Origin of the sequence: uncultured Sulfuricurvum sp. (assembly GCF_937936435.1) — a bacterium.
Taxonomy (GTDB): domain Bacteria; phylum Campylobacterota; class Campylobacteria; order Campylobacterales; family Sulfurimonadaceae; genus Sulfuricurvum.
Genome location: NZ_CALDDG010000051.1, coordinates 1 through 57,671, shown reverse-complemented (window position 1 = coordinate 57,671; position 57,671 = coordinate 1). Strand labels below are relative to the sequence as shown.

Sequence of the window (57,671 nt, the reverse complement as noted above, 5' to 3'; positions counted from 1 at the left end):
ATACGCCCGCCATATACAGTGCGCAAAACGTTGCCGATACCAGCAGCCGTATCGCCGCACTTGCCGCTCCCATCCGTTCCGGATCGCCCTGCAATCCGTACCAGTGAACGATTCCCGTTCCGATCATGAACGCAAATACGATATATTCATACGTTCCGCTAAAGCCAAATCCCATCATATGGAATAGATATCCCCCGAACAAAAGCAGTAGCGCACCGCCGCCGAAGTCGCTCATCAGCCCGATCCAATGATACGCTTCCAATCCGCTGAGAGTTCCGGGTCTCAACCGCCGCCACAGGATTTGCCCTACCATGACGATCAACACGAATCCGAACAGCGATCTCGCACCCCAAAACCACTGAACATCGGCATGTATCCATCCCGCTTCCGCCATCCCCGCCAGAGTGAGTGAAAAAGCCATCAACGCGACCAATGTCGTCCATCCGATGGCACAGGCACGGGTGATAAGCCCCGGCAGATACCGATGGACGATACTCAGCGCCATAAATGCCACGGCAATCCCCATCGCAATATGCGCATGTCCTACGACCAAATCGTTTCGATGGATGAGTTCCCGAATCTGCGGAATAAACAGCAGATTCCCCTCCGCATCGACAAACACGAATGCCGCGATCGAAAAGAAAAGATAGGGGTTATGAGAGAAGCCCAGCCCCGCATCTTTCCACCATCGCCACAATAACGGGAGATACAATAGGGTCAGATACTGAAAAAACCACTCTTCGTTATAACTCAGAGAATGGAGAAAATTACGGATGAACAAAGAAACGACATACCCGGCCAAAGGGATAATCCAAAGCAGATGCCATCGCGGAACAAACGGCTTCTTGGCCGCAAGCTTGATCAACAGATAATACAGCGGCAACAGGGCAAAACTCATCCCCAGCGTATTATCGCCGTGCGGGCCGACAAGGGTTTTTTCTACCTGCCCGTACTGAGGATTCATCAAGACGATCAGCAGGATCGGTGCTACCATGACAACCGCCAAAGAGACATTGACCCACAAAGGGCGTCTCTCATACCGGCGAAGGGCATCCACAAGGGCTATCAAATAAAACACGCCGCTGAAAGCGAGGAGAAAATTCAGCTGATACGGGAAATCGTAAAACGGCAGTCCTCGTAAATTCCCGAAGACCAAGGCCAGACTCATGAAGAGTAAAAAGGTGTTCCAAACGACGAAATAGCGGCGCAGGTTTTTGATTGCACCTGCGGTGAGAACTCCCTCTTTTTCAAACAACGCGAACGGCAGAAGCGACAGCAAAAGAGGGAAGAACCCGTACAGCATCTGCGAAATATGGAGCGATCGGGCCCGTTCCAGAGGCAGCACGGCCGCAGCTTCATCGATTCCAAGCAGTTGAATCGAGTACAAAAATCCCGCGCAGAGTCCCAGAATCAACCAAACGAACAGCAGCGGAAGTTCATCATGTATGAATTGCTTTAACAATTCCGTCCTCCATTTCAATAATCGTATCGGCAAAATCGGCTATTTTTTTGTCATGCGACGCCACCGCGAACCCTATCCCCTCATCCGAAAAACGGCGGAACAGTTCGTAAACGCCCAACGCATTTTTCGTATCCAGGTTTCCCGTCGGCTCATCCGCAAAAACGATGGAGGGACGGTTGACCAGGGCTCTGGCGATCGCGGCACGCTGCCGCTCGCCGCCTGAGACCTCGTCGCTGTAGCGTTTTGCCAGACGCTCGATGCCAAGACTCCCCAGCAAAAGATCGATATTGGCTTCATTCTCCCCCAACGCCGCCAGCGCAACGTTTTCGCGCAGACTCAGATAGGAGATTAGATAATGAAACTGAAACACAAACCCGATATGGCGGCGGCGAAAATGATCGATATTGCCGACTTGCTCAAGCGCTTTGCCATCGTATGCGACGCTCCCTTTTGAGGGGTGCAGAAGTGTCGATAGAATCGAAAGGAGCGTTGTTTTTCCGCTTCCGCTCTCTCCGATAATCGCCGTAAAGCTCCCCGCTTTGAGGCTTATGTCGACTCCCCGCAGTACATGTTCCTGTCCGTAAAAGTGTTCCAGACCGTGTGCTTCGATATTCATGCACTCCCCTTTTGGATCAGACTCATCGGATCGATGCGCGATGCGTATACCGCCGGAAGCAGCGTCCCCACCAATGCCATCACCACAGAGACGATGAACACCTTGCATAACAACGCGACGGTAATCTCTCCGTTGATGTAGCCTTGAAATTTATCGGCATGCTTGATCAGTTCCAGCACCCCTTCACTCACCCCCCATGCAACCGCGAAGGCGGCCAGAGCGATAATCAGCGTTTCGCTCAGCAGCCGGGTGATAATCACACCCGAAGAGAGACCCAGCGAGCGCATGATCCCAAACTCCGCTTTCCGGTCATTGACTACCATGCTCATCATACTGACGATTCCCAAAATCCCCATCAGAAAAGCCATCGCCCCGATCACGTCGGAACTGGTCTGGATAATTTTAAACTGGTTGTACGAATCGATGAAACTGTCGGTCGTTTTGGCTTCCAGATCGGAGTCCAATCCATTGATCTGCCGGATCAAAGCGTCGCTTTTTTCCAAATTTCCGAGGCTAACCAAAAAGATCGATGCACTTTTATGGAACACCTCCCCGGCGTCGGTCAGATTCATGACGACCCCTCCGTCTTCGAACCCGATCTTGCTTTTAAAGACTCCGCTGACATGAAACTCTTTTTTCGAAAGGGTGATCGTTTCGGGATGTTTGAGGCTTTGATCGATTTTCGATCCCAGTAGTACCTCCCCGGCTTTCGGATAGCTTCCGCTGACGAGAGAATAGCTCTTGAAACGCCCCTTGTTGACACCATACACTCCCACAATCGGAAGCGGGTCGACGGGTGCGGCTCCCAGGATAAGGGCGCTGACCTCTTTCACCCCGTCCATCTTCATAATGGGAGCGCTCCAGGAACGGTTGATATCGCTGAAAAACGTATCGGCGATTCCGCGCTGGGTTACGATGATATCTCCGTCGGTTTTGAGCATCGCGCTGTACATGCTCACTACGCCGCCCGAAATCGCGCTGATTAAAAAGATCGCCGCAATCGAAACACTCATGCTGATAAAAATCAGTGCGGTTTTAAAGCGGTTTTTGCGCAGAGCTTTCAGCGCGGTGATCACTGCTCGATCGCCTTTTTAAGCTCATCGGCAGTAGTGATGTAATCGACCGATTGAAGGAAGTTTCCGCGAAATTTCATTACGGTAATTTTATCCTCTTCGGCCGGAAATCGCAGACCCTGTTCTTCGTCGCGGATCAGTAAAACCGTATGGGGATATTTACGCATTTTCGGCAGGGCAAATGCTTCGGTAATAAAATTGGGCATTTGGCTGATATCGGCGACGAAAGCGGCTTTGTTTTTGTCCAAATACCCTTTCCCCTGTGCGGCAAGATACTCGTTGACCGTTGCTCCCGTCCCTTTTTCGAATGCCATAATCAACGTTTTCGGCATCGCTTTCATACTGTAGCGTTTCCCGAACTGATCGCTCAGATCAAGCGGCGCGACCGACTGTCCTACTTTATAAGGTGCAGCCCAGACGCTGAGCCCTACCAATAGCGCAATGAGAACCTTTTTCATAAAAAACCCTTATATCAATTTCCTGAATGAGAGTATAGAAGAAAAAAGGATAATTGACGGTTAATGCGTCGTTTTAGAGACCACTCTTTCCAACGCTCTGTGCTGTTCGAGCGAATACAGGAAACTCTCGTCCATCACTTTATCCAAATGATTCATCTCCGTAAGGGTGATGCCGAACGGATCTTTTTTGACGACTTTGCTCACTCCGTTTACTACGGTAACATTATCGAGTTTTTTGGCACCGTGGCGGATAAAATAGGTCAGGAAATAGCCTCCGGAGTGATCTTTCTCGATCGCGACTACGACCCGTGAAGCATTGCTACCTTCCCACGAAAGGTCCGGTGCAATAGTTTTAAAGTCTGCGACGCTGAGATACCCCGCATACACTTTGGTATAAATGTCGTGATAACGCTGTGTTGCACTTTTTTTGAAAAATTCGATATCGATCGGGGTTTTTGCCCGCAGAGAGCGGAGCATCCACGAAAGGGTCGCATAATATTTGAACGCGGCGACTTTCAGCTCCTCGGCATGGGCGATTTTGGAACTCTCGATACGGATCATCGGCATACGGGGCGATTTCGTACTCAAACGTTCGAGGATATGACGTGCACTATAGGGTTTGGTAATCCACACCGACGCGTACGGCGGCAAATCGGTCGTTCCGGTGACCCCTTCGTTTAGGACGAGGATTGCTTTGACACTATACCGGGGAAAAAGAACCTCCAAAAGAGCCCGTTTTTTTCGGAGCCGTTTTTTCAGATTGCTGACCGATTTGACCAACGTCATCTCGACGAAATAGAGCTCTTTATCGGTAAACAAAAGACCGTCGAATTCGCCGATTTCTTTATGGCGGGCGCGGTAGATGATCTGCCCTTTCCAGCTCACCGATAAAGCGTCGCTTTGGGCTCTGGTACGGTGTTTGTGGGGCCCTTTGATAATAAAACTTTTAATCCTCGGCTCATTTGTCGCATATCTAAGCAGCTTCTCGTAGATGTAATTTTCATATACCTCTCCTTCAAACGAGCGAAAAGCGCTGATGTATCCTTCATCTTCCATTGTCAACCCTTTGGCTTCGAGCGACAAGAGATGGTCGATGTTGTAGTCGTAGTATAAAAGATTATCGCCGAGTTCGGTATCGCCCTCCGGGATAACGGTATGATCGAGTATTAGAATGGGAACCTCATTGTACGGGATTAGGGTACCACAATAAATACCCGTTATTATTTTACCTTATTTTTAAAGAATCTTTTACTTCCCCGTTCGGCTCACCTATAGCGGGCGGGATAATTTCCGTTTTACGCGGCACTCTTTTTATCTTTTAAAGCTATTTGTTGCTACAATAACTTATGCAACGAAACACACCGACCGAAGATCAAATCCGCACCCAATTCGTCACTTCGCTGATGGAATATTTCAAAATTGAAGAAGATATTAATCTTCGTGCGCATGTCAACGATCTCGTACGCGATATCCGCCCTTCACACTATCGCGAATTCTTCCGCCGTCTCTCACTGCGGGATATGCCGTATAAAAACGGATTCGAAAAAATCGCCCAAATCGCGGCGGAATTCGAAGCACACTCCCTGACCCCTGTCGATATCGAAGCTTCCGAACGAACCCATAAGCTCTATACGCTGATGTACGATCTTCGCCGCGAGATCACCCTCACCCGAGATTCGGAAAAAAGTGCTCTAGAACGGTTCGAACAGATACGGTTCACTTCGATTAAACGTTCCGGAGAGACTCAGCCTATTTTGGACGAGACCGACATCAACGTCGTCAAGATCCTGAGCAAAGGGTGGATTTACGATTATGTTTCACTGGATCGTTCTTTGTTTGAAGCACGTGTTCTTCACGAGTACCGTACCGAGATTATCCGGAGGGAAAGAGACAAAAACGACTTGATCCCCTCAGGATTGAAGACTCGGCTTCTGCGGGAAGCGAAACACTCATGATCTCTCTTCCGACCTTTCTCATCGATCGCGACGATCTTAGCGTAATGGAGCGGGCTCTTATCCCTCTCATCGCGCGCCATACCCAAAACTGGGGAGACAAACCCTCAGATATCGATGCCTCCTCTCTGGCCCAAATCCTCCGCCATACTCCGCGCGAAGTGGTCGAGGCATTGGATCGGATGGTCAAAAAAGGGATTTTAAAAACCGTACGGCGAAAAACGGATCAGGGGGTGATGATCCGCTACGCGTTTGCCCCTGCCCCGGAAAAAACGCTTCCGGTTCCATCGGTATCAGCAGCCCAATACAGCGACAGCAGTTACTATCTCAACCTCTCAAACGATACGTATGAAGAGCTACACGTCTTCGCGCTGGAGCTATGTGATCGCGAGGGATTACGCCGGGAACTGTTCGATGATTTCAACCTCTATCAGCGTTCCAAAAATAACCGTTCGTTCGACTGGTGTGCCGAATTTGAACGGTGGGTTCGCAAAGAGATCGCATCCAATGCCCCCGTCGTCGCTTCGGAGCAGATGCTTGCCGACACCAAACCCTCAGGCGAAGAGTTCGAAATGGCCCAGTATTTCATCCGCCGTCTCTCCTCGATCGATCCTCAGTTCGAAGAGCCCTTCGACGTAATGAGTTGGGCAAAACAGATCCGGCTGCTGATTGAGACCGGAGGGTATACGCTCCTGGACATCAAAGCCGCCATCGACTGGCTTTTCAGTGCCAAAGGGGATTGGTTCCGGCCCAACGTCCCCGATGCCTATCACCTGCGCAAACATTTTAAACGCCTCATCGCCCATACCCGTTCGTTTCGCGATGGGAAACCCAAACTTCCCGAGGGGATCGATTTGTTTGATCTTTACGAGCAACTCTGATGAAACGTTCCATTCTTTGGTTATGGCTACTTCTTATCCCCCTCCTCTCGCCCCTTTTTGCATTGGACAAAGTCTCCATCCAGCTTAAATGGCATCACCAGTTCCAGTTCGCCGGCTATTACGCCGCGCTTGAGCAGGGATACTATCGTAAAGAAGGGCTCGATGTCACCCTCAAAGACCGCGACATTGCCCAAAACAATATCGAGCAGGTTCTCAAAGGGGAGTCCCAATACGGTATCGCCGATTCGGTCCTGTTTTTATACCAGGCGCGAAAAGAGCCTATCGTCATCGTCGCACCGATTTTTCAACACTCTCCTAACGTCCTCATTACCCTCAAAAGCAGCGGCATCGACAGCCCCTATAAACTGATCGGGAAAAAAGTCGCCCTTTATCCCAACGATGCGGACGGATTGCCTATTTTGGCGATGCTGCATGAGACGGGTGTGCTTAAAAAAGGGATAGAGAGGGTCAATACCAAATTCGATTTAGGCATGCTTTTGGATAAAAGGGTAGCCGCACACCACGGGTACGTCACCAACGAGCCTTACGAACTGTTCCAAAAAGGGGTTCAGACCAACATCATCCATCCGCAGCATTTCGGGGTCGATCTCTACGGAGATATGCTTTTCACCACTCAAAACGAACTGCATACCCATCCCGAACGGGTAGCCGCTATGAAGCGGGCGACATTGCTCGGATGGCAGTACGCACTTGCCCATAAAGAAGAGATCATCAATCTGATCCATACCAAATATGCCCCCGATAAAACCGTGCAGCAGCTGCGTTATGAAGCCGCCGGAATCGCATCGGTGATCGACGCTTCCACCATCCCGCTCGGAACCCTCGATTACGGACGGTTCGAATATATCCAAAATCTTCTCAAACGCCACGGTCTCATCAACGCTTCCGTCCCGCTAGAAGCGTATCTTTATCGCGATGCCCGGCCGAATTCTCTTGATCTCACGGCGGAAGAGCAATCATGGCTCCAAGCGCATCCCGTCATTCACACCGCTATCGATACACAATGGGCTCCGTTCGAATATCTGGACGACAAAGGAAAATATCAAGGGATCGCCGCCGATTACGTCGCACTGATTTCCCAAAAACTGGGAATACGATTCGAACCAAACACCAAAGGGGTTTGGAAAGATGCGGTAGCACTGATGGAACAGCACCGCCTCGATATGTACACGTGCGCGGTTAAAACCCCGCAGCGAGAGACCTATGCTCTCTTCACTGCCCCATATCTCAACTTTCGGATGGTCATTGCGACCACGGATACGGTCGGCTACATCGACGGTATTCACGGCCTGAGCGGAAAAACAGTGGCTGTAGCACGGGGATATCTCGCTTATGAAACACTCAAGCGCTACTATCCGCAGATTAAACGTTTGGAAGTCGACACGGTCGCTGAAGGTCTGGAAGCCGTTTCGACCGGAAAAGCCTTTGCCTTTATCGACAATACTGCCGCTATTACGTATGCTATCAAAAACGAGGGATACTCCAATCTCAAAATCTCAGGAGAACTCCCCCATCAGTTCGAATTGGCGATGGGTATCCGCAATGATTGGCCGATCTTTGCGGGAATCATGGAGAAAGCGCTTGCATCCATCACTCCTGAAGAACGAGACGCTATCTACAATCGCCATATCATCATCGAATACACGCAGCACATAACATGGCAGTGGATTCTAAAAATCGTTCTCCCCTTTCTTCTGATCGTCGCGATCTTACTCTATTACACCCGCAAACTCCGTAGCGTCAACCGTGTTTATAAGATGACGATGGAGAGTCTGCGATTGACTCAAAATGAGCTGGAAGAGGCCAATATACGACTGAAATCACTTTCTACGACCGATGCCCTGACCGGTATCGCCAACCGTTATATGCTCGATCAAAGCATCGATCAAGCGATCCAAAGTGCCAAACGATACAAAAGAGCCCTTTCGATCATCATGGTCGATTTGGACTATTTCAAACAAGTAAACGATACGTATGGCCATCATGCCGGAGATAAAGTACTCAAAGCATCCGCAGACCTACTGCGCCAAAACTGTCGGAAAAGCGATATCGTCGGAAGGTGGGGAGGAGAAGAATTCTTAATTATTTGTCCTGAAACGACCGCATCGGAAGCGGCAATTCTCGCTGAGAAATTTCGGGAACAGTTTTCTGCCGGAGCACTGTTGGCAAAATATATCCAAACGGCCAGTTTCGGCGTTTCGGAATATAACGGCTTAGATACTCCCGAAGCGCTGATAATCCATGCCGATGAAGCGCTTTATGACGCTAAAACGACAGGACGCAACCGCGTATGCGTCAATTGACGATAAACTCCACCCTCCGATTCTTCGATCGCCCCTCTTCCGTATCATTTGAAGCGACCGGATCGGCATCCCCTTTTCCGTTTACCGTGATGCTTTTGGCATCTATCCCCTGCGATGCCAGATAATCGGCGACCATTTTCCCTCGCGCTTCAGAGAGGATTTCATTCGTCGCGTATTGTGCCTTCAATCGCTGCGGAGGGATATTATCGGTATACGAATTGATCGTTACCGAATGGTATTTACCCGCTTTGAACGCTTTTACCCAACCGTCTAAACGTGCTTTTCCCGCATCTGATAACGCTACGATCCGACTTTGAAACAGTTGAAAATTTCTAAAATACTCTTCCGGAGCAACCGGAGATTTTTCGGCTGATGAAGCGCCGATGCCCGAAGGTTTTTCACTTTTCGGTTCGACGGCAACGACGACCGGAGAAATGGGCTGAACGATTTCAGGTTTCACGACTTCCGGAACAGGGGTCTCTTTCTCAGGCCCGGCGATGGCGACGACTTCCGGTTTCACTTCAATCGGTGCAGGTGTTTTTTCAACCGGTTTATCGATAACCTTCGGTTTTTCACTCAGACGCGGTGTCTCTGTCGAACTCGCCATGACTACCGGAGGCTGTATCTGTCCGGGCTTGAGTTTTTCAAGCTCCATCATAATACATGCCCCTTTGACATCCCGAGCAAACAGGGTGTAGACGTTCCCTTTTTGCTGCCATTGGGGATTTTTCAACGGTTTTAGATCCTGATCGAGTCCCTGGTATTTGCGGACTCCGTATCCTTTTGGGACGTCGACGGTCAAAATATTCTCCGCCGTTACACAGTTCGGGCTGCTTTTACAGTCTCCTCCGCTTAGAAGAATTTTAATGATTCCGTTTGTATCCGAAACCAGAAAATCGTCTTTATACGCCCGCTGAATATATGAATAGCGGTCGGTATTCGGGAAAGTGAGTTTGATCGTTCCGTCTTTGAGTTTTTCGACCGTATGCCCTTCGGGGCGTACATATACGATCCGTTCAGGGTCGAATCCGCGGTCAAACATAAAACCATAATTTTTATTTTTCACACCTTGGTAGTTAAAGTGGAGAATCCCTTCCGAAAAATCGGCCTGCGGATAAAAAATCATTTCGGAAACATCTGCGCAAAGCGATCCCCAACTTAAACCTAATCCCATTAAAATTGTTACTATATTTCGTTGCATTATCACCTCGTTGTAATGAAGAGATGATACAATAAATCAAGGAAATCTTCGGTTAAAGGAGACCATTATGAACTTATTATCCCTCTATCTCGACCGACCGTTAACCAAAGCGACCATCGAATACTCTTTGGAACTGCAAATGAACAAAGGGGTCGAAAACGGCTATTACGGACGAAACGATTTACTCCATGTCGTCCTCTCTCCGTTCGGTGTCCTCTCTCTCATCGCCGAAGAGAAAAAAACAATCCTGCATGCCCTTTCGACACTGGGGATCATCATCGAAGACGAAAGCGATACCATCACCCAGGACTATCCGATCCATATCGATCCATTGATGGAAGAACGGTTCAAAGTGACCAACGAAGCAATCTATCTGCGCGAAGTATCGACGCTGAATCTTAACGTCATCGCTCTTGCGATCTCTCAAAGCGTCGGACTCGAACGGTATGAAAAACGGCTCGATACCCTCTTTATGCAAAGCCGCCGGATCGTCGAATCGATCCAAACCTTTTCGATCACGAGACGCAGCCATCTGATGCAGTTTGCCAAACGGCTCGCACTCACCCGTCATGACATGGTGAGCAATCTTCTTCTCCTCGACAAACCTAACATTCTATGGGACAACGAAGAGGCCGAAGCCCTCTATAACCGCCTCGCATTTATTTTAGAACTCTACGATCGGCATGAAATCGCCCTCTCAAAACTGGCACAGATCAAAGAGGACGTTATGCTTGTCATGGACCTCATCAATCACAAAAAAAGCGAGTTTTTGGAGTGGATCATCATTGTCCTGATCGCCGTAGAGATTGCGATGGGGCTTATGCAGATGATTAAGTGATTATGCTACAATCTGATAAAAAGGAGTTCCCATGCAAAGAATCGTATTGAGTCTGATACTAAGTGTTTCAGCCGTATTCGCGGCAAGCCCGGGGATGAAAGTCTACGGTAAAGCGTGTGTCGAATGTCATGGGGACAACGGCAAAGAGGTCTCTATCGCCGGCAAAGAGATCGCCGGAAGCAAAGATGTCCTGACAAAACTCGTCGGATACAAAAACGGAACCTTCGGAGGTGAGCAAAAAGCGACGATGCAAGCCTCTCTTGCGCCCCTTAGCGATGACGAGCTCAAAGAGGTCGCCGCATACGTAGAGACGTTGAAATAATCTGCTGTCGGCTAACCGATCAGCAGCTTTTCAAACTCTTTTGCCGGTAACGGCGGACTTTTAAAGTATCCTTGGTACATCGTGCACCCTTTTTCGCGCAGAAAATCAATCTGCTCGATCCGCTCCGTCCCCTCAGCCAAAACTTGAAATCCCAGTGCCTGTCCCATCGCAATGATAGCCGTAACGATTGCCATATCGTCCGCCTCAAACGGAATATCGTCTACAAAACTTTTATCGATTTTGAGCACGTCGATCGGAAATCGCTTCAGATAAGAAAGCGAAGAATATCCCGTACCGAAATCATCAATCGCCAGCCGTATCCCTTGCGCTCTTAAACTGTGTAACATCGCAACGGTCTCCTCTTCGCGCTGCATTAGCGTACTTTCGGTCAGCTCGAGTTCGAGTCGGTTAGCAGGGTATCCGCTGTTCAAAAGGGTCTCTTCAACCAGCTTCGGGATATTTTGATGATGTACCTGATGTGCCGATACATTCACCGCCAACGTCAGACGATATCCTCCGTCAAGCCAAATTTTTCCCTGACGGCATGTTTCCCGAAGCACCCACAAACCAATCTCTCCGATCAACCCCGTCTCTTCGGCAATCGGGATAAACGCACTCGGAGGGATCATTCCCCGATCGGGATCGTTCCATCGGATCAACGCCTCGGCTCCGAGAATACGCCCCGTAGCAATATGAACCTGCGGCTGGTAATAGAGTTCGAACTCATTATTTATGATTGCCCGGCGCAACCGACTTTCGCTTTCGATCCGATGCCGGGCCGAATCGGTCAGTTCATCGGTGTAATAGCGATACGTACCTCTTCTTTCCGATTTCGCTTTGTATAAAGCGGCATCGGCATGCTGTAACAATACCGCCGCATCCTCCCCGTGCTCAGGAAACAAAACGATCCCGACACTGGCACCGACATGGATCGACTCTCCGCCCGAGAGCTGATATCCGCTCTGCAGCGCCGCGACCATCTCTTCGGCCAGCCGTCCGGCATCCTCCGGACGCGTAATATCCTCAATCACCGCCGCGAATTCGTCTCCGCCGAGACGGCCGATCAAATCTCCTTCCCGCAGACGCAGAGAAAATCGTTCCGCAACCATCAACAATAATTCGTCTCCCGCACCGTGTCCGTAACTGTCATTGATATCTTTAAATCGATCCAAATCAAAGATGAGCAGAGCCAGCCGCGTTTTATCCCGCTTGGCTTTATCGATCGCGTTTTTTAAATGCGATTGTAACAAAGAGCGGTTTGCCAGTCCTGTCAGCGGATCATAATTGGCCAGAGTTTCAAGCCGTTTTTCATTCTCTTTGCGCTCGGTAATATCACGGGATATGCCTAATAATCCGATTACATTCCCCTGATTGTCCTTCATGGCAACTTTGGTTGATTCAAATATCCCTTCATATTCATTATCAGCAAATACTAGATATTCTTCATTATTACGCGGGCGTCCCGAATCGATAGCCGCTTTATCATTCTCGCGAAAAAATTGTGCTAACTTTGGATCGACAAAATCAAAATCGCTTTTTCCTACTATTTGCGATTCCGCCGCACCGAAAAAACGTTCAAACGTTTTATTGCAAGCCAAATAGTTCCCTTCTAAATCTTTTGAAAAAATCAGATCGGGGATATTGTCCAACAACGTCCGCAAAAACGTACTTTGACGTTCCAACTGCTCTTGTTGAGACAATAGTTTCCGCTGTGCGGTTTTCTGCTCGCTGATATCGCGGTACACGGCAATCATATAGTGATGGTTCAAGATATCGGCAGAGATGACGTTCACCCATACATCGATCAGTTCTCCCGTTTTGGTACGGTGCTTCGTCTCAAAGCTGTCTTGACCGTCGAGAGCAATCGATTCGACCCGGCGGCGGGTCTCCGACGCCGACTCAATCGCATCATAATCGTTAATCGTTAATTGTGAGAACTCTTCGGGCGAATATCCAAGCTGTTCATATGCCGCCTTGTTAAATTCAACCGGCTTTGTCGAAGCCGAATCCAGTAACACGACCCCGTCAGGAAGTGATTCGAAAAGTTTTTGAAACTTCTGTACGCTCTTTTCGACAGCCGATTTTTCGTTCAAGAGCTCTTTTTTACGCTCTCCCATGTTGATGATCGCACTGTTCTTTTGATCGATCACCCGCATTAAAAAATCGAAATAAGCGCCGTGAATCGCATGCAATATATCGTGACGACTCAAGAGTCCGACGAGCATCCCCGTCTCATCTTCGACAATAAGCTGATGGATTCCGTGTTCTTCCATCAGGATCGCCGCTTTTTGAAGAGGCAGATTTTTTTGGATGATTTTAAAATCCCGATGCAGCACATCCGCCACCCTTTGATCGGCGGCATTACTTTCCTCGATATACCGATGAGCGATATCGCGCTCGGTAATCAGCCCTGCGGGTTCCCCGCCGTCCAAAACGACGGCATAGTCACATTTGCGCATTTGCATCAGTCTCGCGGCATCGCCTAAAAGAGTCTCCGTTTTGACAATGAGAGGAGAGTTGCCCATCGCGTCGGCAACAAGCTTCTGTCGGCTCAACTGTTCAAATCCGATATGACGGAGAAAATCTCCCTCGCTAACGACTCCCGTAAATTCACCTGCCGTATTGATGACGACAAGATGACGGTATCCTTTCTTCTCCATCGCCGCATAAGCATCGTGTAATTCAAAACTCTCTTGAACGCAAAAAGGTTCCGGAGTCATCACCTCGTTTAATAACGTTTGAGTATCGATTCTCTCCGCGACGACCCGTAACGCATCATGCTCCGTAAAAATACCGACAGGACGTTTTTCCCCATTCACGATAATAACCGAGCTGATGCCGTGCCGGGCCATCAGCTCCAACGCTTTGGCAACCGCCTCTTCGGCACGGAGCATAAAAGGCTCAGAGGAAAGGATCGATTTAAGCGTTATGGATTTCATTCGACTTCGCAAGCAACGGTGCGGTTTCGTCCCGCATTTTTTGCAGAGTACATAGCGCTGTCCGCACGCTCAATCGCACTGGCAAGGGTATCGTCGCTATAAACCTCGGTTATCCCGATACTGCAAGTAACACACCCCACTTCGTCAAACCGTTGCGCTTCCAAAAGGGAGCGGATTTTTTCACCTACTCCGAACGCCTCTTCGCAGCCTGCATTTCGTAACAAGAGTACAAATTCTTCTCCTCCCCAGCGGGCGAAAAGATCCGCTTCACGGACGGAAGAGGAGACGAGTGCCGAAAAATCTTTGAGTACGTAATCGCCGATATTATGTCCGTAGGTATCGTTTACCTGTTTAAAGCAATCCAAGTCGATCATCATCAGCGATAGCTTGCTTTGTTGACGCTTGGCAAAAGAGTGCTCTTTGCCGAAAAGTTCGGAAAACATATGGCGGTTATGGATTTCGGTGAGCGAATCTTTAGTAGCCAATTGCGTCAAGTGCTGGTTTTTTTGCTGAAGAATCTGCGTAATTTCTTCAAACTGACGGAAATGATCCTGCATCAGCTGCGACCATTTCAGATAGGTACGCGAAATCAGATCTTCCTGTGTCACAATCCCCAGAACATGCCCCTCATCGTCAGTCACAACGATCCGTTTGAAATTCCGGCTGCGAAGATACTCCAGCCCCTCGCCGATAGAAGCTTTATGCGTCATCGTCTCTACGGGAGAGGACATGACCTCACGTACCTTGATATGCGAAGGGTTCTCCTCGCCGATGAAACGGAGCATATCTTTTGAGGTAAATATTCCAAGCGGAGCATTCCCTTCTTGAATAATGACGCAATCGCTGATCGAATCTTTCATAAACTCCATCACTTCCGCCATCGAAGTGTCGGGAAGAAAGCTTTTGTATCCGTATTTTTTATCAAATATGGTTGCGATTTGAAGCGTATCGAGAATGACCTGAGGATCGACGCTGGCAACAATATCGCTGTTAGTCACCAGCCCGTATAAACTTCCATCGGGATTACAGACACAGATATGCTCGTCTTCGTTATTGGTCAAATTGAGCGCATTGATAATATTGCTCTCTTTGTCAATCAACGGCAAAGGGCGCAACGTCACCTGCGAGAGGGGAGTGGAAAAAGGGACTCCTTCCAGTTTCAAACGGATAATATCTTTCGTCGTAATAATATAATGGAGTGTTTTATTGACAACAACCACACTCCGGTGATTATGCGTATGCATTTTATTCAGGGCATCTTGGATCGTATGATGGATATCGACCGTAATGACATTGGTCGTTGCGATAAGCCCAAGGGTGGGGAAAAACATGAACCAGCCTCCTCGTTAGTTATTTTTATTATACCGTTTGCACTCTCAAAATAGATAAAAACCGTCAAAATAGCTTAAACTGTAAATAATAAAAAACGTAATATAATGCTTAAAATTACCAAAGGATGCCGCCTGTTCCTATGAGTTCCCGCACCGTATCCCTTTGTACCCTAATCGGTATTGTCCCCTTTCCATTGTTGACGCCTCCTCTTTTCATCCTCGTATGATTGAGTTTCTGGCTATCCCCTCGCTTGTCGTCGTATTGGCCGTATGGGTCATCTACTCCATCATACTTAACCGCCGTTTAACAGAGGCAAAAGCACGTTACTGGCAATTTTTTTCCGATGCCCCTTTGGCGTTAATCGTCGTTGACAAATACCACCGGATTATCGAATGGAACCAAACCGCGGAAATCATTTTCGGCTGGCAAAGCACCGAAGTGAAAGGAGAAAATATTGTCGAGCTGATTGTTCCGGTATTCGATCAGGCTCACGTCATATCGGTTCTTCAAAAAGCTGCCGACGAGGGGATCAGCTACTCCAAAAACTACAATATCACCGAGAGAGGAAGCGAAATATTCTGCGAATGGCGTAACCGCCGTCTGGAAGGGGGAAAAGGAGAGATCGTATGCATGGCGCAGGATATCACCGTCTCGCAAAAGACTCTTGATGAACTCAACAAACGTTCAAGTGCGCTTGAAGGTGCGGGAGACGCTATTTTTTATACCGACAGCAAAGGGTTGATCGAATTTGCCAACCGCAGTTTTTTCGCATTGGAACTCGATGATCAAAACGATATTTACGGAACCCATATCGGCCGATACCTCTTCCAGGAACGTTTAACGTTTAATACCCTGCTCTCTCAGTTCGATGCCAATAATACTTGGAGAGGAACGGTTCACAAACCCTCGCTCAACGGGGAGAAAATCCTCAGCGTCACTCTCACAGCGATTTATCATCGAAGCCGTCTGGTGAGCTACATCGCCAATCTCCACGATATTACTCAAATCGCCTCTCATGTCGATGCACTGACCCATCGCGTTTTACACGACCCGCTTACCGGTGCGCTAAATCGCAATGCGTTAGGTGATCGGCTCACGCATGCCATAACCCGTTCAAAACGTAGCGGACAAAAAGTCTCTCTTTTTTTCATCGACCTCAATGATTTTAAACTGATCAATGATAGATACGGTCATGAAGCGGGCGACCGGCTTCTGCGCGATATCACGAAAAATATCCAGGCATGCCTCCGTACCAGCGATACCGTCTGCCGCTACGGAGGGGATGAGTTTATCATCTTGATCGAGGAGATTCGAGGAGAAGAGCATTTACAAACGATATACGATACGATCAATGCCGCTATCAGTGAACCGATCCGCATCGATATTTCGACGATGATTCGGGCACAGGCGAGCATCGGGGTCGCACTCTATCCCGATCACGCATCGAATGCCGCGGAGTTGATCAAAGCGGCGGATATGGCAATGTATGCCGAAAAAAAAGAGAAAAAACTTAACGAACCGGGACCAATACTTTACGTTGACAGTCACAATCGCTGAAATAAACCCACTGTTCCCGATACATCGGTTGCGAAGCATACACGACCGGTCTTTGTACGGTCGATACGTAACGGATATTTTCCTGTCGCGGTTCGGACAGAACATATCCCAAAACGCCTCCGATTACCAAAGGAACGACCCAATTGCCGTTGCTTCTATGCTCATAACGTCCTTCATTGTGATGATGCGCAGGGGAATAATACCCCCGATCATGTCCGGGAGAAGCGTATGCCGAAGCCGATACGATCAAAGTAGCACCTAACACCGTGCTGATAGATTTAACTGTTTTCATAGGAGACTCCTATTGTTAAGATAGTCCCATCATGACATCCGAGTGTGGAGTGATCGTGAAGCGTATCGTAGTTTTTTCAGTTAAAATATCACCTCATACATAGGAGATACATATGCGTTTTATACAGATTTTGGCTTTATCGGGAGTCGCAGCCGCCCTCGCATGGGGGAACCCGCAATGTTATCTGCAAGGCTACGGCGATCTCGTCGCAAAAGCCGATAACACGTCCCTCACCCTCAAAGACGGAACCGTTTTCCCTTACCATACCGATAAACCGACGGCATCGTGGGATGATAAGATCAACAATGCCGATCTCTCCATCCAGCTCTCCCAGCCTTACGATGCGGGGGGATTTGAAACTCCTCCGCCCTATCTTTTCGATCCGGGACGTCTGCGTTATCAACCTTTTTTCCAGGCACTTTACGGCAAAAACAAAGCTGCGGTCGAAAAAAATCTGGTGATGATCCAATGGCCTACCCTCAAAGGCTCCGTCAAACTCCCCGTCACTAAAGTAGCAGGAGTCGATAAAAAGCTCTATGCCATCGGTCAGGAGATCGCAAAATTACCGAAAAAAGAGCGTATCTGGGCCGAAGGGGCGACCACCTATGCCTACCGCGTGATCAAAGACACCGACCGCCTCTCCATGCACAGCTTCGGGATCGCCATCGACCTGGCACCGACCAAAACCCAGTATTGGAAAGACGAAGCCCCGAGCGAAACGGCTCACATCGGTTATCGCAACACCATGCCGCTCTCCATCGTCCGGATCTTTGAGAAACACGGATTTATCTGGGGAGGACGATGGTATCACTACGATACGATGCATTTCGAATACCGTCCCGAACTCTTTGCTCCGGCCTGTCGTATGCAAGAGTGAGACCAAAAGGAGCGCTTTCTTGTGATCGTACCGTAACCATCCCCTTTTATACTTGCGCACTTTCTTGCAAGGTGCACATTCATGTCTCTGCCTCTCTCGGCTTCCGTTTTGTCCCGCTTATCGATTCGTCAAAAAATTACGCTGATCGTCGTCCTTACCCAGCTTTTTGCTATTGTTGCCATCACGATCGGTATTGCCGGAATGTTTTTATCCAACACCTCACTCAATACGATCCATACCCAAAGTCTCCAGCCGCTTCAGAATCTCCGTGCCTGTAAAAATGCGATCGACAAAGAGATTCTCAAAACGGCTACCGACCTCTCCGAAGGGGTAGGAGATTTTGAAAAAGCCGCCGTTTCGGTCCAAGCCGCTCATACACATTTTACCCAGCGTTGGAATGCCTATCTCAAAGGTTCCATGACGGCAAAAGAGCGTGCTTCTCTCCCCGATGCCAAAGAGACGTTGGATCGTGCGGAACGCTCCATCGTTTTGCTGGAAAAAACGATCGCCGATAAAGATATTATGGGAATCCACGATCTGGTTTCCAGCGATTTTCCCTACAGTCTCGCTCCTGCGGATGAGCAGATCGATACACTGATCGAGATGCAGATCTCTAATGCTCAAAATCTCTATGAAAATGCTCAAAAAGAATTTCGCCGAACCCTTATACTAATCGCGATCATCCTCCCTATCGGTATGCTGTGCGTCTATCTGATTCTGCGTCTGATTACCCGTGATCTGCTTAGCAAGATCGCCAATATCACCCAAAGTGCCCATCATCTCCGTTCCGGAGACCTGCTACACCGCATCGAAGCGCGGGGAAGCGATGAGCTCTCGATCGCAGCAAAAGATATGAACGATTCGATGGAAGAGTTGCAAAAAATGATGGGAGGGATGAAAAGCTCGTCGGATGAAAGTATCTCTTCCGCGTATGAACTCAATCGTGTATGCGGCGTGATCCGAAATCGTCTTGAAGCGAGTGCTACCGATATCTCCCAAACCCATACCCAGATTATGGCGCTTCAGGAAATCGTCCGTACCTCGACCGTAACCGCTCAACAGAGCGATACTCAAATCGCCGAGGCCTCGACCCATCTTTCCGATGCAAGTCAGCAAATTGTAGCGATGAACGATGATATCCAAAATGTTGCCCAAACCCAATTGTTTCTGTCTGATGATCTCAAGAACCTCACATCGCAGGCAAAAGAGGTCAAAGGGGTACTCGATATCATCGGCGACATTGCCGATCAAACCAACCTTCTCGCCCTCAATGCCGCCATTGAAGCGGCCCGTGCCGGCGAGCACGGACGAGGATTTGCCGTCGTTGCCGACGAAGTGCGCAAACTGGCGGAGCGGACACAGGAGAGTCTGTCTCAGATCAACCGTACGATCAACGCCATCGTCGATGCCATCGCCCAAACCAGCCAAAAAATGGATAAATCGGCAGATGCCATCCATATCGTCTCAAAAGACTCAGGATCGATTCAAACGATCATTCAGACTTCATCGTCGCTCATGAACATTGCGGCAGAAGGGATTCACCGTTCTACGCAGGGGATGGACGAACTTCGCGAGGGTATCCGTATGATCTCTACAAAAATTGATTCGATTAACGCGATAGCATCCTCCAATACGCAAAGTATCTCCGAAATCACCGACGTCGCTCACGGTTTGGATACCAACACGGTCGAACTAAACCAAAAACTCCAAAAGTTTAGAACTTAGGCTAAAAAGTCGATCACTTTTTCGGCAGGGCGGCCGATTACGGCGCGGTTTCCGTCGATCAGTATCGGCCGCTCGATCAATTTCGGGTGTTGCGCCAACGCATCGATCAGTTTCGCTTCGTCAGTCACTTTTGCAAGCCCCAGTTCTTTATATAAATCCTCTTTGGTACGCATCAGTTCACGCGCCGAAATCCCCAATTTTTGAAGCAGTGCAACGATCTCATCGCGAGAGGGAGGCGTATCGAGATATTTGAACACTTGGCTGTTCGTACCTTTTTCCTCTAATAATTTTAATGCTTCCCGTGATTTTGAACATTTCGGGTTATGCCAGATTATCATAGAATCTCTCCATTTGTTTTTGCTATTATACCCTTATGACATACACCCACTGGTTCCAGACCCACGCCGAAAAACACCGTCGAATCCTCAGCCGGCTCAGTGCACAAAATCTTTCACCCGATCAGATCGTCGCCTATTTCACCTTTGAAAACATGGTCGAAAAAGAGAAAGATTTTTGCCAGCTCTATACGACGAAGCGTAAATGCCACGATATTCCCAACTTAAACTGCTACTGGTGCGCCTGCCCCTATTTTCGTTTCAACGACAATGCTCAGACCGACACAGAGGGAATCGTAGTCTATAGCTACTGCGCGATCAATGCACCTGCAGGCAAACCGTTTCGGCATGAGAATAGTATCCATCATGACTGCTCGGACTGCACTATACCTCACGATCCGGACACCATCCTCAAAAAATTTTCGGTCGATTGGAATATGACGATGAAAGCATGTAATTTAACCTTCTGATTTTTTTAAAAAACCTTATTAATTCCTTAACACAAAATTAACACTATAAGTCCATAATCTTAGTCTCGGAAATTACCAGGAGGAGAAAAACGCAGCAGAAACCCCAAACACGATCCGTCTGCTCTATGAATTGCAGCTCTCAAGCAGACGGAAAAACGTATTGCATTGCAACGCCATAATTATAACGTTTTTTACGCTATTTCTCCGACGTTGTCGTGCATACAAACCTATTTAAATATTAGGAAACGTATGTTCGATACTCACTCTCGCAACAGATATGTTTCCTCTTTTAAATAGCAAAATATTTTAATTGCACAGGAGGATTTTTATGGATCTGTTAGGATTTTATCCCTTATTTTATGTTCCCCATTTCGGCTCGGCCTGGCTTATGGGTCTTACAGGAGCCATACATATTATGGCATCTCACACGTCGGTGGGTGCGGCACTTTTGTTTGCTTTTTTAGCGTACAAGGCGCAAAAAGAGAACCGGAGCGATTTGTATGATTATATGAAACGCTACGGCATGTTTTTGCTGATCTTTTCCTACGTTATCGGCTCCATCACGGGACCGGGTATCTGGTACACGGCGACAGCGGCCAGCCCCAGAGGCATCAGCGCCCTTATTCACAACTTTGTATGGGTATGGGCTACGGAATGGGTCTTTTTCGTTTACGAAGTGCTCGGAGTTTTTGCCCTCATCTATTTTATCGATAAGATTGACCGTAAAACCCATCTGAAGCTCACCTATACCTTTGCGATTGCCTCTGTCGGTACTCTCGCACTGATCATCGGGATCATCAGTTTTATGATGTGGCCGGGTACAGACGCCTATTACACGACAGGTTCTGCCAGCGACGCGTTTTTCGGTATCAATACCTTCCCTCATATGTTTTTACGGATCGGCTTTATGATTATGATGTCGGGGATTATCGGTATGATTATCTCCTCCGCCATGCGCAAAGAGAACAAAGCACTCTCAGAAGAATTGACCCAAAAGATGGGATGGGTCAGCTTGCTCGGCGGTTTTGTCACCGTCTTTTTCTTTATGTGGTATGTTAATACCCTCCCACTCAATGCCCTCACGCTGCTGGGAATGCAAAAAGATACGATCGTAATGAACCGTATCATTCTCGCCATCTTGTTCTCGATCTATTTCTCGATCGCGATTATCAAACCGCAATGGGTTACCCGAACGCTTGCCATCACGATGATGCTCGTCATTGGAATCGTAGGGGTATGGCCGGGTGAAAAACTCCGTGAAACGATGCGTAAACCGTGGGTAGCCGGACAATACGTCTACAGCGATCAAATCATCGGGCGAGACGTCCCCGGTAAAGGGATCAAAGATGAAACAGGACGATTGGCCGAAAAAGGGTTGTTAAAACTGGATCCTTGGATTCCGGATCGGCTGCGTACTATCACTCCCGAAAACAAACTTGAAGTGGGAAAATTGCTGACACGTATCGCCTGCTCAAATTGTCACTCACTCGAAAAAGACGGTCTCTACCGTCCGCTCATGCCATTAGCCGGTCCTATGGGTGAAGAGGGGATCAAAGACTACATGAAAAATGTCATCGGCACGGGCTCTGTCGCCTATATGCCAAAAATTTCTCTTCCGGATGAAGAGTACGATGCGATGGCCGCCTATATCGCCTCGCAAGCCAAATAAAGGAGAACGATTATGGATGCAACATTCATAAATGCAATGAAGGATGCCGCCGGGGTACCGTTTTACCCGGTAGTGTTCCAAGGACTGTATGTCCTAACATGGGCTCTGCACGCGGCTTTTGTATTATTGGCGCTGGGTTCTATGGGGCTTTCGATTTACGGAAGTACCCGACAAAAAAACGACCCGTATTGGAAAATACTGACACCGCATCTTATTATGACGGGGAAAATCAGCATATCGGTTCTCATCGTTTTAGGGGTTGCTCCGCTGCTGTTCACACAGGTCATCTATGATTCAGGCTGGTATGTGGCGAACACCCTCTCAGGAGCATGGGTCTTTATCTTTATATACGCGCTGATCATCGGATATACGATGTACTACTGGTATCAATATGCCAATAAAAAGGGTTCTTCGAGCAACACCCTTATCGGAATCGTCTCGTTTGCCATATTGGTATTTTGCGGTGTTTTGATGCACAACTTTGCCGTCGAAGCGATTTCACCGACCCAATGGATGGATTGGTATGCCCCGAACGGTGTTGTCGATAACTCCGGATGGAATATGCATCTCGATCCTCTTCGTCTTGGATTTATGGTGAGTTTGATGATCCCGGTAACAGGAATTTTTATGCAAAATTACAGCCGATTTTTGAGCACACGCCAAGATTTCGAGCCAAAATATCTGGAATTTGTTAAAAACTTGGGAACCAAAATGGCCGTCATCGGCTTGATCATCAGTGCTGCGTTGTTCGCCGTATGGATGCTAAGAGAGAACCTCCTTTTGCACCCGCTTTCACTGGCTACGGTCGCTTCGGTTGTCATCCTCCTCATGTTAGCAATGGGCAATAGAAACAGCTACCTTACGACAGGGGTGCTGGTCGTTGTTGCGCTGTTGATCTCAGGCGTCAGAGAGCTTATCCGATACAACATCATGACCGGTATCGGATACGATTTGTACGGCTATCACATGAATCTAGAGTGGGAAACCATCGCAATGTTCTTACTGACATTTGTCGTTCTCGGATTTACGGGAGTCGCCTTTATCCTGACCATGGCATGGAAAGTCGGCAAAACCGAAGGTGTCTATACTGCAACGGAGGGTTCCGCCGTATCCAAGCTCTCCAATGCTTCCTTGGCGATATTTGTCCTATGGATTGTTGTCTATTTTGGATGGGGGATGGTAGCTCTATTTAAAAATACGCTCTAACATCTTCTATCAAGAGAGTCCTTTTTGGACTTCTTGATGTTTTCACCCGAGAGTCTTACGTGCAAAAATCGACCTCCTTCACGATTCAAAACTCTTAAGGCTCTCGCGTGAAAATCTTTACCCTACCATTTCCCATCCAACGTCAAAAGAATCTGCGGACGAGAGTGCTCTTTATCGATTTGTGTCTGCGTAATCGCACCCGATGTATCATACAGATGAGAAGTTGTCTCTACAGTCGCACTCGCGATATTTTTCACATTAAACTGCAATTTAAACGTTTTATCGATCCGTTTACTCGCATAAAGATCGAGCGTCCCGTACCCTTTTTGCGACTCAGAGATGAGATATTCCTGCGGATCATCATATCCTCCGATATAACGGTACGCCGCACCGTAAGTTACTTTTATATCTTTCAGCGTGTGATCGAATCCCAGATTACAAAGAAAGTTGGAAGTTTGTTTAATAGGTCGTTTATTTCCACTCAGGGCATTCGTAAGTGTCGAATCTTGCAGTGTCACGTTTGCAAAGATCCCCAATCCGTCAACATAGTCTTTCAACGATTTTTTGATCTCCATTTCGGCACCGTATAGCGAACCTTTACCCGCATTCTCCGGTTTTTCGATATACCGTCCGCTTAGCGTATCGTATTGGACGATATTTTCGATTTTATTGTTGATATTGCGATAAAAACCGCCGATACTTACGATCCCCTTATCCTCAAAAAAATGCTCGTAACGGAGCTCGTAACTCAGCGCTTTCTCTTCGGTCAGATTCGGATTTCCGGTTACGTCTGGACGATGAATATCATTATAATCGAGAGTCATATTTGTGCTTGTTGATAGCTGGCTTAATCGCGGAAGTCTCACCGTTTGGGCGACACTGGCCCGGATATTATCTTTGCCGCTTAGGTGATTTAAAATATGAAGTGACCCGACAAAATAATCGGTATTGGAAGTCGCTCCGAAATCTCGTGATAGCGTTTCATATCGGATACCCGGCGTGATAACCGTCGTCTCGCCGAAATTGATCTCATCTTGTAGATACCACGAGACTTTATCCTCACGCATATGGACATTGTCACCCACACCCGTCGTATCGACACCGTTAACACTGCGGGTTACCTCATCACGCTGATTTGAGCGCTTAATCTCGATACCGGATTTCACAAAATGTTCATCCAAGATCAGAGAATATACCCCTTCCATTCCGTAAAAACGGCTAAAGGCATAATCGTCATCTTTTTTGATATTCGTAACGGGTGTTGATGCCGATACCGTTTTTCCGTCCTCTTCGTATTGATGTATTTTGAGTTTCCACTCTAAAAGTTGATCGCCTGAGAGATGATGTTCGCCGCTGAGTGCCGACCATAGCATTGTGCTCATGGAACGGTCTTCGCTTCGAAGTGCGGATGAGGCCGAAGGTGCGCCATCCAGAAACGTTTGCGAATCGATATCCTCCGCATCATGATTTCGTGTTAATGAGCCGTCGTACATATATTTATTTTTTGAAGAGGGGGTATAAATGATTTTACTTCGTACATTTAACGATTGATTATGCACTTCATCCTCTCGATTTTCGAGACTGTAGCCGGAACTGCTTTGTTTTAAGGCGTCATAATCGTCATTTTTACGTCGCTCCGATGCTGTAAAATTGACGAGATACGATACCTTGTCAACCTTCCCTTCTCGTTGGGCATACAACGACTCATTGAACAAATCACCGTAGGTTCCAAAAGAGAGTTTTGCACTTGTCAACCCTTCCGCTTTTGGTTTTTTGAGGATTATATTGACGATCCCACCCATCGATTCGGCGGTATGTTCTGCCGAACCGTTGGTCATCACCTCGATTTTTTCAATCATATCGGGAGAAATATTTTCCAAAGGGCTAGCACGATGGCTCGTACTGGTCGTCGTCTCCTCTCCGTCTATCATAACAACGGTATACCCTTTTCCCGGAGCACTTTTAGCTCCCTTGCCGTTTGGAATAGTGACTCCGTGGGTGCGTCTGAGAATTTCCAGTGCATTCGTATCGCCGTACTGCGTTAACTCTGCTCCGTTGATTATCCGTTTTGCGATGGAATTATCTCTCCGCTCATCGATAGCCGTATAATTTTCTTCAATCTGTATTTTATCGAGCGATACAACCTCTTGCGCGCACGCGGCCGAAATCATTACACTTGAAATGAGGATTATAGGGGTTAAAAGACGTTGTCTCACACTGCTTTCCTTATTCACACATAAATGCATCACACGCTAACACTGCCGCACCATACGACGTTGTGATTTGCGGATATTCAGGAACAAAGATCTTATGACCCAACTCATTTTCAATCGCACTGACCAAGCCATCATTGAGGGCAGGCCCGCCGTCGAAATAAATGTTCTCTTTTACCCCGACCCGCTTCACCAATTTCACAATCCTCTTGGCAATCGAGTAGTGAACTCCCGAGACGATATCTTCCACGCTGTGATTATTCCCCAGCAATCCGATAATCTCCGATTCGGCAAATACGGCGCACGTACTGCTGATCGAGAGAGGAGTCCCTACTGATTTGAAATGGTACGCACTCAGTTCATCCACCCCGATCTCCAAATTCATCGCGACGACATCGAGAAATTTTCCGGTTCCCGCCGCACATCGGTCGTTCATGGCAAAATTGACCACATTTCCCTCCGTATCGAGAGAAATCGCCTTGCTGTCTTGTCCCCCAATGTTAATGATCGTTTTGATCTTGCCATAACTTTTCGCGGCTTGTTGCGCCCCGATAGCGTTGGCGGTGATTTCACTCACATTTTCATCCGCTTCTTTGAACAGTTTTCGCCCGTATCCGGTCGCTACCGTATAGACAACCTCGCTCTCATCGATTCCCAGCTCACGCAACAACTCCCCGAGAGCTTCTTGAGCGTATTTGTAAAACATACTCCCGCTTGCACTGATCTTATGCCCGACCAGATTTTTATTCTCATCCGCCACACTGATCTTAATCGCGGTAGAGCCGATGTCAATCCCTACAAAATATCTCATTTTTTCATTCTCTTTCGATTTTTTAATGACTCAACGAATGCCTCAACCCGCGTCGTAAGCTGCCCGTGCTGTGAAGGGCTGTAATCGCTCTCGATATAAAGGATCGGAATCCCTTCGCGCTCCATAGCTGCGAGAACGCTGCGCTGTTCCATCTCATACACCTGACACCCCGCAAACGACTGATAGATCACCCCATCCCCACTGTAACTGCGTACCAGTTGGATAATCCGTCGGATTCGATCATCGTTTTGAGTGAATATCGGACAGGTACACGCTTTAAGATATTTGTCCGAAACCGAATCGATCATGTCGTAGAGGTTCCACTCATCCACCGCCACCATGTCGTTAAACATACGGTTCGAACTGCACGTCTCATCGGCGACGATGACCGCATCGCTCTGCTCGATAATCAGGGGGATTTTGTAGTTGGGGAAAATAGGAGGTGACCCCGTATAAACGATGCGCGGACTCGCTTTACCTGCCACATTTACACCTTCGTTTACTCGCTGTTCCAACTCTGCAACCAGTTTTTCAACCGCGCCGATCCACCCATCTATCCGATCAAAGAAAAAAGCATTTGTGACCAAAAACATATCGACACCCAAAATCGGAACCGCTTTGTTTTTCCGAAATTCGGTGAGCTTGTGGTAGAGTGACTGCGCGTAGCCGATCTTTTTAATCGCACTCTCCAGATTGGATCGGGTCAGTTTTTTCCCCTGAAATTTGGAGAGTTTCACCGCGAAACTTTTGACGCTCTCGCGCCAGTAATGACGGCTCTCTTCACTCTCTTTGGTACGGGGAAAGCCGACATCGATGACGGTATGACCAAAACTCTCGATGATGGCTCCCGCTTTGGTTTTTTGATCGCACGTCGTCGGAGAAAAGGTGATATCAGGCTTGTCAGAGAAATTATCCGAAGCAAACCATCCCACCGTCGCCTTGACCAACGGACACGATTTTTGGGGTAACAGATCACTGCCGATCTCATCATCGGTATAAAACCCGTTGCATAGCCGGATCGGCACACCATCCAGCGCGTAGATGATCTCGGAGGGTATTTGGATACACATCGTCCCGATTTTCGATTTCCCCTCATGCAGCGGTTCATGTCGGCAATAGACCGTTTCAAATAGATCGTAAAAATAACCCATGCTTTGGATCGGAAATTTAAAATCCTCTTTGAGGGCATTAATGACATTTATCGCTTCCATCGCCTTGTGACGGTTCTGTCGCTGATGCGGTGTTTCAATCGCGTGTTCAGTGTGCATGTGACTCCTTATGCTGATCCATCGCCATTCGAAGAACAAATCCCTCTTTGGTCGATTCGAAAATAGTAGCTCCCATAAAATTAGCTTCCAAACACCCCTCTTCGGGACAGGCGGCGACGCATTTGAGACACAACGTGCAATCCTCCGTAACCATATTTTTCGTCGTCACGTCGTCAGCGATTTCAAGGATGTCCATGTCACATGCATGGTAACAATCGCCGCATTTTGTACATTTTGAACCGTCTTTATAGAGTTTGAGCAATGCGGGCTTCGAAAAAATATACTGCAAGGCCGCCATCGGACAAAAATAACAAAAAAACCGCTTTTTTACGAATGATCCGACCAAAAACAGCCCCGTCATAATCATCCCCAGTACCGCCATCACCAGATCGGTTTTCGTCGAAAAGTCGATGTAAAACTGGTTAAAATCTCCCGTAAAGGCCGGAATCATCATCCGTCCGGGGCAAATATCGCAAAACGGCATAGCAAGACCGCTTGGCAATTTCGGCGCTCCAAACACCGAGTTGGCGACCATCACCGGTAGCAAAAGCATCAAAAAGAGCAAAATATATTTGATGCTCTTGATTTTTTTGCGGTTTGCCCACGAGTATTCGCTAAAACGGATTTTGCTTTTTTCGCGCAGCATCGTGAGCCAGTCTTGCATCGTCCCCAGAGGACAGACAAAGCCGCACCATCCTTTGTTCAGTACCCAAAACCAAACGATAAACATCCCCAATGAGATCAAAAACGCGTATCCGGCATATCCCGCCATCATCTCGAACGTATGACGCAAATCGTGCTGAAGTTCGCCGACGTAACATTTTCCCCCGGATGCATCGGAGCTAAAGACACACGCAAACGTCGGGAGCTTATCTCCCAGATCGATTCCGGCCCATCCGCCGTAAACGATGAGGGCAAACGCCGCAATCTGAAACCAAAACCGAAACCGCACGAGGTTCATATTATTGACACTGCGGCGGAGACCAAACTTATTCTTCGTCAAAATAGATCTCCTTGGGCGTTTTACGCTTGCGTCGGCGGTTATAATAGAGTCCTAACGAGAACACCAGCATCACTCCGATCACGGTCGCAAACGCCAGAGATTTGGATTCGTATTCGAGCGGCGGATTCCCGAATGAAAGCGGTATCGTCATCGTATAGTGCACTTTACTATACGCATTCCCCTCGAATACTCCCGATTCGTTGGTATCGTACGAAGCACTGACCAACAGCTTTTCGGAGCGTTTCTTATCCCCTTTGTCCGGTGCGTACGTGCTTCGCGGAATCTCGAACGACACCGTCCCATCATCGGAGGGCTCAATGACGTTTGTCCATCCGCTCTCCATCTCGACACTCAACGGCACATCATGGAGCAATTCCCCTTTATAATAGACTTTAAACGGAGCGATATCCCCCGCATAGAGACAACAGTTGATATGATGGCGATGGATCGATTTTTCCATAATCAACTGAAACGGCAACTGCGGCAACGGTTCACTCAGATAGCGGGAATCGGAGGTTTTACCACGCACTTCTTTCGTCCATGCGCATGAGAGGTTCCCCTCTTTGTTGTAGATGCGGTGCGAAGAGAGCTCTACGTTCAACGTCCCATCTTGGACAGAACGTCGCTCGACAAAAAGATAATAGTTTCCTTTGTATTGAGGAATGAACGTGATTTTTGATCCGGAGAGATTGTGTTCTTCAATTTTTCCGTCCATATCACGAATATACAAAATCGAACCGCTCAAATCTTTTAGTTTTTCGTTTTTATGAAGACTCCCTGATTTAAAAGAGAATTCTTTTTGAGGAGATAAATCTGACTTCACCTCGCAACACTTTTTCTTTTTTGCTTCATCGAGCCATAGTGATTCGTTTGCACTAAGCAATGAACATGTGAGCACCAATTCTAAAACAATTGCTATGATTAAACCAAACGACTTCATCATCTCTTACCGTTAAAATTTGAACGTAAGTTCGCCGTATACTGTCCGTCCCGGAGTCAGAGAGGATTGGTAAAACTCTTTGTCAAAAATGTTATTCACTGCAATGGAAGCGTTTATCCATTTTTGTATTTGAAACCCGATTTTTGCATCAACAGTAAAATACGATTCATAACCGCCGTATGTCGATTTATAGATATCAGAGTTATCATCTTTGGTCGTGATATCATCTACATAACAACCGATCAACGATCCGCTCCACCCTCCTTGCTCTCCGCTCATTCCGACGTTAAACTGGCGCATAGGAACATACGTCATCCGTTTGCCAACAATCTCAGGTTTATTAATATTTTCCGTGATTTCGGTATGGTTGTAGGTGAAGTTTGCAAACGCATTTAACCCATCGGTGACCTCTTGCTGTACCTCTAATTCTATCCCCTTGATTTCTGCTTTTCCGGCATTTCGTTTTTCATTGAGCGTTGCACTGATGTCTGTCGTATACATCAAATCTTTCAAATAGTTTTCGTAATAGGTCGTTTTAAAATGGGTTTTTGTATCAAAGATGTGTTCAAACCCGATTTCCCATGATGTCAACGTTTCGGGTTTCAGATCAGGACTGGAGCTGTAAAGTTTGCTCCCCGAGTAAAACGATGAGTACAAATCGCTTAAAGAAGGGGCTCTAAAGGCTTGGCCTGCAGAGGTTCGTAATGTCGTATGTGCATTAGGCATATAGACCAATGAAGCTTTTGGACTAAAATGTGAATCACGTCGTTCCTCGTAGTTTGTCAAGGTCGATTTAGTATAGTCGATATAGCTCCCTGAAGTCACCCAACTATCATATCGTCCGCCTATATATGCTACGAGATTATCGGTAATATCAATCGTATCCTGTATAAACAATGCTTTAGTCGTATTTTTACCGTTTGACTCGCTATTAAGAGTTGTACGCGTCGAATCATCCGTCCAATTAGGAAGAACATTCACTTTTTTCGCTAGCTCATTATGGTTTAAATCGACACCCATCACAATATAATTGATATTGCCGAGAGGAAAACTCAGCTGCAGTGAACCGAATCTTGTTGTATTCGGAATATCGGTATACGTTCCTGCTCCACCGCTTGATACCGCACCTGTCGACTGAGAGATATACCAATACCCGTAATCGGTATAATGCGTATTGAGCTTGACTTTTACATCATCGAAAATTTTGCTCTCATATGAAAGAGTATAGCGGTTGGTCTCTTCTCCGGTAGGACCGAATAAAAAGTCTTTTTCAGCAAGTGTCGCTTTTGAAGTAGCGTCCAACTGCACTGACCCTGATACAACAGGGTTTCCTGCTCCATCGCTCAGATAGGTATTAAGATGATCATATTTCGTCGCATGCTTATGATGTGAAAATCCGGCTGACATTTTATTATCATTATTAAAACTGTAATGAAGTTTGATGCCGACATCATCTTCCCACCATCCTTTAGTTCCTTTATCGCCTACAATATAAACTGTTTTTCCTGTGCTATCTGTCGATTGCCGAGCACCACTCACTATCGTTCCGCCCGTTCCGGTTGTAGGTGTTTTTACCACAAGATCGTTGATATACCCATCACTGGTTTTCTTACCGAAATTGATATTTATCCCTAACTTATCCGTGATTTTATCTCTGTAAGATGCAATAAAATTTTTATAATTATCACTTCCATATCCCGTTTTAATCACTACTTCGCGTTTGGTCGGCTCTTTTGTAATTACGTTAATAACACCACTCATTGCATTTCCACCATACAGCGATGAAAATGGTCCTTTGACCACCTCTACCCGTTCAATATCTTCGACCGGGATATTCGACCAGTTAACTCCTGCTGAAAACGCGTTATTCATCACAACATCATCCACTAACACGGCCGTACGATAGTACATCGGAACTCCCCGAAGTGTCACCGAGTTGCTCCAACTGTTTGGCGTGTGATCTGCATCTGCCCTTAAATAGACTCCTGCTACATCTTTAATCGCTTCATCAGCTCTTTGAACCGATTTTTCTTCTATCTTCTTTGCTGTTACTATCTCTACACTCGCTGGAGATTCCAATGTACTTTGCGCTGTTTTGGTTGCCGTTATTGACACACTCCCTAAATCAGCCTCTTCCGTAGCATAAGCACTGCTACAAAACAATACAGCCGCCATAGATATCTTAATATTAAACATTAATATCCTTGCATTAAAAAATTAAAAGGATTATTTCAAAGAAGTGTTACATTAGTGTTAACTTAAACTAATGAATTAACACTAATGTAACACTTTTTCTCCATAATCGCACTTTTTAATCCTAAATCCAAGGAATTGCGATGGCAAATAACCGCAGGCTCTCTCAAAGTCTCATCTTATCTACTCTGTTAAGCGCTTCATGTTTCGCAACGGAAAACCTCGGTATTATCGGTATCGACTCAACGACGATCGACGATCGGTTTCATTCGGGCCAGACCGAAGTATCGTCCACGGCATCCATCTCAGGAGAAACCGTAGACGAAGCCCATATCGAAAACCTCCAGCAGGTCCTCCAAGCGATCCCCGGAATCACGACAGAGATTAAAACGGGCGATACGCTGAAAATTCATATCCGCGGGGTAGAAAATCAGCGTTATATGGGAGAAAAACCGGGTGTGGCAGTCGTCATCGACGGTGTTCCGGTATTCGAGCGGACCGGAGCGGTCAACATCGATCTCGATAATATCGCCTCGATCAAGGTGATCAAAGGGGGAGCATCGTATCTGTTCGGTGACGATGCCCTCGCGGGCGCCGTCATCATCACAACAAAAAAAGGGGCGATCAACCGCTCGAGTGTAGCCTCAGAGTTCGGAAGTTTCGGCTACCGAAAACTTTTAGCAGAGACCTCTTTTGCGAAAGACTCTTTTAACGGACGACTTCAAATCAGCGAACGTAAAAGTGACGGATACTGGAAAGACTCAGATTATCTTGCACGCTATGCGAACGGTAAACTCCAATATTACATCGACGACACCAGCGATCTGACCTTCGGTATCGAAGCATCTCACCGCGAAAAAGATTCCCACGGAACCGTGGAAGGGATCACTCAAGCGATCAACGATCCAACCAGTCAGGAGGGACGCGACTATACCCGTATGTATGACGTCGATTTGCTCAAACTCTTTTTGACCTACAGTAAAGATTTCGGCAACAACTCCAATCTCCTCGTTAATATCTATCACTACGGAGACAATACCGAGTTCGTCAGCTCACCCCAAAAATACAGCTCTACCGGAGCGGTAGTAACGGCTGATGATGCCTATACGACCGGCAACGATTACCATCAGGTTCAACGCGGTCTAAAAAGCGAATACCGAAGTTCAGGGGAAAACTTCGCTTACCTATTCGGTGCGGACGTCCGAAACAATGTATATGAAAACAAAACCGCGTATCTCGTCGATTTTAAAACCAGTGCTTTTTCTCCGACAGTCTATACCGCCGGAACTCCGACGGGAGACAACAAAACCACCGAAGAGGTTTACGCTCCTTATCTTGAAGTCAAAGTCCCCCTTACCGACGCGACGACCTTGACACTTAACGGACGTTACGACAATATCCAGCTCGATTATGACGACCGTCTTAATGCCCTCTCGCTGCAAAAAGATTTCAACGTCTATTCGCACCGTATCGGTCTGACTCACAATCTCAACGATTCGACGACCCTGTTTGTCAGCCGATCCACCGGTTTTCGCGCCCCGTCGATCGATCAGCTGTTCAACGGAACCATCAGCCTCGATTCCAAAGTGCTTAACAATCCTGATCTCAAACCCGAACAGGCGGTCAATTACGATCTAGGGGCTCGCGGTAATTTTTCGGCATTCAATAACACGTTCGCCTACGAAACGACCCTCTTTTTACTGGATCGCAAAAACTATATCATGTCCTCTATCGGTCAATATACCGCGGCAACCGCCACCAATCCCCAAAAATATGAAAATATCGGAGGCATGCGCAGCCGAGGGTTGGAGCTATCTTTGCAAAGCGATGCGAAAAAAACCTTCTCCTTCGATCTGGCCTATACGTATCTGGATGCCTATTTCACCCAATACGATAATTTCTATTTAGGATTGGGAAGTCCGTATCTTCCTTCATACACACAGGTTCACTACGATCTCAAAGGAAATACGGTTCCCAGAACGTCACGCCATACGCTCAATCTGACCGGGAACTACAATCTCTCTGCCAGTACCGTTTTATCGGCGGAAGTAACGGCAAAATCCAGCTATTACGCCGATGAACTCAATCAGCTCAAAATGCCCGGATATGAAGTCTTCAACCTCTTGGCCCGCCATAGCGAAAAATACAAAGGCTATACCTTCGATTTTTTTGCCCGCATCGACAACGTATTTGATAAATTCTATTTCAATACGGCGCGCAGCAGCGGAGACCGCGACTACAACTTCGTCTATAACAAAGAAGATCTCACCCTTACCGTCAATCCGGGCCGTGTCTATACGGCAGGGCTGTCGGTCAAATTTTAAGGATTCTCAATGAAACCGTTTCTCTTAGCACTCTCTATCTCTGCAACACTTTGGGGATACGGAGAACATGCTTCCTATTGGATTCCGCACGGATGTGACGACGGCAAAAAAATAGCTGCGAAACACGGCGGTCACGGCAAAGGAGAGAGTGCCATGTTTGCCCTGATGAACATGGAAGGAAATGCCACGTCCACCCTGATCCGTCCTGACCTTTCAACGATTCCGTTAGCGATGAAGCGTAATACGGTCATCCTCCCGAAACCTCGGATGGGAGGATATTATGCGCTTGTTTCCGAAAGCCGTTCCGGAGACACTGTTTACAGTGCCGTACGATACCTCTCCTTGCAGGGACGCCCCGCAAAAATTTCTCCGACACGGTTAACCGCGCTCACAAAAAGTTCCTTAGAGATCGTCCCCGATCCTCTCCATCGGGAGCATGACCGATATACCGCGTCAAAAAGCTACCGATTTCTCCTAAAATATAGGGGCAAACCGTTGGCGAACGCTTCGGTTACGCTCGAAACCCATAACAGTGCCGTTCAAACCTACCGTTCCGATGATAGAGGATCATTTACTATAACCCTTCCGAATGATTTTAAAAACGTGCAAATCGGACGCAGTGAAAACAAGCCCTCCGAGTTTCTATTAAATATTGAGCATAAAGAGGAAAAAACCCTCTATATCAGCACTTTTTCCATGCCCTATTACGTCAATCCCAACGATTATTGGCAATCACAGCCTTATGGGGCGGGAGCCGTATTTATCGGATTTTTAGGAGGACTTTTCCTCTACCGCCGACATAAAAACCAAGGAGTTACCCGTGGATAAACTGCTCACTCTCACCGCCCTGCGACGGGTGATTCAACTGACGGCTTTCGTCTTTTTCGTCTACGGTGCGGCATTTTTCACCACATTTTACACCGGTGACAAACTGACCCAAAGTCTCCCCGCCCTCTCCTGTGCCTACGATCAAAGCGGAGGAGATTTCTGCACCCTGATTCCGCTTCAGCACCAGATGGATCACCGGGTCTCGACGATTTTCACTCAGGATGAGAAAGTACTTCCCGCCCTGATGGGAACTCTCGTCACCATTGCCACCGTCGCAGCGCTCATTCTCGTTTTAAACAAAGCGTTTTGCGGATGGCTCTGTCCTCTGGGCTTTTTCCAAGAAACCGTAGGAATGATAGGGACTAAACTCGGGCTTACTCAGCTCGTCTCCCTCAGCCGTGAAACGGTTACGAAAATCCGCCCGATCAAATGGTTTATCTTTTTATTTCTCGTCCTTATTTTTCCGATTCTCACCGGAATCGGCTATCTCGGGCACGAATGGGGAGCGCCTTATTGCGCGGTCTGTCCAAGCCGTATTATGACCACCGCGATGACGGGAGATATGTCCCAAATCTATATTTCTCAGGCCAACGGAGGCTATTTTGCCCTCTCGCTGATCGCCGATTTGCTGTTCGGTCTGATGATCGCTCTTGCACTCTTCGTCCGTCAGCCGTTTTGCCGTATCTGCCCGATCCTGCCGATGCAAACTCTGTTTAAAAAAATCGGCCTTCTTCGCCTCGTCAAAAACGGCTCATCCAGCTGTGATTCGTGCGGCAACTGTATCAAAGCCTGCCCTATGGATATTTTCGAGATTCAAGAGAGCGCAGAGAATAAAAATATCACCCACAGTGACTGTACCTTGTGCGGACGATGTATCGAATTTTGCCCGCATGAGGGAGTAATGAACTTCAAATACGGTCCGTTTACGATTCTCAGTTCCTCAAAAGAATCGTTCAAAAAACGGACAAAAATCGATAAATGGTGGAAAGGCTAAACCGTGGAAGTGATGGCTCTGCTCTCCTTGTTTCTTGTTGCGCTCTCTTATGGGGCAACCGCGTGCATGCTCAGCTGCATGCCGCTGCTCTCACCGATTTTATTGGCGAACAGTGCTACACGTTCTCAAAGCTTACAGGTATTGCTCCCTATCAGTCTGGGACGTATCAGCGGCTATATTTTTCTCTCCCTTATCGCTTTTCTCGGCTCATCCATGATTAAATCCCTGATTAAAGATACCGATTTGATGGGCTATCTGCTCGGCAGCATCACCCTGATTCTTGCCATACGCCTGTGGTTCTCTCTCCGACGCACTTCATCATGTTGCAGCGCCTCCTCTCCCTCTCCGCAGGGGAAAATCGAGCTGTTTTTCACGGGAGCGCTTCTTTCGATGTCTCTGTGCGCACCCGTCATCACCATGATGACGCTCAGCGCCGCATCGTCATCGCTCATGTGGGCCGTCGCATACGGTTTGGCATTTGGGCTCGGAGCAACGCTGCTGTGGTTTCTCTTTTTCTCGGTCGTCCTTACGGCTATTTTGAAAGAGAGTCTTCACCACCTCAGCAACTACCGAAACCTTCTTCAGCGCTTTGCCCCGCTCTTGCTAGCAGGGATAGGAATCGCAATTTTTAACGGATGGATACGATTATGAATACAACCTCAAAAGCCCTCAGTCTATCGTTGGTATTTCACTCTCTTATGGCCTTATTCGCCGCATTAATGCTCAATATGTTCCATAACACTCCCGAAAAATTTGCCCTCCCCCTCAAAAAAATATCTCTGGTATCGTTCTCAAACCCTTCCCCTACTATCGTACCGCCCTCTTTTTCGGTACCTCATCCGCCTGCCGAAATGCCCAAACAAAAAAATGTAAGCACACCGCAAGAACCGCCGCAGAAATCTATTGTCCGCGATATTCCGCCGATTCGGGAAAAAGTTGCCACGATATCGACAGAGAAACCCTCTGTTCCCGCACCATCCCCCTTACCGTCTGTTGAGAGCAAACCATCTTCTCTTCCCGTAACCGCGGCAGCTCCTAAAGCACAGCCGAAAATCGATATCAGTGCCGAAAAGCAATCGTTTTTTGCCGGTTTGCGCACTAAAATCCAACAAAGCCTCCGCTACCCTTCCGCCGCACGGCGCAGAGGGATGGAGGGGGACGTTAATATCCGATTCACTCTCGATAGCGGAGGTTCTATTCGCGACGTCATCGTTTCCGAAGGAGAATCCATCTTTCATGAAGCGGCTAAAAATGCCGTAGCATCGGCATCGGGGGTCAAAATTCCCGAAGCGCTCTCCGGCCTTTTTCCTACGGAAGTCAAATTGACGCTGGAGTTCAGACTAAACTAAAAATAATATCTATTTTTATTATTTTAATTATAATATTGATGTATTATTTATACACTGCATCCACTTATAAAAAGGAGTCCCGATGTTGATCCCGAAATTTTTAACGTTCAGTACGCTGATCGCACTTTCCATTGCCCCCGTACAGAGTTTCGCACAAGAAAACGGAGAGAGTCTGTTCGAGCAAAAATGTTCGATGTGCCATTTAAAACAACGCCCGAGCGCGGAAGAGATGAAAAACATGATCGCCCCGCCGATGATGGGGGTCATGCGCCATGTCAAACAGGCTAAGCCGGACCGCGCCGAAGCGATAGCTTTTATCGCCGATTACCTTGAGGCTCCGGCTCAAAGCAAAGCGCTCTGTATGCCGCAATCGATTGCCCGTTTCGGCCTGATGCCCTCTCAAAAAGGAAATCTAACCCCCGAAGAAGCACAAACGGTCGCCGCCTATGTTTACGATACTTTCGGACCGAGATTCAACCGCTAACCGATAGGGAGGCAAAAAAACCTAAGATCGGGTGTGGTATAATCGCGCCATTATTTAGCCCCTTTTGAAGGTATTACTATGGGTCAGACTATAACTGAAAAAATATTCTCCGAGCATGTCGGAAAACCTGTATATGCAGGTGAAATCGTCCGTTCTCCGATCGATATGGTCATCGGAAACGACATCACAACCCCGATCTCGATCAAAGCGTTCGAAGATTCGGGTGCGACCAAGCTTGCCAATCCGGACGGATTCTCTATTGTTTTGGATCACTTTATTCCGGCAAAAGACATCGCATCGGCAAATCAAGCCCGTATTAGCCGCGATTTTGCGAAAAAATACGCGATGAAAAACTTCTTCGACGAAAAAGACATGGGGATCGAACACGCTCTTCTCCCTGAAAAAGGGTTAGTCGTTCCGGGTGACGTTATCATCGGTGCGGATTCACATACCTGTACTCATGGAGCGCTCGGTGCCTTCTCTACGGGGATGGGTTCGACCGACTTGGCGTTTGCAATGATCACGGGGGGTAACTGGTTCAAAGTCCCTGAGTCGATCAAAGTGATCCTCAGCGGCAAACCGGGCAAATACACGACCGGAAAAGACATCATCCTTGAAGTGATCCGCCTCATCGGCGTCGACGGCGCACTTTACCGAACGCTCGAATTCGTCGGCAGCACGATCCCTCACCTCAGTATGGACGACCGTTTCAGCATGTGTAACATGGCGATCGAAGCGGGAGCGAAAAGCGGTATCGTCGCCTATGACGAGATTACCGCGGAGTTTTTGGCGGATAAACCGCTTGCCCGTGAGCCGAAAATCCACTATTCCGATGACGATGCGGTCTATGTTCAGATACTTGAAATCGATGTCGCTAATCTCGAACCGGTTATCGCCTATCCGTTCTTGCCGTCCAACGGCCACAGCCTCAGCCAGGCGGTTAGCGACGGAATCAAAGTCGATCAGGCATTCATCGGAAGCTGCACCAACGGCCGCTTAAGCGACCTTAAAATCGCCGCTGAAATCTTGGAAGGGAAAAAAGTGCATCCGGACGTTCGTCTGATCGTCACTCCGGGAACCCAACGGATTTTACGCGAAGCGACCAAAGCCGGTTACATCGATATCATCGTCGATGCGGGCGGAGTCGTTTCTAATCCGACATGCGGTGCCTGTTTGGGCGGATATATGGGGATTTTGGGCGATAACGAAGTTGCCGTCTCCACGACCAACCGTAACTTTGTCGGACGCATGGGCTCACGCAGCTCAAAAGTCTATTTGGCCAACTCTGCCGTAGCTGCCGCTTCAGCGATAACAGGGGTCATCACCGATCCCGCAACTCTCCAATAATCTTTCTTCCGGGGGAATCCCCATCTTGTATTACACCTCTTTTTTCGAAACGCGCTCGTAGAGGTGTAATGGGACCGAGAGCCCTACACATTTTTAGCATTCTCTCACTATACTACTTACAAATTTATACCGTATCAAAGGGTTAGAATGGACACCGATACATTAGGGATTATCGTATCGTTGATAGGGGCAGTGTTTGTCGCACGGCAAACGTATGCCCACTTTATCCGAAATCGGGCGTTTGCCTACATCGAACGTTTTAACAATAAAGACTTTATGGAACTTCGGATCGCTATAGAACAGTGGATTGTTGACAATCCTGATCCGACGAGTCTATCGGCATTGTTAAAATCAAAAAAGAGCGAAGACATCTCCATGTCGGTGCAAATACGCACCTATCTCAATCTCTTTCAGGAATTGGCTGTCGCTTTTGAGAAGGGGATGGTGGATAAGCATATCTTTTACCGAAACTTTGATTTTTTAATCGTCTCGAACTGGGAACGGTTTGCCGATTTTATTTACACCGTGCGGGCATTGACGGGAGACTTTACGATATATAAGCGGTTCGAACTGATGTCCATGGAAGTTAAAGTGGCAAAAAAAGCGGAAAACAACACAGGCAAAATCTATGTTTTTGGATACGGTTCGCTGATGCTGGAAGAGAGTATCCACAAAACGCTTCAACGACAAGAAGCAAAATACCCTCTTTTTGATGCCACATTACAAGGGTATGCCCGCGGGTGGGACATCGTAATCGATATTTTTTCCGATGCATTGCAACATCACGTAAAAGCGCTTTTTCTAAATTTGCGAAAAGATTCCGACGGCTCAGTGAACGGGATGCTCTTTAGCGTCACGTTTGAAGAGCTCAACCGCCTGAAAGAGCGGGAGGTCAATTACGATTGTATTGAGGTAACTCCGTATATCTCCTCATCAATTCTTGCACCATCGGATGCTGTTGTTACGTTTGTAGGCCAAAATGAGCATTTACTCGATCATTGCAGCGAACCGTGTTATGTGATGCAACGCTATCTCAATGTCTTGGACCGCATTCAGCCTTTGCATCCTCGTCAATACGAATATATGAAACAATCGGCCTCTTTCAACGCGGAAGTGTTGGAGGGGACCTATTCTTTTCCGTCCAAAGGATAAAAATCTCGCCTCTTTATCGGTAGGTATCTTCTATCCCTACAAGGGTACGATAGAGTTTATCCCCCTCCTCTTTTTCCCCTTTGGCATATACTTTTTTACCGTCATGAGCAAAAAAGGTAAGTTCCAGCGGTGCCTTCTTATCCCCCGAAGCCATTTTGGCAATATCATCCGGCGAAATCGTAAAACTCGTCAATACTTTCTTCGTCATAAAGTCGATCTGCGGATAAGCGACATAGACAAGTTCGGAGCATACGATCGTTTCGGTAGTATTGACGTTGAAATCGAAATCGTATTTTTTCCCGTAGTTGCTAAGCGCGAGGTCCAAAGAGCCTCTCATTTCATCGTTAGAGAGACGACTTGGTCGAAGTACCGCGACATCATCGATATTCATAAAGTGTTCGACACTGTTCAGCACTACCCCTTCACGCAAGGCTTCGAGGATTACTTTGCCCGCTTTGATCTCATCCAGATGGCGTTTAACAAACGGTTCATTGAGTGCACCCAGGTCGCGAAGCTGCTCATAGGTTCCGATATAGAGTGCCGCATGACCGAAATGTCCGGGAATCGTCTTGTCTGTCAGAGCAAACGGAGTCTTTTCCAGTAATACGTCACCGGGTTTAAGGTGTGTCGAAAATTCGCTCAGAAACGCTTTATCCTCACGCAGTTTTCCGCTGCGCCACCGTACCATTCCCATCGTATTGCCTAATACTTTCGAGAAATTGAATTTGAGTTTTTCAACGGTCGTAAGAGGCAGTTCTGCCGTTCGGGTGAGCAGTACGCCGACCTGATCGGCGATCTCTTTGAACGCATTGTCTCCCCCTAACGTCACACGCATCGGCGAATTCTCAATATACTCGTACAAGTATCGAATCGAGGGATCGCCCTGCGCGATATAACGTGCGATCGTTTGACGATTGTCCTCGAAAAATCGGATCGCATCGAGCATTGTGGAGCGATAAGTCAGAGCATTCGCCCGCATAAGCGAATCTTTGTAAAAGTTCTCGTCCACTCCGTATTCGGGATACGCCTCATTGAGCTTGGCACGGAGCTCGCTTTTATCGTGAAAATGTTCTTCCATAAAATGGGCATTGTCATAAAGCGTCAGTGCCGCCGCCATCGAAATCACGATCGATTCAATCCGGTCACGATCTCCCAGCGACGCATCGGTGCGGTAAAGCGCATTGCGATAGCGCAGAGCATACGGGAACAAGCTGGTTCGAACAGCATCGGCTTCATGGATCGATCTGGCGATTTTCACCGAAAGCGTCGACGGAAGAGCCCCTTGATGCGATTTGATCGATCTCTCCGCTTCACCCATAAAAGGGAGGATTTTTTCGCGCAGATCGAGAGAACGGTGGATCAGATCCTCCACTGCCAGCGCATCGTTCTGACGTGCGGTGTTGACCAACTGCGCCAAATCACTCTGGTCTGATCCTCGTGCCGACACATTCGATACGCCGATACCGACGATTATAAATGCTGCAATAATCGCATGATTGTACCGTTTCATTCCCGTTCTCCTATCTGTTTGATTTTCCAAGCGATTATCCCCGCAACCAATGCCGTCCCTATCGCTATCATGAGAAAAATGGACGGGATACTCCATCCGTTTTCTAAAAGCATCATCGTTGCCACCGCACCGCCGACCATAAATAGGGCATTGAGAATATTATTGGCAGCGATAATACGCGAACGCACTTGTGCATCGCTTCGGTTTTGCATGATCGCATACAATGGGACGCTGTACAACCCGCCGAATACCCCGATCAACACCAAATCGGCCAATATGCGCCAAAACGCGGGATTGCTGTTGAGTGTACTGACGGCCTGAAAGCTCTGGGCGTTGAGGGCAAAATCGATGCCGGCAATCGACATCCCTATTGCCCCCGCAACGATCAATGACGGGCGAATCGTATGATGAGAGAGCCGTTCACATACCATCGACCCTGCACCGATCCCGACCGTAAAGAGGCTGAGCAGAATCGTTACCGTCGCTTCATCCCCCATCAATACCGTTTTCACAAAAGAGGGAAACTGCGAGAGCAGCAACGCTCCATAGAGCCAAAACCATGAAATGGCGAGGATCGAAAGAAACACGACCCGATTGCCGTTTGCCAGACGAACCGAGTTCAGGGTTTGGGCAAAGAGATTAAAACTCAAAGACCGATTGGGAGTGAGCGAAGGAGCAGTCGGGATTTGACGGCTGGCGATATAGCCGATTGCCGCGACCGCACTCCCGATTATTCCGGCGATCACGCCGCCGTTCGGATGGGCGGCCAAAAGCCCGCCGCCGATTGTTCCGAGTAATATCGCCGCAAACGTTCCCGATTCGACCAGAGCATTGGCGCTCACCAATTCATTTTCCCCCATGTGCTGCGGAATGATCGAGTATTTGATCGGACCGAACAGGGTTGAATGCATCCCCATCCCGAAGATAACCGCCATAAGCAAGCCAAAAGAGTGGAGATTAAACCCGACGGTAGCGATCACCATCAAAAACAGTTCCCACACCTTGACGATTCGTGCCAATCGCGCTTTATCGAAACTGTCGGCAACTTCTCCCGCCAAACCGGAAAAAAGAAAAAACGGCAAAATGAAAACAGCACCGATGAGCGGGGCGAGAAGTGCCGAAGAGATCGATGTCCATTGCGCGGCTTGAAAAGTCAAAATGACCGCAAGGGTATTTTTAAACAAATTATCGTTGAAAGCGCCCAAAAACTGGGCCGTAAACAAAGGAGCGAACCGCCGTGTCTTTAGCAGATATACCGGACTGCTCATGCGATCTCGCCTGCCATGGTTTTTAACGTTACATAGTCGGTTTTTCCGGTTCCCAACAGCGGAATCGCATCGACGACGACGATTTTACGCGGCACAGCGATTTCAGGATACCCCTGTGTTCTGGCATTTTGTTGCAAGGCATCCCGACCCAGCTCTTTATCGGTCGTAAAGAGGACGATCATCTCCCCTCGGGAAGGATCGCTTTTGGAAGAGACAGCATGCACAAAGCTCGGAGAGGTAATGAACGCCAATTTTTCGACCGATTCGAGCGAAACCATCTCCCCCGCAATCTTGGCAAATCGTTTCACCCGTCCCGCGATGCGAACGAAGCCAGAGTCGTCGATAGTAACGATATCACCTGTATCGTACCACCCCTCTCCCGCATCCGAAACAGGAGCTTCAAGAAAGCCAGGACGCTCGGAGCGTAAATATCCGCTCATCACATTCGGCCCTTTGACGTGCAAAATTCCGCCCTCATCGATCCCCGGAACACTGATAAGCTTATGCTCGATCCCCGGCAAAATCTGGCCGACCGTCCCGCTTTTATATCCCATCGGGGTATTGACGGCGATGACCGGAGCCGTTTCGGTCGCACCGTATCCTTCGAAAATCCGTATTCCGAATTTCTCAAACCATGCGTCCCGTACACTCTCGGAGAGTTTTTCGGCTCCAGCGATCACATAACGCAAGCGGTAAAAATCATACGGATGGGCTTGGCGACCGTAATTGGATAAAAAGGTACCGGTTCCCAATAAAATCGTACACGATCGGTCATACGCGATTTCCGGGATCACCCGATAATGCAACGGCGAAGGATACAAAAATAGCCGCATCCCGCTCAATACAGGCAGAAGCGTCCCCGCCGTGAGTCCGAACGAATGGAAAATCGGTAGAGCATTTAGCATTTTATCTTCCGTCGAAAAATCGACGATGGAGCGGATTTGATAAATATTGGCCAATAACGCCTCATGCGAAAGAACCACCCCTTTAGGTTTCCCTTCCGAACCGGAAGTAAAAAGGATGACCGCAGCCTCTTTCGGATCTTTTTGGATACAAACCGACCGCGGGAAACGGATGGCATATCCCATCAGCCACACCTTATCCCATAAAGTCATCTCGTGCTTCATCTCTTCGAGATAAAGGATGTTTACATTGCGCAATGCTTCGAGTTTGGAAGTGAGTTTGGCTTGCTCGACAAAAGCCGTAGAGGTAATGATCGTTTGTATCTTTGCCGCATCGCAGGCACTTTGCAATCCGTCCGCTCCGGCGGTAAAATTGAGCATCGCGGGGATACGGTCCATCGCACTCAGGCCCAGGATCAGAGCTAACGTCGGCACCGCCGTCGGCATCAAAACACCGATCGCTTCATCGGAGACACTGTGACGGGAAACCAATCGCCCCAGACCCAACGACATCGTCAATAATTGCCGATACGTATATTCGATTTGCTTCGTATCTTCGATAATCGCCCGTGACATTCCGTACGCTGACGCCGCATCCAAAAAAGCACCGAAAATATCGTTAGGACGGCGCGATTCGAAGATACACCGTTGCATCAAAGAACGCATTGCCTCCCCGGAACGGGTACGGCGCTGATGCGATGTACCCCCTTCGGGCAATTCAATGCGGGTAGGGGAGCAGTACGTGAGGGTGATTTTAGGAAACCAGCGATGAGGATGGTGCTGAGGCATACGGGACAAAGCACTGAATATCGCCCCTTCGATAATGATCGGAACGACGGTAGCACCCGTCTTAACCGCGACAAAAGCCGATCCTTCATAAATCTTCATTAAAGAGCCCGTCGTCGTAATCCGCCCCTCGGGGAAAATAACGACAGGACGTCCGCTCTCGACGAGACGGATAATCTGTTTAATCGCCATCGGATTAGCGGGGTCAACCGCCAGATAATCGGCCAAAGAGAGAAACAACCTCGCAAACGGCCGTTTCGCGATTTCGGTATTAACGACAAATACGGGCGCGATCGGAAGCATCAGCCCGACAATCAATCCGTCCAAAAAAGATTGGTGATTGGCGATTATGAGCGTCCGATCCCCTTCGGTTGTAAATTGGCCGACTACCCGTATCCGGAATGCCATTCGAACCAAAAATCGTAAAATCGCCTTAATCATGACTCTTCCCTTGCAAATAACAGAGTACATTTCCAAACGTCTTTTCGAGTAACGGCTTGTTGATCCAAAACCACACCTCTTTCCCTTTTTTCTCACTCAACAGCACCTCAGCCTGACGTAAAATCTTGAGGTGGTGCGAGACGGTCGTGCGGGCGAGCGTCGAAGCATCCGCGATCTGCCCTGCTGTTAGCCTCTCGTCAGGTTCAAACAGCATCAGCATCCGCTGGCGGTGTTCATCCCCCAGCGCGGTGAAAATATCGGACATCGGTTTCCATTCCGGGGGAAGAGCATCTGTATAATTGGTTTTCATAGTCATAATCCTAAATTCTTAAACATATAGAGATGATAATAAATCGCAGCTAACATCATTCTGAATCGCTCACGCGAAGTGCATTTAGATGTGTCTGATAGAGATTTAGAGCGACATAGATGTATTTCGATTTGACATAAGCAAGACGGAGTTCCCTTAGGCGCTCCTCGATCTGCATCATCGTAAAACCGCGATAGAGCATCCATGCACCGATCGCCATAACACTGCGGGACAACCCGAGAGCACAATGGACATAAACACCGTTCTCTTTTTTCGCTTCGATCATCAAAACGACACGGTGTAGTGCCTCGGGAGATGGGATCGTCAAATCCAGAAACGGTATTCGGGTCTGTTCTATCATAGAGCGGTTGATCTGATGTTCCAATGCCAGATTGATCGCATGGTTTATTCCACTTTCCCTGAGCTGAGTGTATTCTCCCTTTGCCGGATGGCGTCCGAAATAGATCCGATCTTCGACCTGACTCATCAGCGGCAATTTCCGTTTGTACCATCGCCATGAGAGGTTCGTCCCGATAAAATAGGGGGCAAAGAGTATCCATTGCCATAGCGAGGCACGGGCATTTTCCCCCGCGATGAGATGATTGAATCCAAACGCATAGACAATGGCGACCGTCAACATCGAGAAAAACAGCCACAGTGCAATGAAAGAGTGATACGCGAACGCACTGACGAGAAACAAAACTGCCGTTGCTAAATAATAGAGCCCCACTTTGAGACTGCGCGGGGTGGTAAAACGCTCCAATAATCGGTTATTCGGACGGATCAGCGCGATGGCGAGAGCACCCATGAACGCCCCCGTCGGCAGATCGATAAAATGGTGCTGATACACCAGCAGAGTCGAGAGGGCGATGAGCCAAAGCCACAGGGCTACGGCGTATTTGAGAAAGAGATTTGTCAAATGAGAGCGCATCGATGCCCACAATACGAGTGCAAAACTGATGTGCAGCGAGGGGAGCTGATTGTAGGGCAGATCGGCACTGAGAAGCCCAAAAAGCCATTGATACTCGTCGCTGTGCGGTTTCTCAAATCCGAACTGGAGCGGGAAAAGGGTAAAAATGAGAACCGAAAAGGTGACGATAAAGAGCACACGCAACGCGAGGATACGAAGTTCCAAACGGCTTTGCGGGAGTAAAAACGCGATACAAAACATCACATCCGAAGACATATAGGGGATGATAAACGACGGTACAAACGGGATATGCCGCTCCCACTCCATATAAAAAGAGGGGTGGGGAGTGAGCGAGGCGTATTGGTTCGCCGCACCGTAGAGGATAAAAAAGAGCGCCCCCATAAAAAGTACCCAGACAAACCGCTCTTTGAGAGTGGCAGATGCGCTGAGGGCAGGATCAAACGGATACATATTTATCCCGCTTTGCGAGCCGATGAGACGGTAAAAATACCCCAATCGTCGATCCGCATCCCCTCTTTGTCAAATCCGTACGAGCCAAAGAGGGTATCGAGTTCATACTGGCTTCGGCGGCGCATTATCCATTGCGTTTGCTGATGGTTCCCTAACACATGGGCGATCTGCGCCAACTGCGGATGCCAAGGCTGCCCCGTATAGACCAGATATCCCTCCGGTGCGATCATCGAGGTGATCCCCTCAATGGCATTTTGGATCAGGGCGTTTTGTTCGAACAGCTCAAACACCCCTGAGACGACAACAATATTCGGCTCATACACGCTTCGATCATAGTTGGACTTGTCAAACGCATCGGCTTGCTCGTAGCGGATATTGGTAAGTCCCCGCTCCTTTGCCAATGCACGCCCCTGTTCAACGTTTTGCTCCTGATAATCACGTACCAGTACTTCGATGTCGGGGTATTCAAGTGCTAGTTCGATCAAATAGCGGGCAGGCCCTCCGGCGATGTCGAGGATTTTCACCGCTTTTCCCTCGCCGCGTAGCTGATCGATTTTTTCGCGGATGGTCTCTATCGCATGGACTTTGCGCTGGCGAATCCCACGCCATCCGATACTCTCCAAATAGTTTTTATCGGACATTTTACCCAGCAGCCCCACACCGCTCGGGGTGTTTTTGTAGACGTAATCGAGTGTTACCCCCGAATCGAACCCGTATTTCAGCCCGATTTTCATCCCGTCGCTCATCCATCCCAGAGAGTTGAGCATAAAACGCTGAACGCCAAAAGAGAGTTTTTGAGCTGCCGTGATGTCACCCCGTGCGATACGCTCTTTTTCGTTTTGGGTCAGGGCGATGAGATGATCGCTCATATCGCTTTTAGAGGTATTGAAACACTCTTCCATAAAGGCACCGATTGCATCAATCGCTTTTTGCGCCTGTGCTTCATAGAGGACACCGTGATAAAAACCCTCCAACTCCACGAACCGCTTGTGCGGTGAACTGAGGCGCTCATAAAACACCTTTTGCACACGGCTGTCTACGACATAGTCCGACGTTGCCGAGAGTACCAGCGTCGGGGTGACGATGTGGCTCGCATCCTCCACCACCCGTTTGGCGGTATCGAGTAGTGTTACGAGCTGCCGTGCAGGGATGTTGGGTGTAATGAGAGGATCGGTATTGTATCGCTCCTGCTCTTGCGTATTATGGGTCAAAAACTTCGCTTTGACGTAGGATTTGATGTTCATGCGGGGATTGAACCGTATCATCAGATCAAGAGAAGGTTTAGCGAGAGGGACATAGAGTTTGATCACGAACGCCGGAGCGACCAACGCCATCCCCGCGATGCGAGGGGCATAATCGTGTACCCACGTCGAGGCGACGACCCCCGCGACCGAGTTGGCGACGACGAAAATATCCTCAGCCCTTTTCCCCTCCTTGGCGCACACGAAATGTCTAAACGCCTCCAAATCGCGCACCAGATTCATAAATTCATAGGTCGCCTCAGCAGAGGTATATCCATGTCCACGGTTGTCATACGAGAAAACTTTGTACCCCTCGAAAATCGCCGAACGGGCGATGGGATCGAGTCGTTCCGAGTGCTCATGTCCGCGATGGAGGAGCAGGACAATTTTGCCGTTGGGATTTTGCGGCGACCATTCGCGATAAAAAAGCTCTGCGCCGTCAAAGCTGGTAAATGTTCCGGTTGTCATGTTATGCTCCTAATATCTTGGTGTAGTTGGTATAGATGGGATTCTCTCGCGGGAAGTACTCTAAAATCGCTTTGGCATAGCGGTCGAACGGGTTCGCTTCGCGGGAGAGTTCAAACCGTTTGCGGTACGGCAAATCGTAGCTGTTGAGCACCATGCTAAACGGTACGGGGAAATCGGTGCCGAAGAGAAGCTTGTGATGAATATCACTCTGACGGCTCAGATGGCGCAACACCTTTGCCCGCACGGGGGTGAGGAGGGCGCTGATGTCGGCATAGAGATTCGGATAGCGTTTGAGCATCTCAATGAGGATGTAATACTCGTCGTTAAAATGTTTCGGATTTTTCGAGAGGGCTTTGAAGATACGGCGCGGCTCATAGCTCAGTGCCATGTGGGCGCAGATCACCTGCACCCCCGCTTCGAGCGGGTGATCCAGCATCTCGATACTCTCGCACGATTTGAATGAGTGAACACTGCTCTCGCTCCCCACATGGACGATCAGCGGCAACCCCCGCTCAGAGAGTTTGTCAAAATAAGGACGATAACGCGTCTCACGGGTATCGACTCCCCAGTAGTTTTGCAAAAACTTCGCCCCGCGAAATCCCGCATCGGCGTAGCGGTCGATGAGACCCAGCGCATCGGGGCGGTTGGGATTGATGGAGAAAAAGGGGATGATGACATCCTCATTCCCTCGATACAACGTCGCCACGTCCTCGTTCGTCGCACAGACGGTGATGTCTTTGTGGAGGCTTTTCCCCGCATCATCGACCCGATCATCGACACCGAAAAGGACGATTTTCTCGACGTGCTGAGAATTTCGCACCGATTCGACCAGTGCGCGGGTGTACTCGCCGTAGGGATCACGCCCTAGCGCTTTGGGGTCCATTCCGAACTTTTTGGCAAAAAAGCGTAACGCGATTTTGTCATACGAGCGTTGGAACGCTACGTCACTGCTAAGGAGGTGAGTATGGATGTCGATCGTTTTCATAACTATATTCCTAAAATCTTAGACATATAGAAATGATAGGGATGTTTTGCTGAAATAATTCTGAAACATAAAAATCATAGTTCATACTTTTTACGTAATGTAGAGGCTTCAAAATAAATTATTGTCAACAAGAGAAAAAATGGAACCCAAAACCAATAAAAAGTTATTTTCGTAACATAATTTTTGGTTTTATTAAAGTTGTCCTTAGCTTGTTGATAAGAAATAATTTTATTGCCATCTCTTTCGAGTTCTGCAATCCATGCCATCCCCGAGGGTTGTGTAAACCAACAAATTGTTACAGGAATTTTTCGATCTAAATGTCTCTGATCTTGATCATAAAACCAATTTTTCAGGACACTGTATTTCCCATATTTTTCATTGACCCGTATAAATGTTCCATCAGCACGGAATAATGTGTAATCAGGTGATCCTCTATCGTATTTTACTTTTGTCAACATTCCTTGATCTATTTTTAGGTTTTCATATTTAGGATAAGGTTGTGCAAAATCTTTATAATCAATATACATAAAATACCCCCATATCACTACCCAAGTACCAAGACATAACAATGAAAAAGCCCGAATTTTGTACCATACTGCACCATTACGATCAAGTGACCACATATGCCAAATTGCTTTAGGTACATACGGTATCCACCCGAACAAACTATCAAAAAGCCATTTTAAAAAGTTCATAGCAATTCCTCAATTATTTTATACATCCCTCTCACCCGCCTTTTTAATAACCGCTTCCAACCGCTCCGTAAACGTATGGGTATCCTCTTCGCCGATCAGCATCGGCTCCAATATATGAACATCGATGATAAAGGGGACGAGCAACGCTTCCCCTTTTGGGAGTACTTTCCCCGCACCGCCGAGATAGACGGGGACAACGCTGATATGAGGAGCCATTTTTGCTAAATGGGCAATCCCCGATTTGAATTTGCTCATTTGCTCTGCTTCTCCTCGGCTCCCTTCGGGAAAGAGGATGATGCTATCTCCCGCTTCGAGGGCTTGGCGGACGGGTTCCAAGGGATGGGTGTGCGATCTCTCTACCTTTCGGCTGAGCGGGATAATCCCGATAAACTGGGTCGAGAACCACGCGATAAGGCGGTTTTTCATAAAATAATCTGCCGCCGCGACGGGGCGGATACGGTGGATTTTGTGCAATGGAAAGAGGCTCATGAGCACCAGCGTATCGAGATGGCTGTTGTGGTTGGCGACGATGATAGAGGGTTTGTCATGTGAGAGGTTTTCACGTCCCCGTACGTGCACCCCGAAAATCAGCAGTACCGTCGGGCGGACGATGAGAGCAAAAAAGAGCCATTTTAGCATCCCGCCATCCTAATAGTAGAGATAGTAGGTGAAATGGAAAAAGAGCGGTGCGGTATAGGTGAGACTGTCGACGCGATCAAGTATCCCCCCATGCCCCGGCAATAGATGTCCCGAATCTTTGACCCCGATGTCCCGCTTGACCATCGAGATGACGACATCCCCCACAAACCCTGCACCGCTGATGAGCATCCCCGCCGCGAGTGCCTGAAGGGTTGTAAAAGGGGTCAGAAACGAAAACGCTACCGCAAGCGCGCTGAGGGTGACGAACGCCCCTGCGAACCCCTCGATCGTTTTGTTGGGGCTTACTTTCGGGACGATTTTATGTTTGCCCAGAGCCTTGCCCCACAGATACTGCAACACGTCATTCAGCTCGGTCAAAAGCACCACATAAAGAACCAGCTCTTTACCCGCGACATCATGCCCTGCCACAGCCGGCAATGTCATCATGTAGGCGAGGTGGCTGAGACCGAAGACGAACATCATCAGCCCCCACTGCACACGGCTCGTGTTCTCTAAAAATCCCTGCGTCTCTCCGATGAGCACCTGCCGAAACGGCAGAAGCAAAAAGAGGTAGACGGGAATCCAGATAATAAACATCCCATACCACCCGATTCCCGCAAACCAGTACTGAAACACGATGGAGAGGTAGGCGTAAAAGATGATCCGTCGATCGGTGCGACGGGTCGGGATAAGGGTGAAATACTCTTTGAGAGCGAGATAGCTGATGAGGGCGAAAAAGAACATTGCTACCGTCGTGTTGAGCATCGCCCCGAGTATAAATGCCCCGATAATAATCCACCATGAATAGACGCGCTCTTTGAGCTCCTGCGAGGTTTTGGTACGAAACAGCACCGATACGATCAGCGTCGCAAACACCAAAATACCCAAAATAATCAGCAGTACGATGCCGCTTTTTCCGCTAAAGAGCGTCGTAATCGTCTCTATCATGATTTTAACCCCCGTACGGAGCGTCGAAGCACCGTCCAAGCACCCATCATGGTCGCGACGATCATTACACCATCAAACCATCCAGCGGGCGAAACTCCCAATCCCAATACCAAAGAGAGGGCTCCGATTACAAATGCCCGGTCGCTTTTTCCCATCGGACCGTCATACCGTCTCACTCCGCCGATCAGCGCCCCCAGCACCCCCGCCATTTCGGTAAGAATCGCCATAATGACAAACAGCACGATCCACAGCGCCGATACTCCATCAATGAGGGCAAACGGCAAATAGAGCGCCGCGTCCGAGAGAACATCACTCATTTCATTCAGCATCGCCCCCGCATCGCTTTTCATATCGTGTTCTTTGGCGAGCATTCCGTCAATCGCATTAAGCGCCATCCGCACAAACATCACCGCAGGAATAGCGAGTAAAGCCCACGATGCACCGTGAGTGAGAGCAATGGCACCCCCCGCGATAAAAGAGAGAAAAAGTGCCGCATAGGTGATTTGATTCGGAGTTACCCCTATATTTGCCAGTCCTACGACAATCGGACGGAGAAAATTTTGGAATGCAGGTTTGATGTCATAGATGCTCGCCATTCAGATCCCTTAAGAAGATGGCAGTATTTTAGTATAAAAAACTAAAATTAAGTATTTTTTGTTATTAAATAATTATATTGTGATGATTGGGCTTTTACTACAATTCATGAACATTTTTATCGTAAAATCTCCTTGTCTCAAAATATAATACGGGTTATATTTCTGATCAGCTATACTTTAAAATCTAATATTCGGAGAATCCCATGCGTTCACTTACCCTTGCCGCTTTAATACTACTCGTGTCCAATGCCAATGCTTTTGATTTCGGTTCCGTGATGCAAACGGTAGCACCCGTCGCACAAAGCGCAGCTCCTATCGCGGATAACGCACTTGCTTCCAATCCGCTTATCAAAAATCTAACCACGACGCTTGGAGTCACCCCGACACAGGCTATCGGCGGTACGGCTGCTATCATCAACGATGCCAAAAGCAACATGAGTGCCACCGATTTTGCCGCATTGACCAAACAGGTTCCTCAGGCGGGAACACTTTTGAATGCCGCACCGGCCGGAATGCTCGGTCTCGGAAATGTGGGATCGCAATTCTCGTTTTTGGGGATGGATGCATCCATGGTGAACAAATTTTCTCCTTTGGTGCTTCAATACCTCCAAGACGGTGCCACCCCGGGAATGGATAAGATTCTCGCTGCCGCTTTCGCCCAATAATTTTTGGGCAAAAGCCCCTTACTTTTCTTTGCCCTCTCTCGAAAATTCCGTTGACAATCTTTCGATACAATCGCATTATGAGTATGATCATTCTTTTTCCGGTACTGGTTGCCTTATTTTTTCTCTTGGTTCACATTCTGGCCTATACCCGGATTGTAGAACATTTACACATCTGCAACTCTACCCGTAAGGCATTGTACTTTTTTTTATTTGTCAATATGACGGCTATTTTAGGCTATGTCGCAAGCCGCTATCTCTTCAGCCCGCCCAAACTCCTCTACTTTTTCCTTTCTCTTAGTATCGGTGTCGGTTTTGTACTGTTTATGGGAATCGTGCTATACGAATTCCTCCGTCTGATACAGCGTCTGGTCCCTTTTCAAGAAGAAAAACGACGATTTTTCAAACGCTCCAGCGATATCGGTTTTTTAGCGCTGGGGAGCACCTATATAGGTGCCGGAGTGTTGGAAGGGTCAAAAGAGCCTGCCGTCCATTACGTCGACATCGACCAAAAACGCTTTAACGGCAAACGCTATACGATCGTGCAGATCAGCGACATGCATATCGGAGGGCTGATCGACAAAGCATTTGTTGCCAAAAGCGTTGCGGCTATCAATCGTCTTAATCCCGACTTGGTCACTATCACCGGAGATTTGGCCGATGCTCATATCGATATCCTCAAAGATGCCGTCGGTGAACTGCGCCATCTCAAAAGCCGTTTCGGAACCTATTACGTGGTAGGTAACCACGAATATTTTCACTCCATCGACGACACGATTGCCTATATGAAAGAGCTCGGTATCCACGTATTGGAAAACAGTTCTCTTAAAATAGACGATTTTTACATTGCAGGGGTTTACGATCTTGCCGGCTACCGCGCCGATACGCACATCCCCGATATCTATGAAGCGATGTGGGGCATTCCGCAGGACGCCTCGACGCTCCTGTTAGCGCATCAACCGAAATACATCGACTATCTCGAAGGATTTACCCCCTCGCTCATCCTCAGCGGGCATACGCACGGTGGGCAGATATGGCCGTTCGGGTATCTGGTTACACTCGCGCAGCCCTATCTCAAAGGACTCCATTCATTGGGAGACAACCGCCACATATACGTTAACAGCGGCATCGGTTTTTGGGGACCGCCGATGCGGCTCGGGTCGCATTCCGAAATCACCTGTATCACATGGTCGTGATTGCAGCCGCCATTTTTAGGAGAAACCATGTTTGATATACCCTGCGTTGTGTTTGCCGGAGGAAAAAGCTCCCGCATGGGAGAAGATAAATCGCTTCTCCCTTTTGGCGGTTTTTCTACTTTGGCACAGTTTCAATACAACCGTCTTTGCAATCTCTTCACACAGGTATACGTCTCGACCAAATCTGCCGAAAAATTCGATTTTAAAGCCCCTTTTATCCTTGACCCCCAGGAAGTCGATTATGCGCCGACGGCAGGGTTTGTGAGTGCCTTTCAGTCTCTTAATACGGATCGGATTATGGTACTCAGCGTCGACACGCCGTTTGTGGGGGAAAAGGAGTTTGCACGACTGCTCGAAGCGGATAACGGCGATCTAGACGCCGTCATCGCTAGAACACCCGAAGGAAGCCATCCGATGTGCGGTATCTATCATCACTCCCTCCTGCCTGAGCTGGAGCGGATGCTTCGAGAGAGCGACCACCGCCTAGGAAAACTGCTCGGTGCGTCACATACCCGTTTCGTCGAATTTGACGACGATACGCCGTTTATGAATCTGAACCATCCGCATGAGTACACTCAGGCACTTTCTCGCTTTTGCGAACGAGATAAATAAAGACTGCGAAAACAAGGAGCAAAAAGGCCAATGCCGCGATCAATGTCGATGCATACGGCAGATCTTTGTAGTTGTGTATCGAGATTTTAAAGACGACCAAAAGCGCTTCGATCAGCAATGCAATGATAATCGATACCGAAAAATTCAGCAGTGTCTTGGCGTTAAAGGTTTCGCTCACATGCTGCGTTCTCGGCATAACCTCCTGTTCGAAAATCGTTTTCCCCAAATCATAGACTGCCAATCCAAGCGTCAAGGCGATGATCGGTTTAAATACGGCATCGATAGAGAGGGGCTCGCTCGCTATTAAATACCCCGCAAATGTGTAAAATCCGTACAGCACGACAAATACACCGAAAAAAAGCAATCCGCCGCCGATAATCGCATAGGAAGAGCGGTTCATGTATTTGAACATATTGTTTTTTTCGATTAGATCAAACCGCTCTAACAATTTGCGAAGGCGAAAATCGAAAAAGAGGTATCCGTCCGCAACCGCATACACGACCGTTATACATAAATGGCGTGTAGCGGTAGAAATATAGGGCTCACTGATATAAAACCCTTTTTGGATCGCCAATTCGTCGATCAAATACGATCGATCCACTCCGATATGGCTGTGGTCTTCCCGCGAAATATAAATGTTCGGAGAGTTTTGGACGAATCCCTCATCACATTTGTAGAGCAATTCCAAACTCGGGAATGTTTTGTAGAGTCTTTCAACCAGTTGAACGTTCAGCGTTTTAAGACTGACGTTGCCCAGTGTCGTAAGGATAAATTTTTGTATTAACGGGGCGTTAGCGTTATAACTTTTAACCAAATCTTGCATTGTGTTCCCCTTTCGTTGTTTATAGATGATAATCAGAGGATTGCGAAATGTTAATGTCGGTCAAAAACAGGCAATCCTATGCTTTGAAGGAGGTATGAGGACTTCGGAATTACATGCTATCCACAGCATCACCAAAATCTCATGGCAAAACTATAGCCCATTTTTTCTCTTAAATATGATTATTTTTTAATCATCGGCCAATTAACTACTCTTGGCTATAATAACTCTAAAGAATACCAAAGAGATAACGATGAATTTAACCCATTTAGATGAACGCGATCGCCCAAAAATGGTCGACGTATCGGATAAAACTACGACGGCACGCGTCGCCGTTGCGAGCGGGCTTATCACCATGAGCCAAAATGCCTTTGACGCCGTCATTACCCAAACCGCTAAAAAAGGGCCTGTTTTGCAAACTGCCGTCGTTGCAGCGATTATGGGGACGAAAAAAACATCCGATCTTATCCCGATGTGCCACCCCCTGAATCTCTCGGGAGTCCACTGCGATATCGAAGAGCTTCCGCAGCTTCCCGGATTCAGGCTCACAGTTACCGCAAAACTGAGCGGACAGACGGGTGTAGAGATGGAAGCCCTCACCGGAACCAGCATCGGGCTTCTCACGATTTATGATATGCTTAAGGCCATCGATAAATCGATGGTGATCGGCCCGATTCAGCTCGAAACCAAATCAGGAGGCAAAAGTGGTGATTATCAACGAAACAACCCAAAAGCTTGAGTTGCAGTACCCTTGCACATGGTGTTACAAAGTCGTCGCCTATGAACGCGCCGGAATTGAGATTGCGGCTATGGAAATCATTGGAGAGCGTTCGTACTCCTTAAATCCTTCCAATGTCAGTAAAGGGGGAAAATACATCAGCATGAACTTAGAACTTCTAGTCCATAATGAAGACGAACGAACCTATTTTTACGAAACGCTCAAAGCCCATCCTCACATCAAAATGGTACTATAAAAGGATATTGAATGAATTTAGAGACTCTGAAACGCGATATTAAAATCCGATATCGTTCCCTCCCCGGCAATGATATCGATGCCAAAGTATCCTCAGTCGTCGATGCGTTGAACACCGATTGGGCCATGAATTCACAAGGACTTTCGCTTCAAGAGCTTAAAACCTTCACCAGTGCCATTATGGAAGAAGAAGGATATGCGCTGCATGATGAACTCGAAGAGCTCATTACCCAAAAAGAGCGTTTGGAACGCCAAATCATTCGAAAAAGCGAAGAGCTTCAACATCTTAAATATTCACTTTTCAACGCCTTGGAAAAACATATCGGTACCTCTGAGGAGATGCTGGAAAAACTCCATCAGGTGAAACTCCAATCCGTCGATCTGCTCGATATTCTCGAAGAGATTACCGAAAGTGCGATTATTACGACACTGGAGAAAGGCTCAAATATCGAAGAGACTCTCCATGAGATTATCAAGGATATCACGTTTGAGACGCTCAATGCCAATGTCCTCAATGCCGTACGTATCCGACGCATTCTCGCCAGTATCCTCCAAAGTGCGATCAACGTCGCCGAGGCGACACCGAATCAGGCCGACGCTATTTTTAAAGGGACCCTCCAGGGTATCCGCACGGCACTGATTAAATCGATCGAAAAATTCCATCAGTATCTTCTCTATGTCCCCGAAGAGGTCAAAGCGCTTTACCGAGAGGAGTACAAAACCATCGAAACCGAGTTGGACCGCATCGATACCCTTTTTACCCAAGTGCTCCACTCACTCAAAAGCCATAATCCCCCTGCTAT

Annotated in this window: 53 protein-coding genes (1 of these 53 running past the window's edge); 25 read left to right on the top strand and 28 right to left on the bottom strand. The window is 48.0% G+C overall.

Going from position 1 to position 57,671, the window contains the following annotated elements; all coding sequences use genetic code 11:
* The 5 genes in view from Q0389_RS06145 to Q0389_RS06125 are tightly spaced (at most 60 nt apart) and all read right to left on the bottom strand, a layout consistent with a single transcriptional unit that may run on beyond the window.
* Positions 1-1,462, bottom strand: partial view of a hypothetical protein gene (locus Q0389_RS06145; protein WP_298692769.1) — the 5' portion only. The gene continues 95 nt to the left of window position 1, outside the view; only the first 1,462 of its 1,557 coding nucleotides appear in the window; the start codon lies at positions 1,460-1,462; its stop codon lies off the left edge, out of view.
* The gene (locus Q0389_RS06140; protein ID WP_298692768.1) at positions 1,440-2,078 is read right to left on the bottom strand and encodes an ATP-binding cassette domain-containing protein; all 639 of its coding nucleotides are present in this window, start codon (positions 2,076-2,078) and stop codon (positions 1,440-1,442) included. Before Q0389_RS06140 ends, Q0389_RS06145 begins: the two co-directional genes overlap by 23 nt.
* Positions 2,075-3,154: an FtsX-like permease family protein gene (locus tag Q0389_RS06135; protein WP_298692766.1), complete on the bottom strand. Its 1,080-nt coding sequence runs from the start codon at positions 3,152-3,154 to the stop codon at positions 2,075-2,077. The genes Q0389_RS06140 and Q0389_RS06135 overlap by 4 nt, the downstream gene beginning before the upstream one ends.
* Complete coding sequence (locus tag Q0389_RS06130; RefSeq protein WP_298692764.1) at positions 3,151-3,609, bottom strand: hypothetical protein; 459 nt, start codon at positions 3,607-3,609, stop codon at positions 3,151-3,153. The genes Q0389_RS06135 and Q0389_RS06130 overlap by 4 nt, the downstream gene beginning before the upstream one ends.
* A 60-nt stretch (positions 3,610-3,669) precedes the next feature.
* Positions 3,670-4,665, bottom strand: coding sequence for a hypothetical protein (locus Q0389_RS06125; protein WP_298692762.1), 996 nt, complete (start codon positions 4,663-4,665; stop codon positions 3,670-3,672).
* Positions 4,666-4,955: 290 nt separating this feature from the next.
* On the opposite strand from Q0389_RS06125, the gene Q0389_RS06120 reads away from it, so the two are divergent.
* Genes Q0389_RS06120 through Q0389_RS06110 form a run of 3 tightly spaced genes read left to right on the top strand, consistent with a single transcriptional unit; the run spans position 4,956 to position 8,766 of the window.
* Positions 4,956-5,564 carry a hypothetical protein gene (locus tag Q0389_RS06120; protein ID WP_298692760.1) on the top strand — a complete coding sequence of 203 codons (609 nt, stop codon included), beginning with the start codon at positions 4,956-4,958 and terminating at the stop codon, positions 5,562-5,564.
* The gene (locus tag Q0389_RS06115) at positions 5,561-6,442 is read left to right on the top strand and encodes a hypothetical protein (RefSeq protein WP_298692757.1); all 882 of its coding nucleotides are present in this window, start codon (positions 5,561-5,563) and stop codon (positions 6,440-6,442) included. The genes Q0389_RS06120 and Q0389_RS06115 overlap by 4 nt, the downstream gene beginning before the upstream one ends.
* The gene (locus tag Q0389_RS06110; RefSeq protein ID WP_298692754.1) at positions 6,442-8,766 is read left to right on the top strand and encodes a diguanylate cyclase; all 2,325 of its coding nucleotides are present in this window, start codon (positions 6,442-6,444) and stop codon (positions 8,764-8,766) included. Before Q0389_RS06115 ends, Q0389_RS06110 begins: the two co-directional genes overlap by 1 nt.
* Here the strand turns inward: Q0389_RS06110 and Q0389_RS06105 are convergent.
* The gene (locus tag Q0389_RS06105; RefSeq protein ID WP_298692752.1) at positions 8,759-9,940 is read right to left on the bottom strand and encodes an OmpA family protein; all 1,182 of its coding nucleotides are present in this window, start codon (positions 9,938-9,940) and stop codon (positions 8,759-8,761) included. The two genes, Q0389_RS06110 and Q0389_RS06105, sit on opposite strands and share 8 nt — an antisense overlap.
* A 94-nt stretch (positions 9,941-10,034) precedes the next feature.
* Between Q0389_RS06105 and Q0389_RS06100 the strand changes: the two genes are divergently transcribed.
* Entirely contained in the window at positions 10,035-10,805 is a 771-nt protein-coding gene (locus tag Q0389_RS06100) for an RMD1 family protein (protein WP_298692749.1), read from the top strand.
* A gap of 31 nt (positions 10,806-10,836) precedes the next feature.
* A complete protein-coding gene (locus Q0389_RS06095) occupies positions 10,837-11,127 on the top strand; it encodes a c-type cytochrome (protein WP_298692747.1) in 291 nt (96 codons plus the stop codon).
* An 11-nt stretch (positions 11,128-11,138) separates the two neighbouring features.
* Here Q0389_RS06095 and Q0389_RS06090 read toward each other — a convergent pair whose 3' ends face one another.
* Both Q0389_RS06090 and Q0389_RS06085 read right to left on the bottom strand, forming a co-directional pair.
* Positions 11,139-14,066, bottom strand: coding sequence for an EAL domain-containing protein (locus Q0389_RS06090; RefSeq protein WP_298692744.1), 2,928 nt, complete (start codon positions 14,064-14,066; stop codon positions 11,139-11,141).
* Positions 14,063-15,397, bottom strand: a complete 1,335-nt coding sequence (locus tag Q0389_RS06085; RefSeq protein ID WP_298692742.1) for a diguanylate cyclase — start codon at positions 15,395-15,397, stop codon at positions 14,063-14,065. Before Q0389_RS06085 ends, Q0389_RS06090 begins: the two co-directional genes overlap by 4 nt.
* A gap of 223 nt (positions 15,398-15,620) precedes the next feature.
* On the opposite strand from Q0389_RS06085, the gene Q0389_RS06080 reads away from it, so the two are divergent.
* Positions 15,621-16,955, top strand: coding sequence for a bifunctional diguanylate cyclase/phosphodiesterase (locus Q0389_RS06080; protein ID WP_298692740.1), 1,335 nt, complete (start codon positions 15,621-15,623; stop codon positions 16,953-16,955).
* Here the strand turns inward: Q0389_RS06080 and Q0389_RS06075 are convergent.
* A complete protein-coding gene (locus tag Q0389_RS06075) occupies positions 16,909-17,247 on the bottom strand; it encodes a hypothetical protein (RefSeq protein WP_298692737.1) in 339 nt (112 codons plus the stop codon). The genes Q0389_RS06080 and Q0389_RS06075 overlap by 47 nt on opposite strands.
* A 112-nt stretch (positions 17,248-17,359) precedes the next feature.
* On the opposite strand from Q0389_RS06075, the gene Q0389_RS06070 reads away from it, so the two are divergent.
* Complete coding sequence (locus Q0389_RS06070; RefSeq protein ID WP_298692734.1) at positions 17,360-18,124, top strand: M15 family metallopeptidase; 765 nt, start codon at positions 17,360-17,362, stop codon at positions 18,122-18,124.
* A gap of 81 nt (positions 18,125-18,205) precedes the next feature.
* On the top strand, positions 18,206-19,849 hold the full coding sequence (locus tag Q0389_RS06065; protein WP_298692732.1) for a methyl-accepting chemotaxis protein: 1,644 nt from the start codon (positions 18,206-18,208) through the stop codon (positions 19,847-19,849).
* On the opposite strand, the gene arsC is transcribed toward Q0389_RS06065, so the two are convergent.
* Positions 19,846-20,187 carry an arsenate reductase (glutaredoxin) gene (gene arsC / locus Q0389_RS06060; protein ID WP_298692729.1) on the bottom strand — a complete coding sequence of 114 codons (342 nt, stop codon included), beginning with the start codon at positions 20,185-20,187 and terminating at the stop codon, positions 19,846-19,848. The two genes, Q0389_RS06065 and arsC, sit on opposite strands and share 4 nt — an antisense overlap.
* Positions 20,188-20,222: 35 nt before the next feature.
* Here arsC and Q0389_RS06055 point away from each other — a divergent pair, with 35 nt between their 5' ends.
* The 3 genes from Q0389_RS06055 (at position 20,223) to Q0389_RS06045 (ending at position 23,529) form a co-directional block, all read left to right on the top strand.
* Complete coding sequence (locus Q0389_RS06055) at positions 20,223-20,654, top strand: hypothetical protein (protein ID WP_298692727.1); 432 nt, start codon at positions 20,223-20,225, stop codon at positions 20,652-20,654.
* 415 nt (positions 20,655-21,069) lie between these two features.
* Positions 21,070-22,323 (top strand): cytochrome c, encoded by a 1,254-nt coding sequence (locus tag Q0389_RS06050; protein WP_298692725.1) that lies wholly within the window; start codon positions 21,070-21,072, stop codon positions 22,321-22,323.
* A gap of 12 nt (positions 22,324-22,335) precedes the next feature.
* Positions 22,336-23,529: a hypothetical protein gene (locus Q0389_RS06045; protein WP_298692724.1), complete on the top strand. Its 1,194-nt coding sequence runs from the start codon at positions 22,336-22,338 to the stop codon at positions 23,527-23,529.
* A gap of 122 nt (positions 23,530-23,651) precedes the next feature.
* On the opposite strand, the gene Q0389_RS06040 is transcribed toward Q0389_RS06045, so the two are convergent.
* The 6 genes from Q0389_RS06040 to Q0389_RS06015 form a co-directional block, all read right to left on the bottom strand.
* Positions 23,652-25,745: a TonB-dependent siderophore receptor gene (locus Q0389_RS06040; protein ID WP_298692722.1), complete on the bottom strand. Its 2,094-nt coding sequence runs from the start codon at positions 25,743-25,745 to the stop codon at positions 23,652-23,654.
* Positions 25,746-25,755: 10 nt separating this feature from the next.
* Complete coding sequence (locus Q0389_RS06035) at positions 25,756-26,553, bottom strand: acyl-CoA dehydratase activase (protein ID WP_298692719.1); 798 nt, start codon at positions 26,551-26,553, stop codon at positions 25,756-25,758.
* Positions 26,550-27,821, bottom strand: coding sequence for a 2-hydroxyacyl-CoA dehydratase subunit D (locus Q0389_RS06030; RefSeq protein ID WP_298692717.1), 1,272 nt, complete (start codon positions 27,819-27,821; stop codon positions 26,550-26,552). Before Q0389_RS06030 ends, Q0389_RS06035 begins: the two co-directional genes overlap by 4 nt.
* Positions 27,811-28,824 carry a 4Fe-4S binding protein gene (locus Q0389_RS06025; protein ID WP_298692715.1) on the bottom strand — a complete coding sequence of 338 codons (1,014 nt, stop codon included), beginning with the start codon at positions 28,822-28,824 and terminating at the stop codon, positions 27,811-27,813. The genes Q0389_RS06030 and Q0389_RS06025 overlap by 11 nt, the downstream gene beginning before the upstream one ends.
* The gene (locus tag Q0389_RS06020) at positions 28,811-29,647 is read right to left on the bottom strand and encodes a hypothetical protein (protein ID WP_298692713.1); all 837 of its coding nucleotides are present in this window, start codon (positions 29,645-29,647) and stop codon (positions 28,811-28,813) included. Before Q0389_RS06020 ends, Q0389_RS06025 begins: the two co-directional genes overlap by 14 nt.
* A 129-nt stretch (positions 29,648-29,776) precedes the next feature.
* A complete protein-coding gene (locus tag Q0389_RS06015) occupies positions 29,777-31,960 on the bottom strand; it encodes a TonB-dependent receptor (protein ID WP_298692710.1) in 2,184 nt (727 codons plus the stop codon).
* 140 nt (positions 31,961-32,100) lie between these two features.
* Between Q0389_RS06015 and Q0389_RS06010 the strand changes: the two genes are divergently transcribed.
* From Q0389_RS06010 to Q0389_RS05975, 8 genes are all read left to right on the top strand, one after another.
* Positions 32,101-34,281 (top strand): TonB-dependent receptor, encoded by a 2,181-nt coding sequence (locus tag Q0389_RS06010; protein ID WP_298692708.1) that lies wholly within the window; start codon positions 32,101-32,103, stop codon positions 34,279-34,281.
* 9 nt (positions 34,282-34,290) lie between these two features.
* Complete coding sequence (locus Q0389_RS06005) at positions 34,291-35,109, top strand: hypothetical protein (protein ID WP_298692706.1); 819 nt, start codon at positions 34,291-34,293, stop codon at positions 35,107-35,109.
* Positions 35,102-36,103 carry a 4Fe-4S binding protein gene (locus tag Q0389_RS06000; RefSeq protein WP_298692703.1) on the top strand — a complete coding sequence of 334 codons (1,002 nt, stop codon included), beginning with the start codon at positions 35,102-35,104 and terminating at the stop codon, positions 36,101-36,103. Before Q0389_RS06005 ends, Q0389_RS06000 begins: the two co-directional genes overlap by 8 nt.
* A gap of 12 nt (positions 36,104-36,115) precedes the next feature.
* Entirely contained in the window at positions 36,116-36,754 is a 639-nt protein-coding gene (locus tag Q0389_RS05995) for a sulfite exporter TauE/SafE family protein (RefSeq protein ID WP_298692792.1), read from the top strand.
* Positions 36,751-37,452 carry an energy transducer TonB gene (locus Q0389_RS05990; RefSeq protein WP_298692701.1) on the top strand — a complete coding sequence of 234 codons (702 nt, stop codon included), beginning with the start codon at positions 36,751-36,753 and terminating at the stop codon, positions 37,450-37,452. Before Q0389_RS05995 ends, Q0389_RS05990 begins: the two co-directional genes overlap by 4 nt.
* Positions 37,453-37,534: 82 nt before the next feature.
* Positions 37,535-37,936, top strand: a complete 402-nt coding sequence (locus Q0389_RS05985; RefSeq protein ID WP_298692698.1) for a cytochrome c — start codon at positions 37,535-37,537, stop codon at positions 37,934-37,936.
* 78 nt (positions 37,937-38,014) lie between these two features.
* The gene (locus tag Q0389_RS05980) at positions 38,015-39,283 is read left to right on the top strand and encodes a 3-isopropylmalate dehydratase large subunit (protein ID WP_298692694.1); all 1,269 of its coding nucleotides are present in this window, start codon (positions 38,015-38,017) and stop codon (positions 39,281-39,283) included.
* A 147-nt stretch (positions 39,284-39,430) separates the two neighbouring features.
* Positions 39,431-40,435, top strand: coding sequence for a DUF4760 domain-containing protein (locus Q0389_RS05975; RefSeq protein ID WP_298692692.1), 1,005 nt, complete (start codon positions 39,431-39,433; stop codon positions 40,433-40,435).
* A gap of 13 nt (positions 40,436-40,448) precedes the next feature.
* Here the strand turns inward: Q0389_RS05975 and Q0389_RS05970 are convergent, their stop codons facing one another.
* The 11 genes from Q0389_RS05970 to Q0389_RS05920 all read right to left on the bottom strand — a co-directional run bounded on the left by Q0389_RS05970 (position 40,449) and on the right by Q0389_RS05920 (position 52,605).
* Positions 40,449-41,945 (bottom strand): YiiX/YebB-like N1pC/P60 family cysteine hydrolase, encoded by a 1,497-nt coding sequence (locus Q0389_RS05970; protein WP_298692689.1) that lies wholly within the window; start codon positions 41,943-41,945, stop codon positions 40,449-40,451.
* Positions 41,942-43,213 (bottom strand): MFS transporter, encoded by a 1,272-nt coding sequence (locus Q0389_RS05965; protein WP_298692688.1) that lies wholly within the window; start codon positions 43,211-43,213, stop codon positions 41,942-41,944. The genes Q0389_RS05970 and Q0389_RS05965 overlap by 4 nt, the downstream gene beginning before the upstream one ends.
* Complete coding sequence (aas, locus tag Q0389_RS05960; protein WP_298692686.1) at positions 43,210-45,342, bottom strand: bifunctional acyl-ACP--phospholipid O-acyltransferase/long-chain-fatty-acid--ACP ligase; 2,133 nt, start codon at positions 45,340-45,342, stop codon at positions 43,210-43,212. The genes Q0389_RS05965 and aas overlap by 4 nt, the downstream gene beginning before the upstream one ends.
* A complete protein-coding gene (locus Q0389_RS05955) occupies positions 45,335-45,652 on the bottom strand; it encodes a metalloregulator ArsR/SmtB family transcription factor (RefSeq protein WP_298692684.1) in 318 nt (105 codons plus the stop codon). The genes aas and Q0389_RS05955 overlap by 8 nt, the downstream gene beginning before the upstream one ends.
* 55 nt (positions 45,653-45,707) lie before the next feature.
* Positions 45,708-47,033 carry a dual specificity protein phosphatase family protein gene (locus Q0389_RS05950; protein WP_298692683.1) on the bottom strand — a complete coding sequence of 442 codons (1,326 nt, stop codon included), beginning with the start codon at positions 47,031-47,033 and terminating at the stop codon, positions 45,708-45,710.
* Between the two features lie 2 nt (positions 47,034-47,035).
* The gene (locus Q0389_RS05945) at positions 47,036-48,742 is read right to left on the bottom strand and encodes a bifunctional alpha/beta hydrolase/class I SAM-dependent methyltransferase (RefSeq protein ID WP_298692682.1); all 1,707 of its coding nucleotides are present in this window, start codon (positions 48,740-48,742) and stop codon (positions 47,036-47,038) included.
* Between the two features lies 1 nt (position 48,743).
* On the bottom strand, positions 48,744-49,727 hold the full coding sequence (locus Q0389_RS05940) for an amidohydrolase family protein (RefSeq protein WP_298692680.1): 984 nt from the start codon (positions 49,725-49,727) through the stop codon (positions 48,744-48,746).
* A 74-nt stretch (positions 49,728-49,801) separates the two neighbouring features.
* On the bottom strand, positions 49,802-50,422 hold the full coding sequence (locus Q0389_RS05935; RefSeq protein ID WP_298692678.1) for a hypothetical protein: 621 nt from the start codon (positions 50,420-50,422) through the stop codon (positions 49,802-49,804).
* Between the two features lie 18 nt (positions 50,423-50,440).
* Entirely contained in the window at positions 50,441-51,061 is a 621-nt protein-coding gene (locus Q0389_RS05930) for a lysophospholipid acyltransferase family protein (protein ID WP_298692675.1), read from the bottom strand.
* 9 nt (positions 51,062-51,070) lie between these two features.
* Positions 51,071-52,009, bottom strand: a complete 939-nt coding sequence (locus tag Q0389_RS05925) for a phosphatidate cytidylyltransferase (protein ID WP_298692673.1) — start codon at positions 52,007-52,009, stop codon at positions 51,071-51,073.
* On the bottom strand, positions 52,006-52,605 hold the full coding sequence (locus Q0389_RS05920; protein WP_298692671.1) for a CDP-alcohol phosphatidyltransferase family protein: 600 nt from the start codon (positions 52,603-52,605) through the stop codon (positions 52,006-52,008). Before Q0389_RS05920 ends, Q0389_RS05925 begins: the two co-directional genes overlap by 4 nt.
* Positions 52,606-52,808: 203 nt before the next feature.
* On the opposite strand from Q0389_RS05920, the gene Q0389_RS05915 reads away from it, so the two are divergent.
* The 3 genes from Q0389_RS05915 (at position 52,809) to mobA (ending at position 55,075) form a co-directional block, all read left to right on the top strand.
* Positions 52,809-53,270, top strand: coding sequence for a DUF2780 domain-containing protein (locus Q0389_RS05915; RefSeq protein WP_298692669.1), 462 nt, complete (start codon positions 52,809-52,811; stop codon positions 53,268-53,270).
* Between the two features lie 77 nt (positions 53,271-53,347).
* Positions 53,348-54,463: a metallophosphoesterase gene (locus tag Q0389_RS05910; protein WP_298692667.1), complete on the top strand. Its 1,116-nt coding sequence runs from the start codon at positions 53,348-53,350 to the stop codon at positions 54,461-54,463.
* A gap of 27 nt (positions 54,464-54,490) precedes the next feature.
* Positions 54,491-55,075, top strand: coding sequence for a molybdenum cofactor guanylyltransferase MobA (gene mobA, locus Q0389_RS05905; RefSeq protein WP_298692665.1), 585 nt, complete (start codon positions 54,491-54,493; stop codon positions 55,073-55,075).
* On the opposite strand, the gene Q0389_RS05900 is transcribed toward mobA, so the two are convergent.
* Positions 55,008-55,898, bottom strand: coding sequence for a hypothetical protein (locus Q0389_RS05900; RefSeq protein ID WP_298692662.1), 891 nt, complete (start codon positions 55,896-55,898; stop codon positions 55,008-55,010). The two genes, mobA and Q0389_RS05900, sit on opposite strands and share 68 nt — an antisense overlap.
* Before the next feature lie 250 nt (positions 55,899-56,148).
* Here Q0389_RS05900 and moaC point away from each other — a divergent pair, with 250 nt between their 5' ends.
* The 3 genes from moaC to Q0389_RS05885 form a co-directional block, all read left to right on the top strand.
* Positions 56,149-56,634 carry a cyclic pyranopterin monophosphate synthase MoaC gene (gene moaC, locus Q0389_RS05895; protein WP_298692659.1) on the top strand — a complete coding sequence of 162 codons (486 nt, stop codon included), beginning with the start codon at positions 56,149-56,151 and terminating at the stop codon, positions 56,632-56,634.
* Positions 56,600-56,869, top strand: coding sequence for a DUF493 domain-containing protein (locus Q0389_RS05890; protein ID WP_298692657.1), 270 nt, complete (start codon positions 56,600-56,602; stop codon positions 56,867-56,869). Before moaC ends, Q0389_RS05890 begins: the two co-directional genes overlap by 35 nt.
* A gap of 11 nt (positions 56,870-56,880) precedes the next feature.
* Positions 56,881-57,671: DUF6781 family protein (locus Q0389_RS05885; RefSeq protein ID WP_298692656.1), on the top strand; the 791-nt coding region annotated here is incomplete at its 3' end.

Coding starts and splice junctions, on each gene's coding strand:
- Q0389_RS06140 (WP_298692768.1), bottom strand. CDS start 2,078: ATGAATATCGAAGCACACGGTCTGGAACACTTTTACGGACAGGAACAT.
- Q0389_RS06130 (WP_298692764.1), bottom strand. CDS start 3,609: ATGAAAAAGGTTCTCATTGCGCTATTGGTAGGGCTCAGCGTCTGGGCT.
- Q0389_RS06125 (WP_298692762.1), bottom strand. CDS start 4,665: ATGGAAGATGAAGGATACATCAGCGCTTTTCGCTCGTTTGAAGGAGAG.
- Q0389_RS06120 (WP_298692760.1), top strand. CDS start 4,956: ATGCAACGAAACACACCGACCGAAGATCAAATCCGCACCCAATTCGTC.
- Q0389_RS06115 (WP_298692757.1), top strand. CDS start 5,561: ATGATCTCTCTTCCGACCTTTCTCATCGATCGCGACGATCTTAGCGTA.
- Q0389_RS06110 (WP_298692754.1), top strand. CDS start 6,442: ATGAAACGTTCCATTCTTTGGTTATGGCTACTTCTTATCCCCCTCCTC.
- Q0389_RS06105 (WP_298692752.1), bottom strand. CDS start 9,940: ATGGGATTAGGTTTAAGTTGGGGATCGCTTTGCGCAGATGTTTCCGAA.
- Q0389_RS06100 (WP_298692749.1), top strand. CDS start 10,035: ATGAACTTATTATCCCTCTATCTCGACCGACCGTTAACCAAAGCGACC.
- Q0389_RS06095 (WP_298692747.1), top strand. CDS start 10,837: ATGCAAAGAATCGTATTGAGTCTGATACTAAGTGTTTCAGCCGTATTC.
- Q0389_RS06090 (WP_298692744.1), bottom strand. CDS start 14,066: ATGAAATCCATAACGCTTAAATCGATCCTTTCCTCTGAGCCTTTTATG.
- Q0389_RS06085 (WP_298692742.1), bottom strand. CDS start 15,397: ATGTTTTTCCCCACCCTTGGGCTTATCGCAACGACCAATGTCATTACG.
- Q0389_RS06080 (WP_298692740.1), top strand. CDS start 15,621: ATGATTGAGTTTCTGGCTATCCCCTCGCTTGTCGTCGTATTGGCCGTA.
- Q0389_RS06075 (WP_298692737.1), bottom strand. CDS start 17,247: ATGAAAACAGTTAAATCTATCAGCACGGTGTTAGGTGCTACTTTGATC.
- Q0389_RS06070 (WP_298692734.1), top strand. CDS start 17,360: ATGCGTTTTATACAGATTTTGGCTTTATCGGGAGTCGCAGCCGCCCTC.
- Q0389_RS06065 (WP_298692732.1), top strand. CDS start 18,206: ATGTCTCTGCCTCTCTCGGCTTCCGTTTTGTCCCGCTTATCGATTCGT.
- arsC (WP_298692729.1), bottom strand. CDS start 20,187: ATGATAATCTGGCATAACCCGAAATGTTCAAAATCACGGGAAGCATTA.
- Q0389_RS06055 (WP_298692727.1), top strand. CDS start 20,223: ATGACATACACCCACTGGTTCCAGACCCACGCCGAAAAACACCGTCGA.
- Q0389_RS06050 (WP_298692725.1), top strand. CDS start 21,070: ATGGCATCTCACACGTCGGTGGGTGCGGCACTTTTGTTTGCTTTTTTA.
- Q0389_RS06045 (WP_298692724.1), top strand. CDS start 22,336: ATGGATGCAACATTCATAAATGCAATGAAGGATGCCGCCGGGGTACCG.
- Q0389_RS06035 (WP_298692719.1), bottom strand. CDS start 26,553: ATGAGATATTTTGTAGGGATTGACATCGGCTCTACCGCGATTAAGATC.
- Q0389_RS06030 (WP_298692717.1), bottom strand. CDS start 27,821: ATGCACACTGAACACGCGATTGAAACACCGCATCAGCGACAGAACCGT.
- Q0389_RS06015 (WP_298692710.1), bottom strand. CDS start 31,960: ATGTTTAATATTAAGATATCTATGGCGGCTGTATTGTTTTGTAGCAGT.
- Q0389_RS06010 (WP_298692708.1), top strand. CDS start 32,101: ATGGCAAATAACCGCAGGCTCTCTCAAAGTCTCATCTTATCTACTCTG.
- Q0389_RS06005 (WP_298692706.1), top strand. CDS start 34,291: ATGAAACCGTTTCTCTTAGCACTCTCTATCTCTGCAACACTTTGGGGA.
- Q0389_RS05995 (WP_298692792.1), top strand. CDS start 36,116: ATGGCTCTGCTCTCCTTGTTTCTTGTTGCGCTCTCTTATGGGGCAACC.
- Q0389_RS05990 (WP_298692701.1), top strand. CDS start 36,751: ATGAATACAACCTCAAAAGCCCTCAGTCTATCGTTGGTATTTCACTCT.
- Q0389_RS05985 (WP_298692698.1), top strand. CDS start 37,535: ATGTTGATCCCGAAATTTTTAACGTTCAGTACGCTGATCGCACTTTCC.
- Q0389_RS05980 (WP_298692694.1), top strand. CDS start 38,015: ATGGGTCAGACTATAACTGAAAAAATATTCTCCGAGCATGTCGGAAAA.
- Q0389_RS05975 (WP_298692692.1), top strand. CDS start 39,431: ATGGACACCGATACATTAGGGATTATCGTATCGTTGATAGGGGCAGTG.
- Q0389_RS05970 (WP_298692689.1), bottom strand. CDS start 41,945: ATGAAACGGTACAATCATGCGATTATTGCAGCATTTATAATCGTCGGT.
- Q0389_RS05965 (WP_298692688.1), bottom strand. CDS start 43,213: ATGAGCAGTCCGGTATATCTGCTAAAGACACGGCGGTTCGCTCCTTTG.
- aas (WP_298692686.1), bottom strand. CDS start 45,342: ATGATTAAGGCGATTTTACGATTTTTGGTTCGAATGGCATTCCGGATA.
- Q0389_RS05955 (WP_298692684.1), bottom strand. CDS start 45,652: ATGAAAACCAATTATACAGATGCTCTTCCCCCGGAATGGAAACCGATG.
- Q0389_RS05950 (WP_298692683.1), bottom strand. CDS start 47,033: ATGTATCCGTTTGATCCTGCCCTCAGCGCATCTGCCACTCTCAAAGAG.
- Q0389_RS05945 (WP_298692682.1), bottom strand. CDS start 48,742: ATGACAACCGGAACATTTACCAGCTTTGACGGCGCAGAGCTTTTTTAT.
- Q0389_RS05940 (WP_298692680.1), bottom strand. CDS start 49,727: ATGAAAACGATCGACATCCATACTCACCTCCTTAGCAGTGACGTAGCG.
- Q0389_RS05935 (WP_298692678.1), bottom strand. CDS start 50,422: ATGAACTTTTTAAAATGGCTTTTTGATAGTTTGTTCGGGTGGATACCG.
- Q0389_RS05930 (WP_298692675.1), bottom strand. CDS start 51,061: ATGCTAAAATGGCTCTTTTTTGCTCTCATCGTCCGCCCGACGGTACTG.
- Q0389_RS05925 (WP_298692673.1), bottom strand. CDS start 52,009: ATGATAGAGACGATTACGACGCTCTTTAGCGGAAAAAGCGGCATCGTA.
- Q0389_RS05920 (WP_298692671.1), bottom strand. CDS start 52,605: ATGGCGAGCATCTATGACATCAAACCTGCATTCCAAAATTTTCTCCGT.
- Q0389_RS05915 (WP_298692669.1), top strand. CDS start 52,809: ATGCGTTCACTTACCCTTGCCGCTTTAATACTACTCGTGTCCAATGCC.
- Q0389_RS05910 (WP_298692667.1), top strand. CDS start 53,348: ATGAGTATGATCATTCTTTTTCCGGTACTGGTTGCCTTATTTTTTCTC.
- mobA (WP_298692665.1), top strand. CDS start 54,491: ATGTTTGATATACCCTGCGTTGTGTTTGCCGGAGGAAAAAGCTCCCGC.
- Q0389_RS05900 (WP_298692662.1), bottom strand. CDS start 55,898: ATGCAAGATTTGGTTAAAAGTTATAACGCTAACGCCCCGTTAATACAA.
- moaC (WP_298692659.1), top strand. CDS start 56,149: ATGAATTTAACCCATTTAGATGAACGCGATCGCCCAAAAATGGTCGAC.